The 55,058-nt window shown below is 73.4% G+C and carries 61 protein-coding genes, 1 tRNA gene and 2 pseudogenes (2 of these 64 only partly in view); 36 read left to right on the top strand and 28 right to left on the bottom strand.

The annotated features are described in order from the left end of the window. The 3 genes and pseudogenes from typA to QJR14_06245 all read left to right on the top strand — a co-directional run. Positions 1-883: the 3' end of a translational GTPase TypA gene (gene typA, locus QJR14_06255; GenBank protein ID MDI3317201.1), read on the top strand. Its footprint begins 1,040 nt before the window's first position; only the last 883 of its 1,923 coding nucleotides appear in the window; its start codon lies off the left edge, out of view; the stop codon is at positions 881-883. Between the two features lie 71 nt (positions 884-954). After that, positions 955-1,149 (top strand): annotated as a pseudogene (locus QJR14_06250) (helix-turn-helix domain-containing protein). 237 nt (positions 1,150-1,386) lie between these two features. Next, the gene (locus QJR14_06245; GenBank protein MDI3317200.1) at positions 1,387-1,731 is read left to right on the top strand and encodes a hypothetical protein; all 345 of its coding nucleotides are present in this window, start codon (positions 1,387-1,389) and stop codon (positions 1,729-1,731) included. A gap of 70 nt (positions 1,732-1,801) precedes the next feature. Here the strand turns inward: QJR14_06245 and QJR14_06240 are convergent, their stop codons facing one another. After that, positions 1,802-2,752 (bottom strand): aldo/keto reductase family protein, encoded by a 951-nt coding sequence (locus QJR14_06240; GenBank protein MDI3317199.1) that lies wholly within the window; start codon positions 2,750-2,752, stop codon positions 1,802-1,804. A gap of 137 nt (positions 2,753-2,889) precedes the next feature. On the opposite strand from QJR14_06240, the gene QJR14_06235 reads away from it, so the two are divergent. The 9 genes from QJR14_06235 to QJR14_06195 all read left to right on the top strand — a co-directional run bounded on the left by QJR14_06235 (position 2,890) and on the right by QJR14_06195 (position 10,142). Further along, positions 2,890-4,143: a HesA/MoeB/ThiF family protein gene (locus tag QJR14_06235; protein MDI3317198.1), complete on the top strand. Its 1,254-nt coding sequence runs from the start codon at positions 2,890-2,892 to the stop codon at positions 4,141-4,143. Then, positions 4,140-5,360, top strand: a complete 1,221-nt coding sequence (locus QJR14_06230) for a DNA polymerase IV (protein MDI3317197.1) — start codon at positions 4,140-4,142, stop codon at positions 5,358-5,360. Before QJR14_06235 ends, QJR14_06230 begins: the two co-directional genes overlap by 4 nt. Before the next feature lie 3 nt (positions 5,361-5,363). Next, the gene (locus tag QJR14_06225; protein ID MDI3317196.1) at positions 5,364-6,080 is read left to right on the top strand and encodes a metal-dependent hydrolase; all 717 of its coding nucleotides are present in this window, start codon (positions 5,364-5,366) and stop codon (positions 6,078-6,080) included. Positions 6,081-6,207: 127 nt separating this feature from the next. Continuing rightward, complete coding sequence (locus QJR14_06220; GenBank protein MDI3317195.1) at positions 6,208-6,447, top strand: acyl carrier protein; 240 nt, start codon at positions 6,208-6,210, stop codon at positions 6,445-6,447. 150 nt (positions 6,448-6,597) lie between these two features. Beyond that, entirely contained in the window at positions 6,598-7,548 is a 951-nt protein-coding gene (locus QJR14_06215; protein ID MDI3317194.1) for a peptidyl-prolyl cis-trans isomerase, read from the top strand. Between the two features lie 90 nt (positions 7,549-7,638). Continuing rightward, positions 7,639-7,733, top strand: a tRNA-Sec gene (locus tag QJR14_06210). A 128-nt stretch (positions 7,734-7,861) separates the two neighbouring features. Further along, entirely contained in the window at positions 7,862-8,185 is a 324-nt protein-coding gene (locus tag QJR14_06205) for a small, acid-soluble spore protein, alpha/beta type (GenBank protein ID MDI3317193.1), read from the top strand. After that, complete coding sequence (locus QJR14_06200) at positions 8,163-9,632, top strand: hypothetical protein (GenBank protein ID MDI3317192.1); 1,470 nt, start codon at positions 8,163-8,165, stop codon at positions 9,630-9,632. Before QJR14_06205 ends, QJR14_06200 begins: the two co-directional genes overlap by 23 nt. Positions 9,633-9,635: 3 nt before the next feature. Continuing rightward, positions 9,636-10,142: an NUDIX hydrolase gene (locus tag QJR14_06195; GenBank protein ID MDI3317191.1), complete on the top strand. Its 507-nt coding sequence runs from the start codon at positions 9,636-9,638 to the stop codon at positions 10,140-10,142. A 67-nt stretch (positions 10,143-10,209) separates the two neighbouring features. Here the strand turns inward: QJR14_06195 and QJR14_06190 are convergent, their stop codons facing one another. After that, entirely contained in the window at positions 10,210-10,839 is a 630-nt protein-coding gene (locus QJR14_06190) for a Fe-Mn family superoxide dismutase (GenBank protein MDI3317190.1), read from the bottom strand. A gap of 239 nt (positions 10,840-11,078) precedes the next feature. Between QJR14_06190 and QJR14_06185 the strand changes: the two genes are divergently transcribed. After that, a complete protein-coding gene (locus tag QJR14_06185) occupies positions 11,079-12,029 on the top strand; it encodes an ornithine cyclodeaminase family protein (GenBank protein MDI3317189.1) in 951 nt (316 codons plus the stop codon). Between the two features lie 42 nt (positions 12,030-12,071). Here the strand turns inward: QJR14_06185 and QJR14_06180 are convergent, their stop codons facing one another. From QJR14_06180 to QJR14_06155, 6 genes are all read right to left on the bottom strand, one after another. Further along, positions 12,072-12,668 (bottom strand): DUF3501 family protein, encoded by a 597-nt coding sequence (locus tag QJR14_06180; protein MDI3317188.1) that lies wholly within the window; start codon positions 12,666-12,668, stop codon positions 12,072-12,074. 23 nt (positions 12,669-12,691) lie between these two features. Beyond that, positions 12,692-14,032, bottom strand: a complete 1,341-nt coding sequence (locus QJR14_06175; protein MDI3317187.1) for an anaerobic glycerol-3-phosphate dehydrogenase subunit C — start codon at positions 14,030-14,032, stop codon at positions 12,692-12,694. A gap of 70 nt (positions 14,033-14,102) precedes the next feature. Further along, entirely contained in the window at positions 14,103-14,525 is a 423-nt protein-coding gene (locus QJR14_06170; protein MDI3317186.1) for a rubrerythrin family protein, read from the bottom strand. 58 nt (positions 14,526-14,583) lie between these two features. Continuing rightward, positions 14,584-15,045 carry a transcriptional repressor gene (locus QJR14_06165; protein MDI3317185.1) on the bottom strand — a complete coding sequence of 154 codons (462 nt, stop codon included), beginning with the start codon at positions 15,043-15,045 and terminating at the stop codon, positions 14,584-14,586. An 83-nt stretch (positions 15,046-15,128) separates the two neighbouring features. Continuing rightward, a complete protein-coding gene (locus tag QJR14_06160; GenBank protein MDI3317184.1) occupies positions 15,129-15,563 on the bottom strand; it encodes a MaoC/PaaZ C-terminal domain-containing protein in 435 nt (144 codons plus the stop codon). Further along, on the bottom strand, positions 15,560-15,997 hold the full coding sequence (locus QJR14_06155) for a MaoC family dehydratase N-terminal domain-containing protein (GenBank protein ID MDI3317183.1): 438 nt from the start codon (positions 15,995-15,997) through the stop codon (positions 15,560-15,562). Before QJR14_06155 ends, QJR14_06160 begins: the two co-directional genes overlap by 4 nt. A 130-nt stretch (positions 15,998-16,127) precedes the next feature. On the opposite strand from QJR14_06155, the gene folE reads away from it, so the two are divergent. Both folE and QJR14_06145 read left to right on the top strand, forming a co-directional pair. Continuing rightward, the gene (folE, locus tag QJR14_06150) at positions 16,128-16,703 is read left to right on the top strand and encodes a GTP cyclohydrolase I FolE (protein MDI3317182.1); all 576 of its coding nucleotides are present in this window, start codon (positions 16,128-16,130) and stop codon (positions 16,701-16,703) included. Between the two features lie 16 nt (positions 16,704-16,719). Continuing rightward, positions 16,720-17,001 carry a hypothetical protein gene (locus QJR14_06145; GenBank protein ID MDI3317181.1) on the top strand — a complete coding sequence of 94 codons (282 nt, stop codon included), beginning with the start codon at positions 16,720-16,722 and terminating at the stop codon, positions 16,999-17,001. Between the two features lie 49 nt (positions 17,002-17,050). Here QJR14_06145 and QJR14_06140 read toward each other — a convergent pair whose 3' ends face one another. Next, entirely contained in the window at positions 17,051-17,836 is a 786-nt protein-coding gene (locus QJR14_06140; GenBank protein MDI3317180.1) for an SDR family oxidoreductase, read from the bottom strand. 200 nt (positions 17,837-18,036) lie between these two features. Between QJR14_06140 and fabL the strand changes: the two genes are divergently transcribed. The 6 genes from fabL (at position 18,037) to QJR14_06110 (ending at position 23,881) form a co-directional block, all read left to right on the top strand. Beyond that, the gene (fabL, locus tag QJR14_06135) at positions 18,037-18,798 is read left to right on the top strand and encodes an enoyl-[acyl-carrier-protein] reductase FabL (protein ID MDI3317179.1); all 762 of its coding nucleotides are present in this window, start codon (positions 18,037-18,039) and stop codon (positions 18,796-18,798) included. A gap of 47 nt (positions 18,799-18,845) precedes the next feature. Next, entirely contained in the window at positions 18,846-19,949 is a 1,104-nt protein-coding gene (locus QJR14_06130) for a Xaa-Pro peptidase family protein (GenBank protein ID MDI3317178.1), read from the top strand. Positions 19,950-20,060: 111 nt separating this feature from the next. Then, the gene (gene sufC / locus QJR14_06125; protein MDI3317177.1) at positions 20,061-20,849 is read left to right on the top strand and encodes a Fe-S cluster assembly ATPase SufC; all 789 of its coding nucleotides are present in this window, start codon (positions 20,061-20,063) and stop codon (positions 20,847-20,849) included. Continuing rightward, positions 20,846-22,183, top strand: a complete 1,338-nt coding sequence (locus QJR14_06120) for a SufD family Fe-S cluster assembly protein (GenBank protein ID MDI3317176.1) — start codon at positions 20,846-20,848, stop codon at positions 22,181-22,183. The genes sufC and QJR14_06120 overlap by 4 nt, the downstream gene beginning before the upstream one ends. Positions 22,184-22,191: 8 nt before the next feature. Continuing rightward, positions 22,192-23,430 carry a cysteine desulfurase gene (locus QJR14_06115; protein ID MDI3317175.1) on the top strand — a complete coding sequence of 413 codons (1,239 nt, stop codon included), beginning with the start codon at positions 22,192-22,194 and terminating at the stop codon, positions 23,428-23,430. Further along, positions 23,414-23,881, top strand: coding sequence for an SUF system NifU family Fe-S cluster assembly protein (locus QJR14_06110; protein MDI3317174.1), 468 nt, complete (start codon positions 23,414-23,416; stop codon positions 23,879-23,881). Before QJR14_06115 ends, QJR14_06110 begins: the two co-directional genes overlap by 17 nt. 30 nt (positions 23,882-23,911) lie before the next feature. On the opposite strand, the gene QJR14_06105 is transcribed toward QJR14_06110, so the two are convergent. Together QJR14_06105 and QJR14_06100 are read right to left on the bottom strand one after the other, a co-directional pair. Further along, a complete protein-coding gene (locus tag QJR14_06105; protein ID MDI3317173.1) occupies positions 23,912-25,153 on the bottom strand; it encodes an AI-2E family transporter in 1,242 nt (413 codons plus the stop codon). Positions 25,154-25,165: 12 nt separating this feature from the next. Continuing rightward, entirely contained in the window at positions 25,166-26,356 is a 1,191-nt protein-coding gene (locus tag QJR14_06100) for a glycosyltransferase (protein MDI3317172.1), read from the bottom strand. A gap of 79 nt (positions 26,357-26,435) precedes the next feature. Here QJR14_06100 and QJR14_06095 point away from each other — a divergent pair, with 79 nt between their 5' ends. From QJR14_06095 to QJR14_06065, 7 genes are all read left to right on the top strand, one after another. Next, entirely contained in the window at positions 26,436-26,753 is a 318-nt protein-coding gene (locus QJR14_06095) for a hypothetical protein (GenBank protein ID MDI3317171.1), read from the top strand. After that, the gene (locus QJR14_06090; GenBank protein ID MDI3317170.1) at positions 26,753-27,931 is read left to right on the top strand and encodes a Xaa-Pro peptidase family protein; all 1,179 of its coding nucleotides are present in this window, start codon (positions 26,753-26,755) and stop codon (positions 27,929-27,931) included. Before QJR14_06095 ends, QJR14_06090 begins: the two co-directional genes overlap by 1 nt. 53 nt (positions 27,932-27,984) lie before the next feature. Continuing rightward, positions 27,985-28,263: a hypothetical protein gene (locus tag QJR14_06085; protein MDI3317169.1), complete on the top strand. Its 279-nt coding sequence runs from the start codon at positions 27,985-27,987 to the stop codon at positions 28,261-28,263. Positions 28,264-28,336: 73 nt separating this feature from the next. Beyond that, positions 28,337-28,660, top strand: coding sequence for a thioredoxin (gene trxA, locus QJR14_06080; GenBank protein MDI3317168.1), 324 nt, complete (start codon positions 28,337-28,339; stop codon positions 28,658-28,660). Positions 28,661-28,867: 207 nt separating this feature from the next. Next, positions 28,868-29,023, top strand: a complete 156-nt coding sequence (locus QJR14_06075) for a hypothetical protein (GenBank protein MDI3317167.1) — start codon at positions 28,868-28,870, stop codon at positions 29,021-29,023. A gap of 108 nt (positions 29,024-29,131) precedes the next feature. Further along, positions 29,132-29,833, top strand: a complete 702-nt coding sequence (locus QJR14_06070) for a response regulator transcription factor (GenBank protein ID MDI3317166.1) — start codon at positions 29,132-29,134, stop codon at positions 29,831-29,833. Between the two features lie 6 nt (positions 29,834-29,839). Beyond that, positions 29,840-31,309 (top strand): HAMP domain-containing sensor histidine kinase, encoded by a 1,470-nt coding sequence (locus QJR14_06065; GenBank protein ID MDI3317165.1) that lies wholly within the window; start codon positions 29,840-29,842, stop codon positions 31,307-31,309. Here QJR14_06065 and nth read toward each other — a convergent pair. The 5 genes from nth to QJR14_06040 form a co-directional block, all read right to left on the bottom strand. Further along, entirely contained in the window at positions 31,213-31,947 is a 735-nt protein-coding gene (gene nth, locus QJR14_06060; GenBank protein ID MDI3317164.1) for an endonuclease III, read from the bottom strand. The two genes, QJR14_06065 and nth, sit on opposite strands and share 97 nt — an antisense overlap. A 59-nt stretch (positions 31,948-32,006) precedes the next feature. Continuing rightward, positions 32,007-33,515 carry an FAD-dependent thymidylate synthase gene (locus QJR14_06055; protein MDI3317163.1) on the bottom strand — a complete coding sequence of 503 codons (1,509 nt, stop codon included), beginning with the start codon at positions 33,513-33,515 and terminating at the stop codon, positions 32,007-32,009. Between the two features lie 3 nt (positions 33,516-33,518). Beyond that, the gene (locus tag QJR14_06050) at positions 33,519-34,442 is read right to left on the bottom strand and encodes a cation diffusion facilitator family transporter (GenBank protein MDI3317162.1); all 924 of its coding nucleotides are present in this window, start codon (positions 34,440-34,442) and stop codon (positions 33,519-33,521) included. A 151-nt stretch (positions 34,443-34,593) separates the two neighbouring features. After that, on the bottom strand, positions 34,594-36,018 hold the full coding sequence (gene glnA / locus QJR14_06045; GenBank protein ID MDI3317161.1) for a type I glutamate--ammonia ligase: 1,425 nt from the start codon (positions 36,016-36,018) through the stop codon (positions 34,594-34,596). Positions 36,019-36,376: 358 nt separating this feature from the next. Further along, positions 36,377-36,553, bottom strand: coding sequence for a hypothetical protein (locus QJR14_06040; GenBank protein MDI3317160.1), 177 nt, complete (start codon positions 36,551-36,553; stop codon positions 36,377-36,379). A gap of 156 nt (positions 36,554-36,709) precedes the next feature. Here QJR14_06040 and QJR14_06035 point away from each other — a divergent pair, with 156 nt between their 5' ends. Both QJR14_06035 and pepV read left to right on the top strand, forming a co-directional pair. Further along, the gene (locus QJR14_06035) at positions 36,710-36,838 is read left to right on the top strand and encodes a hypothetical protein (GenBank protein ID MDI3317159.1); all 129 of its coding nucleotides are present in this window, start codon (positions 36,710-36,712) and stop codon (positions 36,836-36,838) included. Between the two features lie 36 nt (positions 36,839-36,874). Continuing rightward, on the top strand, positions 36,875-38,275 hold the full coding sequence (gene pepV, locus QJR14_06030; GenBank protein MDI3317158.1) for a dipeptidase PepV: 1,401 nt from the start codon (positions 36,875-36,877) through the stop codon (positions 38,273-38,275). Positions 38,276-38,362: 87 nt separating this feature from the next. Here pepV and QJR14_06025 read toward each other — a convergent pair whose 3' ends face one another. From QJR14_06025 to QJR14_06015, 3 genes and pseudogenes are all read right to left on the bottom strand, one after another. Next, positions 38,363-38,629 (bottom strand): metal-sensitive transcriptional regulator, encoded by a 267-nt coding sequence (locus QJR14_06025; protein ID MDI3317157.1) that lies wholly within the window; start codon positions 38,627-38,629, stop codon positions 38,363-38,365. Between the two features lie 129 nt (positions 38,630-38,758). Then, a pseudogene (locus QJR14_06020) lies at positions 38,759-38,953 on the bottom strand (thioredoxin family protein). Positions 38,954-38,968: 15 nt separating this feature from the next. Beyond that, positions 38,969-39,418, bottom strand: a complete 450-nt coding sequence (locus QJR14_06015; GenBank protein ID MDI3317156.1) for a hypothetical protein — start codon at positions 39,416-39,418, stop codon at positions 38,969-38,971. A 259-nt stretch (positions 39,419-39,677) separates the two neighbouring features. Here QJR14_06015 and QJR14_06010 point away from each other — a divergent pair, with 259 nt between their 5' ends. Both QJR14_06010 and QJR14_06005 read left to right on the top strand, forming a co-directional pair. Further along, entirely contained in the window at positions 39,678-40,178 is a 501-nt protein-coding gene (locus tag QJR14_06010) for a hypothetical protein (protein ID MDI3317155.1), read from the top strand. A 3-nt stretch (positions 40,179-40,181) separates the two neighbouring features. Then, entirely contained in the window at positions 40,182-41,759 is a 1,578-nt protein-coding gene (locus tag QJR14_06005) for an SWIM zinc finger domain-containing protein (protein MDI3317154.1), read from the top strand. Here QJR14_06005 and QJR14_06000 read toward each other — a convergent pair. From QJR14_06000 to QJR14_05990, 3 genes are read right to left on the bottom strand one after another with little or no spacing between them, the layout of a single operon-like run. Beyond that, positions 41,685-42,356, bottom strand: a complete 672-nt coding sequence (locus tag QJR14_06000) for a class I SAM-dependent methyltransferase (protein MDI3317153.1) — start codon at positions 42,354-42,356, stop codon at positions 41,685-41,687. The genes QJR14_06005 and QJR14_06000 overlap by 75 nt on opposite strands. Then, on the bottom strand, positions 42,353-42,913 hold the full coding sequence (mobB, locus tag QJR14_05995; GenBank protein MDI3317152.1) for a molybdopterin-guanine dinucleotide biosynthesis protein B: 561 nt from the start codon (positions 42,911-42,913) through the stop codon (positions 42,353-42,355). Before mobB ends, QJR14_06000 begins: the two co-directional genes overlap by 4 nt. Positions 42,914-42,917: 4 nt before the next feature. Continuing rightward, entirely contained in the window at positions 42,918-44,237 is a 1,320-nt protein-coding gene (locus QJR14_05990; GenBank protein ID MDI3317151.1) for a molybdopterin molybdotransferase MoeA, read from the bottom strand. 67 nt (positions 44,238-44,304) lie between these two features. Here QJR14_05990 and QJR14_05985 point away from each other — a divergent pair, with 67 nt between their 5' ends. Continuing rightward, positions 44,305-45,165, top strand: a complete 861-nt coding sequence (locus QJR14_05985; protein ID MDI3317150.1) for a YihY/virulence factor BrkB family protein — start codon at positions 44,305-44,307, stop codon at positions 45,163-45,165. 19 nt (positions 45,166-45,184) lie between these two features. On the opposite strand, the gene QJR14_05980 is transcribed toward QJR14_05985, so the two are convergent. Continuing rightward, a complete protein-coding gene (locus QJR14_05980; GenBank protein MDI3317149.1) occupies positions 45,185-46,801 on the bottom strand; it encodes a long-chain-fatty-acid--CoA ligase in 1,617 nt (538 codons plus the stop codon). 196 nt (positions 46,802-46,997) lie between these two features. On the opposite strand from QJR14_05980, the gene QJR14_05975 reads away from it, so the two are divergent. The 3 genes from QJR14_05975 (at position 46,998) to QJR14_05965 (ending at position 50,190) form a co-directional block, all read left to right on the top strand. Further along, positions 46,998-47,900 (top strand): trypsin-like peptidase domain-containing protein, encoded by a 903-nt coding sequence (locus tag QJR14_05975; GenBank protein ID MDI3317148.1) that lies wholly within the window; start codon positions 46,998-47,000, stop codon positions 47,898-47,900. Between the two features lie 86 nt (positions 47,901-47,986). Next, a complete protein-coding gene (locus QJR14_05970) occupies positions 47,987-49,153 on the top strand; it encodes a PLP-dependent aminotransferase family protein (GenBank protein MDI3317147.1) in 1,167 nt (388 codons plus the stop codon). Between the two features lie 47 nt (positions 49,154-49,200). Then, positions 49,201-50,190: a D-2-hydroxyacid dehydrogenase gene (locus tag QJR14_05965; GenBank protein MDI3317146.1), complete on the top strand. Its 990-nt coding sequence runs from the start codon at positions 49,201-49,203 to the stop codon at positions 50,188-50,190. Here QJR14_05965 and purD read toward each other — a convergent pair. The 5 genes in view from purD to purF are tightly spaced (at most 28 nt apart) and all read right to left on the bottom strand, a layout consistent with a single transcriptional unit that may run on beyond the window. Beyond that, positions 50,184-51,641 (bottom strand): phosphoribosylamine--glycine ligase, encoded by a 1,458-nt coding sequence (gene purD / locus QJR14_05960; GenBank protein ID MDI3317145.1) that lies wholly within the window; start codon positions 51,639-51,641, stop codon positions 50,184-50,186. The genes QJR14_05965 and purD overlap by 7 nt on opposite strands. 28 nt (positions 51,642-51,669) lie before the next feature. After that, a complete protein-coding gene (purH, locus tag QJR14_05955) occupies positions 51,670-53,217 on the bottom strand; it encodes a bifunctional phosphoribosylaminoimidazolecarboxamide formyltransferase/IMP cyclohydrolase (GenBank protein ID MDI3317144.1) in 1,548 nt (515 codons plus the stop codon). A gap of 19 nt (positions 53,218-53,236) precedes the next feature. Next, positions 53,237-53,911, bottom strand: coding sequence for a phosphoribosylglycinamide formyltransferase (purN, locus tag QJR14_05950; protein MDI3317143.1), 675 nt, complete (start codon positions 53,909-53,911; stop codon positions 53,237-53,239). Beyond that, on the bottom strand, positions 53,908-54,957 hold the full coding sequence (gene purM / locus QJR14_05945; GenBank protein MDI3317142.1) for a phosphoribosylformylglycinamidine cyclo-ligase: 1,050 nt from the start codon (positions 54,955-54,957) through the stop codon (positions 53,908-53,910). The genes purN and purM overlap by 4 nt, the downstream gene beginning before the upstream one ends. Next, positions 54,954-55,058, bottom strand: the 3' portion of a protein-coding gene (gene purF / locus QJR14_05940) for an amidophosphoribosyltransferase (protein ID MDI3317141.1). The gene runs 1,362 nt beyond the window's last position; only the last 105 of its 1,467 coding nucleotides appear in the window; its start codon lies beyond the right edge, outside the window; it ends in the stop codon at positions 54,954-54,956. Before purF ends, purM begins: the two co-directional genes overlap by 4 nt.

Genomic DNA, 55,058 nt, shown 5'->3' with positions numbered 1-55,058 from the left:
CCGTGAGGGCACCTACCTCACCTCCCGCCACCTGGCGGAGCGCCTGGAACGCGAGCTGGAGCGGGACGCCGGCCTGATGGTGGAGCCGGGCGGACAGCCGGACCGCTGGCGGGTCTCGGGCCGGGGGGAGCTCCACCTCTCCGTGCTGATCGAGACCATGCGCCGGGAGGGATACGAATTCGCCGTCTCGCGCCCCGAGGTGATCTGGCGCGAGCGTGACGGGCGGCGCGAGGAGCCGCTCGAGCTCCTGGTGATGGACCTGCCCGACGACGCGGTCGGCCCCGTGCTGGAGGCGCTCGGTCCCCGCCGGGGCGAGATGCGGGCGATGACCCCGTCGGGACAGGGAAGGAGCCGCCTGGAGTTCCTCGTCCCCTCCCGCGGGCTGCTCGGCTTCGACAGCCAGTTCGCCACGCTCACGCGCGGCTACGGCGTCGCCTCCCACACCTTCTATGGCTACGGAGCCGATCGCGGCTCGATTCCGCTCCGCAGCCGCGGCAGCCTGGTCGCCTGGGAGCAGGGGGTGACCACCGCCTACGCGCTGGCCAACGCCGAGCAGCGGGGGACGCTCTTCGTCGGTCCGGGCGTCGAGGTCTACGAGGGGCAGATCGTGGGCGAGAACGCGCGCGAGGGCGACCTGGACATCAACGTCTGCAAGGAGAAACACCTGACGAACATGCGTTCGTCAACCGCCGACGTCGCCGTCCGCCTGGCGCCGCCGCGCCAGCTGACGCTGGAGGAGGCGCTCGAGTTCATCCGCGAGGACGAGCTGGTGGAGGTGACGCCGCGGGCCATCCGGCTGCGCAAGGCGATCCTCGACCGGGAGGAACGGGCGCGGTTGCGCAGCGGCCATGTGAGCCGGATGGAGGCGGGTCGTCGGCGCTGAGGCGGGCGAGTCCGGCGCCGCCGCTCGGCCCGCCGCCGGGCGGAGAAGGCTATGGCTGCGGCCTGCGAGTCGTGAGGACGCTCCAGGCGTACCGCTTCGCGCTGGATCCTTCTCCTCGCGCGGCCGGGGCGCTGGCGTCGCACGTCGGCGCGCGGCGCTTCGCCTTCAACTGGGGCCTTGCTCGCGTGAAGGAGCGCCTGGATGCCCGCCGCCGGGGCGAGAATGTGGAGGTGCCCCGGACGCTCCCGGCGCTCCGGCGAGAGTGGCCCGGAGACGCGAAACGCCCGCGGACGGGGTGCAAGACCTGCGCCTGCGCAGACGGTCCCGGAGGAAGCGGGAAGCCGGCGGCGCGAGAGCGCGTAAGACCGGCGCCTCCCCCCGGTGATCTCGGCTTGGGCCCGCAGGGGCGACCTGGGCGCCGCGCCCGGACATACCGCCCCGGCCGCCGGGAAAGCTAGCGGCTGCGGACCGCCCGAGGCGGATCCGCAGGAGGTGTCTCTCGCATGGCGGAGGCGAAGGGCGGCCGGAACCTGAGGGACGAGGCGCGCCGGGAGGCGGAGAGGCGCGGGCGCCAAGGCGCGCCGGAGGAGGCGCGCCGGGCGGCGGCTCGGGACGCCTTGAGCGACGCGGACCTGCGCGCCGCGGCCACCAGCGAGCGTGGTGCCGCGGACGAGACGGCGCAGGCCGGGTGGGTCTCGAGCGCGGCCACCGACGCCGCCAGCGACGCGATCCACCCGGGGGCTCCGGGAACCAGCCGGCAGGCCTACCCGCGCTACGGCAACTCGCCCTACGACCGGGCCGGCAAGGCTGGCCAGGCCGCGGCGGAGGCCGACGAGGAGAACACCTAGGCGGCGGACGTCCCCGGGGCGCGCGTGCCCCGGGGCGTGACGCCGCCGGGACGCGCCCGGCCCGCGGGGTTCAGGCCCCGGTGACGACGGCCTGGGCGCGTTCCCACATCTCGTCCGGCAGTCGGAGCCCCGCCGCGGCCACGTTCTCCTCGACGTGTTCCGGCCGGCTGGCGCCGATCAGGGCGGCGCTCACCTCGGGCCGGCGGAGCACCCAGGCCAGCGAGAAGCGGGCCAGGCTGACGCCCGCCTCCGCGGCCAGCTGGCGGAGGCGTTCCGCCCGCTCCAGGGCGGCCGGCTCCAGGTAGCGGGCCATCACGCCCGCGCCCACCCGGGCAGCCCTGCTGCCGGCGGGCGGTTCGGCCCCGGGCCGGTACTTGCCGGTGAGGACCCCCTCGGCCAGCGGCGAATAGGCGACCACCCCGATCCCCTCGCGGGCGCAGAAGGGGAGGATCTCCTGCTCGATCTCGGGCGCCAGGAGGTTGTAGTGCGGCTGGTCGGCGGCCAGGCGCGCCCAGCCGTGGCGCTCCTGGATGGCCAGCGCCTCCGCCATCGCGAGCGCGCTCCACTCGCTGACGCCGGCGTAGAGGACCTTCCCCTGGCGCTGCATGTCCTCCAGCGCCCGGAGCGTCTCCTCCAGCGGCGTCTCCGGATCGAAGCGGTGGCAGTAGAAGAGGTCGACGTAGTCCACGCCCAGGCGGCGCAGGCTTCCTTCCAGCGATTCCATCAGGTGCTTGCGCGAGAGCCCGCGGTCGTTGGGCCCCTCGCCCACCGGCCAGAAGGCCTTGGTGGCCAGGACGTAGGAGGTGCGGGGGAGGTCCCGCAGCGCCTCGCCCAGCACCCGCTCCGCCTCGCCGTGCTGGTAGACGTCGGCGGTGTCGAAGAAGTTGACACCGAGGTCGTAGGCGCGGCGGATGCAGGCGATCGCCTGCTCGCGGCCGACGCTTCCTCCGTAGGTGAGCCAGGAGCCGAGGCCGATCTCGCTGACGCGCAGGCCGGTCCGGCCCAGGTGGCGGTACTCCATCGACGGCATGCCTCCCTGCGGGGCGGGCGTGCCCGGCTCTCCCGGGCGCTCCGCCCCCGGATCTCCCCCGGACCTCCCGGGGCAGGTCTCCAGCGTAGTCGTCGCCCGCCGCGCGTGCAAAGGGCGCCGGGACTAGTATGAAGGCAGGGGAGGGGAGAAGGACGGAGGAGGGGGGCAAGCCGCTGGCGGCGGAGCGGGTCGCCGGCGGATGGCAGCGTTACGGTCGCCAGATGATCTTGTCCGAGGTCGGCGTGGCCGGACAGGAGCGCCTGCGGCAGGCGTCCGTACTGGTGGTGGGGGCGGGCGGGCTGGGTTCGCCGGCCGCCCTCTACCTGGCTGCGGCAGGCGTCGGCCGGATCGGCGTGGTGGACGGCGACCGGGTGGAGCTCTCCAACCTGCACCGGCAGATCCTCCACGCCACGGCGGACCTGGGGCGTCCCAAGGCGGTCTCGGCGCAGGAGCGCCTCCGGGCCCTCAACCCGGAGGTGGAGGTGGAGATCCACCCCGTCCGGCTCACTTCGGCCAACGCCCTGGAGATCCTGGCCGGCTACGACCTGGTTGTCAACGGCTCGGACAACTTCCCCACCCGCTACCTCCTCAGCGACGCCTGCGTCCTGCTGGGCAAACCCTGGGTGGACGCCAGCGTCCTGCGCTGGGAGGGGCAGGTGACGGTCTTCCTGCCCGGCGGAGGCTGCTACCGCTGCCTCTTCCCGTCGCCGCCTCCCCCGGGGAGCGTGCCCAGCTGCGCCCAGGCCGGCGTGATGGGCGCCGTCACCGGCGTCCTCGGCAGCCTGGAGGCGGTGGAGGCGATCAAGCTTCTCCTGGGGGTCGGGCGGCCGCTCAGCTCTCGCCTCCTCCTCTACGACGGCCTCGAGGGCGACTTCCAGGAACTCGCCTGGGCGCGGAACCCGGCCTGCCCCGCCTGCGGAGATCACCCGGAGCTGACCGGACTGATCGACTACGAGGCCTTCTGCGGGCTCGCGCCCGGCCCGGAGGAGGAGGGCGGGGCCCGCGCGCGCGACTCGTACGCCGAGGGCGCCGACGGCGCCAAGGGCGGGGAGGGCGAGGAGGAGGTCCCGTCGCTCGCCCCCGCCGAGGCCTGGCGCCTGCTCCGCCAGGAAGCGGCCCAGCTGGTGGACGTGCGCGAGCCATGGGAGTTCGCGCAGATGCGGATCCCGGGCGCGCGCTCGATCCCGCTGGGAGAGCTTCCTGGGCGGCTGGGGGAGCTGGAGCCGGGGCGGCCTCTTCTCGCCGTCTGCCTGGCCGGGCCGAGGAGCGCCGAGGCGGTCCGCCTCCTGCGCCGCCGCGGCTTCCGCCTCGCCTACAACCTCGAGGGCGGCCTCCTCGCCTGGGAGACGGAGCAGCTGCCGCTGGAGAGCGACGGGCCGTGAGCAGGCGGCAGGGGAGAGCGGTCCTCCACTGCGACGCCGACGCCTTCTTCGCCGCCGTCGAGGTGCTGGATCACCCCGAGCTGGCCGGGAAGCCGGTCATCGTGGGGGGCCTGGGCCCGCGCGGCGTGGTGGCCACCTGCTCCTACGAGGCGCGCCGCTACGGCGTCCACTCGGCCATGCCCATGGCGACGGCGCGGCGGCTCTGCCCGAAGGGGGTCTTCCTGCCGGGCCGGCACGAGCGGTACCGCGAGGTCTCCCGGCGTATGTTCGCCGTCTTCCAGCGCTTCAGCCCGGTGATCGAGCCGCTCAGCGTGGACGAGGCCTTCCTGGAGGTGCCGGCGGGGGAGGCCGAGGCGCTGGCGGTCGAGCTGCGCGCCCAGGTCCGGCGCGAGATCGGGCTTGCGGTCTCGGTGGGCGTGGGGCCGAACAAGCTGGTGGCCAAGATCGCCTCGGACCTGGCCAAGCCCGACGGCTTGCGCGTCGTCCGGCCGGAGGAGGTGCCCGGCTTCCTCGCGCCGCTACCGGTGCGGCGGCTCTGGGGGATCGGCCCGCGCACGGCCGAGAGGCTGGAGCGGGAGGGGATCCGGACCGTCGCCGACCTGCGCGCGCGGACGGAGGGCTGGTTCCGGGCGCGCTTCGGCCGCCGCGGCGAGCAGCTCCGGCGCTTCGCCCTGGGCGAGGACGACCGCCCGGTGGCGCCCGCCGGCGAGGCCAAGTCGATCGGTGAGGAAGAGACCTACCCCCGCGACCTGACCGACCGCGACCAGATCCTCCGCCGCCTGGCGTCCCTCAGCCAGGCGGTGGGCGCACGGCTCCGCGCCCTCCGGGTGGCGGGCCGCACCGTCACCCTCAAGCTGCGCACCGGCGACTACCGGACGCGCACCCGCAGCCGCACGCTCCCGCGGCCGGTCTCCGGCGACGACGAGATCTACCGGCAGGTACTCCCGCTCCTGGAACGGGCCTGGCAGGGCGAGCCGGTCCGCCTCCTGGGCGTCCAGCTCTCCGGACTGGAGGGCGAGGGCGGCCGCGGTGAGCAGCTGAGCCTGCTCCTCACCCCCGGGGCGGGCCGGGCCGGCGAGGCAGGCAGGTCGGAGAGCCTGTGGCGGACGGTGGACGCCCTGCGCGCGCGCTTCGGCCCGCGGGCGCTGGTCTGGGGCGCGGCGGAGGAATCGCGGTCCATCCGTCGTATGAAGCGGCAGCGACGAGAGGAGGGGTGAAGGTTGGCCACGGGTGAGCTGGAGATCACCTGGCTGGGCCACGCGGCGGTGCGGGTCCGGACACCGGGCGGCCGCCAGCTCCTGATCGACCCTTGGCTGGAGGGGAACCCCGCCTGTCCCGAGCCTTTCCGGGGCTGGCGCGAGGCGGATCTGGTGCTGGTCACCCACGGGCACTTCGATCATCTCGGCGATGCGGTGCGGTTGGGCCGCGAGAGCGGCGCGCCGGTGGTGGCGATCCACGAGGTGGCCACCTACCTGGGCGCCCAGGGACTTGCCAACGTGATCGGCATGAACAAGGGCGGCACGGTGGAGGCGGCGGGCCTCCGGGTGACCATGATCCCGGCGGAGCACTCGGGCGGCATCAGCGACGCCGACGGCCGGATCGTGGCCGGCGGCGCTGCGGCGGGCTTCGTCCTCACCCTGGAGGACGGGCGGCGCCTCCTGCACGCCGGCGACACGGCCCTCTTCTCCGACATGCGGCTGATCGGCGAGAGGCTCCGGCCGCAGATCGGCCTCCTGCCCATCGGCGACCTCTACACCATGGGCCCGGAGGAGGCGGCGGTGGCGGCGACCTGGCTGGGCCTCCAGGACGTGATCCCCATCCACTACGGCACCTTCCCGGCGCTGACGGGGACGGCGGAGGCCTTCCTGGAGGCGGCGGGACGGGTGCCTGGCCTGAGGGTCCACGTGCTGCGCCCCGGCGAGACCTACAAGGGTTGAGTTGGGAGGGGACGCCGCGTATTGTCATTACGTCGCGGCGCAGCGCGCGCCCCGCGCCGCGGGGCGCGGCTGCACAAGGCTCGGGAGGAGACGGAGAACCCGACCACCGATCCGAGGAGGGCACGGGATGGATCAGGAGATCTTCGACAAGCTGAAAGAAATCATCGTGGAGAACCTCGGTGTCGACGAGGAGAAGGTGACTCCGGACGCCTCCTTCGTGGAGGACCTGGGCGCCGACTCCCTCGATACCGTCGAATTGATCATGGCCTTCGAGGAAGCGTTCGGACTGGAGATCCCGGACGAGGACGCGGAGAAGATCTCCACCGTCCGTGACGCTGTCGACTACATCAAGGCCCACCAGGAGTAGGGCTGCTGCCCTCTCCGGAGCCGGTCGCCGGCGATCTCGGGCCGCAGGGAGGCAGCGCGGGTTGGGGGCCCCGGTAGGTCACCGGGGCCTTTTCCTGTTAGGCTGGGGGACGTGGACCGGCCGGAGCCGGTGACGTTGGGGGGAGAGCGGTTGCAGGGAGGTCCGGAGAACCCGACGGGGTCGGGAGGGGTCCGCTGGCGTGATCCCTTCCTGTGGAGCACGATGGTTCTCCTGCTGGTGGCGCTGGCGGGTGGCGTGTGGATCGCGCGGCTGCAGGGCGCCCAGGCTCAGCAGGCGGTAGGCAGCGTCGGCGGCAAGCCCATCACCCAGAGCGACCTGCTGCAGGCGCTGGCGGAGCAGCCCGGCGGCAGGCAGCAGCTGGCCGCCGCGGTCGACCAGATCATCTCGGAGCGGCTCGTCGACCAGGAAGCCCAGCGGAAAGGCATCCGGATCACCGACCAGGAGGTGGAGCGGCAGCTGGCGCAGACGCGCCAGCGCTTCGCCAGCGACCAGGCCTACCGGCAGGCGCTGGCCCAGGCCGGCATCACCGAGACGGTCCTGCGCCGGAACATCCGCATCAACCTGGAGCTGGAGAAGCTTCTGGGCGGCGACGTGCGCATCACCGACCAGCAGATGCGCGACTACTTCGCCCAGAACCACGACCAGTTCGACACGCCTGCGCAGGTGAAGGCGCGTCACATCCTGCTGCCCAGCCAGCAGGAGGCGGACCAGGTCCGCCGGCAGCTGGCGGCCGGCGGGGACTGGGGCGCGCTGGCCAAGCGGTACTCGCTGGACGCGGCCACCCGCGACAAGGGCGGGGAGCTGGGCTACGTCAGCCCGGGCACCCTCGATCCGGCGGCGGAGTCGGCCCTCTCCGCGCTCAAGCAGGGCGAGATCTCGCAACCCGTCCAGACGCAGGCCGGCTGGGAGATCCTCCAGGCGGAGGCGATCAAGCCCCCGGTGCCGGCGAAGTATGAGCAGGTGAAGGACCGGATCCACCAGATCCTGCTCGACCAGGCGGTCCAGCAGCGACTGCCCGGCTGGCTGGCGGACCTGAAGCAGAAGGCGAAGGCCACCAACAGCTACTCGGGCGCCTCCTAGCCGGGGCGGCCGGCCCCGGCGGCGCCCACCTGCCCTGGCCTGGGGGAGCCGCGGTTTGACAGCCGGGGGCGCCGATCCTACAGTTCTGGCGGGAGCAGCTGGCGACTGGTGTCGCTCGCGGTCTTCAAAACCGTCGTGGGGCACGGGCTGTCCCGGGTGGGTTCGATTCCCACATGCTCCCGCCATGGGATTTGACGGTTCGGTCAACCGGACCCGGATTGGTCCGCGGAGCGGCATCGGAGTGGGATGCCGCTCCCCGCGTAAGCTCCGCCCCCGAGCCGGAGAGGCTAGGCGGGCGGAGGTGAACGGGCCCGTGGGGGCGAAGCAGGATCAGCGATCCGAGGGCCGGAGGCCGCAGGCCGGAGCGGCGGCGCAGGCGAAGGCCGGTGCCAAGCCGGCGGCCGCGGCCGGCGGGAAGGGCAGGGCCAGGAAGGATCCTTTCGCGGGCGACGGCCCGCTGGCGCGTTTGAAGCTGGAGGTCGCCCGGGAACTGGGCCTGGAAGAGCGGGTCCGCTCCTCCGGCTGGGGTGGCCTGACGGCGGCGGAGACCGGCCGGCTGGGCGGATGGATGACCCGCCGGCTGAAGCGGGCGGAGAGCGGTGGGGAGAGCCGACGTGGAAGCGGGAGTGCTTCGTGAGCAGCTGGAAACCGGCCAGGAGCGTGCGCTGACCGCCTGGCTGGAGGCGGTCCGGATCGACGAGGCGGGAGAGCCGCTCTGGCCGGGCTGGCGCATGCGCAACTCGGCCGTCGGCTTCTACACGGCCGACGGCGAATGCGTCCTGGTCGGCCACCGCAATCCGCCCGCCGGCGCCCATCCGGTCTTCCTGCGCGGGGAGCGGGTGATCGGCCCCGTGGGCTACACGGTGGAGGCGCCGGCGCGGGTGAAGGGCGGCGCCGCCATCCTGCCCTACCGGAACCAGCGGACGGCCTTCCTCCCCGTGGAGTGGAGCGGGGAGGGGAACCAGGATCTGGAGAGCTTCGTCTTCCTCGTGATCCACCAGGCCTTCCATGCCTGGGCGGGGCGGCTGGGCGTCTCGGTCAACCCCGTCCAGCTGGAGGGAAGCGCGGCCTACCCGGTGGACGATGCGGCCAACAACGCCCTGGGCAACCTGGAGGGCCTTCTCCTGGCCGACGCCGTCCAGGGGGTCCAGGGGATGCCCCTGGAGCGCTGGGCCCGGGCCTTCGCCCTGGTCCGGCGCGAGCGCCGCGCCTGGATGGAGGACGAGACCGTCGCCTACGAACAGGCGATGGAGCTGCGCGAGGGGCCGGCCGGCTACGTGGAGTGGAAGGCGATGGAGCGGGTCCGGCAGGGCTACGAGCCCTCGGCCGTCTTCCGCGAGATCACCGGGCAGGCGGGCTACCTGCACGTGGCGGAGCTCCAGCTGAAGCGGCTGGAGGAGATGCGGCGGATCAACTACCTGGGGCGGGGAGCGCTGCGCCGCCGCTTCACCTACAGCGGGCTGGGGATGGCGCTGGTCCTGGAACGGCTGGAACCGGGCTGGCCGGGGCGGATCCTCCCGGGAGGTCCGAGCCTCGACGACCTGCTGGAGGAGCACGTGACCTTCGACGGGGGGGACGGCGACGAGGCGCTCCTCCGCCAGGTGGAGACGCGGTACGACTACGACCACCGCCTCCTGGCCGAGCACGACGCCGCCGACCTGCGCCGCCAGAGGAAGCAGGAGCTGGTCGACCTGGTGCTGCGCGCCCCCGGCACGCTTCTCATCTTCGACGTCTCCCGCCTCCGCCTGCTCTCGGCGACGCCGCCGACCGAGGGCGAGCGGATCCACGAGGGGCTGACGCTCTACACGCGCAGCGCCAGCTTCCGGTTCGACGGGGCGCGGCTGGAGGTGAGCGGGCGACCGCTGGTCCACGATCTCCGCGCCGGGCTGCTCGAGGTCAACGTCAGCGGTCGGGTCCGCCTCTTCGGCGACGAGGAGGAGCTGCCGCCGGGCCGGCCGGCCCTCTTCGAGGAGGGACTCCTCCTGCGCGTGGACGGCCTGGAGGTGGAGGCGGCGCGGGGCACCGTCCAGTCCAGCGGCGAGGCGCTCTACATCCGGCTGCTTCCCCCGCCCGAGGTGGCGTGAGGGGTGCTCTACTGCCCTGCCTGCGGAAGGCGCCTGCGCTGGCGCCTCCGGGCCCCCGACGACCGCCCGCGCCTGCGCTGCGAAGCCTGCGGCTACGTCTTCTACCTGGATCCCAAGGTGAGCGCCTGCGCCATCCCCGTTCGCGACGGGCGGCTCTACCTGCTGCGCCGCGCCATCGACCCGGGCCGCGGGCGATGGGTCTTCCCCGGCGGCTACCTGGAGCGGGGCGAGACGGTGGAGTCGGCCGCCCGCCGCGAGACGGAGGAGGAGGTCGGCCTGCGCGTGGAGCTGGAAGGCCTGGTGGGCGTCTACTCCTACGTGGACTCGGTGGTGGTGACGGTGGTGTACGCCGCCCGCGTCCTGGAGGGGGAGCCCCGGCCGGGCCCGGAGACCTTGGAGATCCGCACCTTCCTGCCCGAGGAGATCCCCTGGTCGGAGCTGGCCTTCGAGAGCACGGGGGAGGCGCTGCGCGACTGGCTCGGCGGCCGGGGGAGGCGGGGCGGTGCCTGAACGCGGGGTGGCGCACCGGCGAGGAGGAAGCCCTCCCGGGGGAGGGCTTCCTCCGCTTCGACGGGGGTCAGCGCCAGTCTTCGCCGCGGCCCTGCCGGTGGGCCATGACGTTCAGCTTCTCGACCCGCCGGTTGACCACGTCCCAGTCGATGTTCCTCATGAAGGCGTTCAGGTAGTCCTTGCGCGCCGTGCCGTAGTCGATGAAGTAGGCGTGCTCGTAGACGTCGAGCACCAGGAGGGGCGAGGCGTCCCAGACCCCCTCGGAGTGGATGTCGGTCAGGTAGTTGTGGAGCTTCCCGTCATCCCAGTCGAAGGCCAGGACGACCCAGCCGCGCGCGGACATGCCCAGCGCCAGGAACTCCTTCTGCCAGTTCTCGAAGGAGCCGAAGTCCTCGTTGATCAGCTGGAGGATGGGACCGCCGGGCTGCCCCGAGCCCTTCTTCAGGTTCCCGAAGTAGCCCTCGTGAAGACGGGCGCCGTTGGTGGCGAAGACCTCTTCCTTCTTCAGCTCCCGGACGAGGCTGTACGTGGCGTTGGCCTCGTCCAGGTTGACGCTTTTCATCTTCTCCTCGATCTCGTTGGTCTTGTTGACGTAGCCCTTGTAGAGGACGTCGAAGTGCTGGTCGATCTGCTTCTGGGAAAGCCCCTCGAGCTCCTGGGGCTTCAGGTTCTCCTTGAACTTGCGCGGCATCTTCATCCCTCCTGTGAGATGGGTGAGACGGATGACGACTCCTCCAGCCTTCCCTGCCTAAGGTTCTTACAGGGAAAAGCGCCGTTGACCGGGAACCATTATGGTCCTTGCTCCCAGGCGCTTGCAAACCGCCGGCGCTCCGCCCGCGCCCCCGCTGCGCAACCCATGCCGGATCGACGGAATCCTTGTCGTGGCAGGAAGCGTCCGGCGAAGGGCCAACTTCGCTCTGCGAGGAGGCGGTGCTCGTGGCCATCTACCTGACCGAGCGCGACGTGACCGAGATCCTCACCATGGAAGACGCCCTCCAGGCGGTGGAGGAAGCCTTCCGCGCCAAGGCGGAGGGCAGCGCCGACTGCCGCAACCGGGAGCGGCTGCGCGGCGAGGGGACGGTGCTCAGTGTCATGCCCGCCTCCCTCCCCGCCAGCGGCGTCATGGGCCTCAAGGCCTATGCCGGCGGCGCCGGCGGCACCCAGTTTGTGATCGTCCTCTTCGATGCCCGCACGGCCGAGCTGCTCGCCCTGATCGAGGCAGACCGGCTCGGGCAGATGCGGACCGGTGCCGCCTCCGGTCTGGCCACCCGCCTGATGGCGCGCCCCGAGGCCGACCAGCTGGCCGTCCTGGGAGCCGGCTGGCAGGCCCGCTCCCAGATCGAGGCGATCCTGGCGGTGCGGCCCATCCACATGGTCCGCATCTACTCGCCCAGCGGCGACCGCCGCGAGCGCCTGGCCGCCGAGGTGCGCGAGCGCTACGGCGTCGAGGCGGCGGCCGAAGAGAACGCCGAGGCGGCCGTGCGCGGCGCCGACGTGGTGGTCACGGTCACCACCGCCGCCGACCCGGTCCTCCTGGGCCGCTGGCTGAAGCCCGGCGCCCACGTCAACGCGGTCGGCTCCAACCGCAGGGAGCACGCCGAGGTGGACGCGGAGGCGCTGGAGCGCGCCGCGGTGGTGGCGGTGGACGACCGCGCCCAGGCGCGCCTCGAGGCCGGCGACTTCCACCGGGCCTTCGGCGAGGAGGGCGAGGGCTGGTCGCGCGTAGTGGAACTGGGGGAGATCCTGAGCGGCCGCCTTCCCGGCCGGCCCTCTCCCGACGCCATCACCCTCTTCGAGTCGCTGGGCCTGGGGGTGGAGGACGTGGCCACCGCCGCTCGCGTCTACCGGAAGGCGATGGCCCTGGGTGCGGGTCGCCGCCTCGACTGATCTCCTCACCGGCCTGCCCCCTCCGGCGCCCTGCCCGCCCGGCTACGACTGGCGCAGGTCCTCGGCCAGCGAATCCCAGGTCTCGCCGCCGATCACTGCCTGCTCCCTGTACTGGGGATGGACGCTCTCGACCACGACCCGCCCCTTCCCCTCCAGGAAGCTCCGCCTTCCCTGCTCGCCCAGGTGGAACCGGAGGTAGTGGACGCTCGCCGTGGTCTCCTCGCCACGCCGTTCCTTGCTGCGGTGCTCGTCCGGCTCGGCCTGGATCCGCTGGCCGTCGGGGAGCACCATGAAGATCGACTCCTCGATGCCTGCGAAGCGGTGAAGCTCCTGCCGGATCAGCGACTGGTCCGGGATCTCGATGAAGAGCGTGGCACTCAGCTCATCCTTCCCCGGGACCAGCTGGTTGTAGGTGTCGATCTCCTCCTGGATCTTGGCCGGCTCGCGCATGTGCTCGGCCCGCATCATCTCCTGCACCTGATAGGCCACCGTCTCGCGGTTCTCGAACCCCAGCGAGAGGCGGTCGCCCAGGCTGACGCGCCGGCGGTTGCGGAGCGCGATCGCCTGCCTCCGCCGCTCGTCCCGCACCTTCAGGTACTCGTCGAGAGGCTGGATGTCGTTCATGGTAAGCGGTTGCAACGCGTGATCGCCTCCTTCCTGAGTCAGTCTTTCCCCGGCGAGGAGGCTTCCGGCGCCAGGCCGTAGGCGCGCGCCAGGAGCCGGACCGGATGCTGCACCGGGCGGCGGGTTCCCTCCTCCACGCGCAGCGCGGCCAGCGGGCAGTCGCCGGCCACCACCGCCTCCGGCTCCTCCTCCACCCGGCGGAAGAGCGGCCTCGCCACCTGCAGGGAGAGCGCGTGGTTCTGCGCCTTCAACCCCCAGGTGCCGTCGACGCCGGAGCAGCGCTCCACCGTCGTCACCTCCGCGCCCATCAGGCGGAGGAGGTCTCGCGACTTGGCGCCGATGTTCTGCACCTTCAGGTGGCAGGGGAGGTGGTAGACCACCCGCGCCGGGACGTCCTGGAAGTCCGTCGAGAGCTTCCCCTGACGATGGAGTTCGATCAGGTACTCGCCCAGGTCGCGGGTCGCCTCCGCCACCCTGCGGGCGGCGGGGTCGCCGTCGAGGAGCCAGGGGTACTCCACCTTCAGCGTGTAGCTGCAGGTGGGTCCCGGGCTGACCACCGTGTAGCCCGCCCGCACCCAGGCGTCGAGCTGGGTGACGTTGTACTCGGCGTTCCGCCGGGCGCTCTCCACGTCGCCCCCGTCCAGGAAGGGCATGCCGCAGCATCGCTGGTGCGGGAGCCCCACCTCCACCCCGTTGTGCTCCAGGACCTGCACGGCGGCGACACCCGTCTCGGGCTCGTTGTACTCCACCGTGCAGGTGGTGAAGAGGACGACGCGGCCGTTGGAGCCGGGTTCGGCCAGCGGGCGGCTCCCGCCCCGTTCGGGCGGGTCGCCCGGCCGGTGCTCCTCCCACCAGCGATGGAAGGGGCGGGCGGCGTAACGGGGCAGGCGCGCCTGGCGCGCCACGCCTACCTGCCGCTCCATCAACCCCCTGGCCAGGGGACTCCGGTTGAGGGCGTTGACCACGGGGGCCAGCCGCGTGCCGAGCCGGCCCAGGCGGTCGGTCTCCCCGAGGAAGCGGTCCTGCGGCTTCACCCCTTGCTCCCGCGCCCGCACCGCCCGCGCCCGGAGGACGAGTCGCGGCACGTCGATGGCATACCGGTGCGGGGGCGTGTAGGGGCACTTGGGGTAGCAGAGGTGGCACTCGTAGCAGAGGTCGACGAACGCGTCGTAATCGACCTGGTCGAGGGCCTGCAGGTCGCCGTCGCCCTTCTCGTCGATGCGCTGGAGCAGGGTGGTGAAGGAGGGGCACAGGTTGTAGCAGAGGCGGCAGCCGTTGCAGATGTCGAAGACGCGCTCCATCTCCGCGCGGACCGCGGCAGCGCTCCAGAACCCTTCCTCGCCGGGCGTCGGCGAGCGGACCGCCGTCTCCTCCCCCACGAAGCTCCCCCCTCGCGAACGAACCCGGCGGGGACGGGCCAGCACCTCTCCCCGCCCCGCCGGGCCGGGCTCACTGCTTGAGCGCCTCGAGGCCCTTCTGGAAGCGGCCGGCGTGGGACTTCTCCGCCCGGGCCAGCGTCTCGAACCAGTCGGCGATCTCGTCGAAGCCCTCCTCACGGGCGGTGCGGGCGAAGCCCGGGTACATCTCGGTGTACTCGTAGGTCTCGCCCTCGATGGCCGAGTGGAGGTTCTCCTCGGTGGTGCCGACCTTGACGCCGGTCACCGGGTCGCCCACTTCCTTGAGAAAGTCGAAATGGCCGAAGGCATGGCCCGTCTCGCCCTCGGCCACGTCGCGGAAGAGGCCGGCCACGTCGGGATGACCCTCGATGTCGGCCTGGCGCGCGAAGTACAGGTAGCGCCGGTTGGCCTGCGACTCGCCGGCAAAGCCGGCCTTCAGATTCTCCAGCGTCTTGCTCCCCTCGAGCTTGGGCATGGACACGGGCACCTCCTCATGGAAGTCCTGACCTGACTGGACTGGCTCCATACCGCCTTCAACCGGCGGCTCCCGCCGCCCGCCGGGCGCAATCGGCGCAGAGGCCGCGCAGGACCAGTTCCACCGCCTCCAGGCGAAAGCCCGCCGGCAGCGCCAGCGCCTCCTCGGCCTCCGCTCCGCCCCGGTAGGGCCAGGCCCGGGTGCCGACGCGGACGTCGTCGATCCGGCCGCAGCGGCGACAGACGGCATGGGCGTGGGGGGCGGTGTTCAGGTCGTAGTGCACTCGCCCGTCGTGGACGTCCACCGCGGCCAGCAGGTTGAGGCCCACCAGTTCCGAGAGGATCTTGTAGACCGTCGCCTCGGAGACCATGGGCTGGCGGCGGCGGACCCGCTCGGCCACCTGCTGCGCGGCCGGGTGGGCGTTCTGCAGCTCTTCCAGAGCCTCCACCACCGCCTGCCGCTGGGGGGTCATCCGCTTGCCCGACTCGCGGAGGGTCGCCGCGACCGTCGTCGACCACATGCCTTCCACCACCCGGCACCCACTGCCAACCGATAGCCGCTATCGGTTAGCAATCACTTTCTAATACAAACCCGTCATGAATGTCAAGGCGTGGTGGTGCTGGCCGTCCCCGGTTCCCATTCCAGGACGGCGCGGCCTCGGGTCGCGCGACTGCCGTCACCGGGATCGATCCAGACCTCCAGCTCCGCCCGGCCTCCCTCGCGGCGGAGGAGGCGGGCGCGGGCCGTCAGCGGCTCGCCGGGGCGGATCATGCGGGCGAAGCGGACCTCGAAGGAGCGGACCCAGCCCCCGGCCCCCGCCCAGCGGCCCAGCGCGGCGCCCAGGATCCCCATGCCCAGCATGCCGTGGATGATGACGCCCTCCAGGCCGAAAGCGCGGGCGACCCGGTCGTCGAGATGGATCGGGTTCCGGTCGCCCGAGGCCTCCGCGTAGGCGGCCAGCTGCTCCCGGCTCACCGGGCCGTAGAACATCGGCGGCAACTCGTCGCCGGGCCGAAGCCCCGACCAGTCGACGCTCATCCCCCCACCCCCTCGCGCACCACCAGGGTGGTCCGGGCGGCGAAGACCTCCCGCCCCTCCGCGTCCACTCCCAGCATCTCCAGGTCGAGAAGCGTCAGCGAGCCCTGCGAACCCTTCCTCCGCCGCACGTCGGCCACGCGGCTGCGCACTTCCAGCTCCTCGCCGGGGCGGAGGGGACGGGCGTACCGGAACGCCTGCTCCCCGTGGAGGACGCGGCGCAGGTCCAGCTGCAGCCCCGGTATGCCGCTCTCCCAGATGCCGAAGCGGATGGGGAAGGTGGGCGGAACCCAGCCGGGATCGTCCGCGCGCGGGTCGCCCAGCGCCCGGGCGAAGCGGCGGACGGCCTCCGGCTCGACGCGGACGGGTCGCGGCGGCGATGCGCGGCCCACCAGGGACGGTTCCAGTCCCTCCGCAGCCTGCTCATCCTGCTGCAAGAGCGAGAACACCTCCGGGCAAAGGATACCAGTCGCCCCCCGAACCGGCCCGGCCGGCGCCGAGGCCGGCTTGTATCGCACCGACCACCCTCTACACTGAGAGGAGCCGTGCCAAGGAGGCGGTCGAACGATGGAGGTGGACCGGACGAGGATCGCGCACGCGGTGCGCGAGATCCTCCTGGCCATCGGCGAGGAGCCCGACCGCGAGGGGCTGCGGGAGACGCCCCGGCGCGTCGCCGATGCCTACGCCGAGCTCTTCAGCGACGTGGGCGCCGACCCCGCCGAGCAGATGACCAGCTTCTTCCACGTGGAGCGCGACGATCTGGTGATCGTCCGCGACATCCCGTTCTATTCCATGTGCGAGCACCACCTGCTTCCCTTCCGGGGGCGGGCGCACGTGGCGTACATCCCTTCCGGCGGGTTGATCACCGGCATCTCCAAGCTGGCCCGGGTGGTGGAGTCGGCCGCCCGCCGGCCCCAGCTGCAGGAGAGGCTGACCGCCCAGGTGGCGGAGGCGATCGAGGGGAAGCTCCGGCCCAAGGGCGTGCTCGTGGTGGTGGAGGCGGAACACCTCTGCATGACCATGCGCGGGATCCGAAAACCGGGGTCGGTCACCGTCACCTCCGCCGTCCGCGGCGTCTTCGCGGAGCAGGAAGCGACCCGGAACGAGGCGCTCCGCCTGCTCCGCGCCGACAGCTGGAGCTGAGCCGGGGGGATCGCGGGTGGGCGGGAAGCCGACGCTGGACGAGCTCTACACGGAGCTGGCGATGGAGGAGCCGCTCGACCTGGAGGAGTTCCTCCGCCGGGTGGTGGCGGGCACCTGGGGCGAGTACGGCGCGGAGGAGATCGGCGCCTTCCTGGACGAGGTGGAGGCCAGGACCGTGGGCAACATCCGCCTCAAGGCGGAGGAAGGCGGCGACTGGGCCAGCCGCGCGGACGAGGCGGAGGAAGCGGCCCTGGAGAGGCTGCGGACGCTGCGGGAGCGGTACGCCCCCGGCACCTGAGCCGGCCGGGCGCAGGACCGGGCGCCGGCCGTGGCTGGCCGGCGCCTCTTCACGGCTCGGGCCGCCACCCTCCGGTCACCTCGATCACGTTGCCGGTGAGGAAGTCGGACGCCTCCTCGCAGAGGAAGAGGACCACCCGCGCCAGGTCCTCCCCCGTCCCGGGGCGGCCCAGCGGGACCGCCGGGTCGCGCGCCGCGCGCGCCTCGGCGATGCGCCGCTCCTTCCAGGCCGGCCGGATCAGGCCCGGGGAGACCATGTTGACGGTGATGCCGTAGGGCGCCTCGCTCAGCGCCAGGGAACGGGTGAGCGAGGCGAGCCCGCTCTTGGCCGCGGCGTAGGCGGTCGCGCGCACGTAGGAGCCGGCCACCGCCGAACCGGTCATGCCGAAGTTGATCACCCGCCCCCAGCGCCGCTGGCGCATGCCCGGCAGCACCCGGCGCACCGCCCAGTAGACGCTGGAGAGGTTCCCGTCCAGCAGCTCCCGCCACTCGTCCGGCGAGGTCTCCAGCAGCGGCCGATCCTCGAAGATGAAGGGACCGGCGGCGTTGACCAGCACGTCCACCCGGCCGAAGAAGTCGAGGAAGCGGTCGAAGGCGGCGTCCACCTCTTCCCGCCGGGACATGTCGGCCTGGACGGCCAGGGCACGCCGCCCCAGCGCCTCGACGGAGCGGACCAGCTCCTCGGCGCGCTCCCGGCTGTGGAACCAGTTGACGCCGACCTCGTAGCCCGCCTCGGCCAGCACCCGCACCACCGCGGCGCCGATACCGGTCGCGCTCCCGGTCACCACCGCCACCCGCCCGGGCGGGGTCTCCGGGCCTCCCTCCCGCCGCCCCATCCAGCTGCACCCCCGGAGGCAAGATACCGGTCGCGGCCCGGGGCGCGCAACGCGGGGAGGGGTTGGGACGGGCTATACTTCCTCCGCTGCCGTTCCGCCCCAGGAAGTCGGCGGCCGCGCGCGGAATCGGAACCGGTGCGGAACCGGAACGGACGGCGAAGCCGGGCGCGCTGGAGCGGCCCGGAAGCGGGGGGATCCGGATGGGTGAAGGCCGTTTCGCAGGCAAGGTGGCGCTGGTGACCGGCGGCTCGCGCGGGATCGGCCGGGCGATCACGCTCCGGCTGGCCGCCGAGGGCGCCGACGTGGCGATCAACTTCTTCCGCAACCGGAAGCCGGCCGAGGAGACGGCGGGAGAGGTCGAGGCGATGGGCCGGCGCGCTCACCTGGTCAGGGCGCACGTGGGCGAGCCGGAACGGGTACAGGCCATGTTCGACGAGGTGGAGGCGACCTTCGGCCGCCTGGACATCCTGGTCAACAACGCCGCCTCGGGCTCGCTCCACCCGGTGATGGAGCTGGACGCCAAGGGCTGGGACTGGACCATGAACATCAACGCGCGCGGCGCCTTCCTCTGCTCGCAGGCGGCGGTGCCGCTGATGCAGAAGGCGGGCGGCGGGCGGATCGTCAACATCACCAGCCTCGGCTCGCACCGGGTGATCCCGTACTACGTGGCCGTGGGCGTCTCCAAGGCGGCGCTGGAGGCGCTCACCCGCTACCTGGCGGTCGACCTGGCCCGCTACGGGATCGCCGTCAACGCGGTCTCGGGCAGCGTGGTCGACACCGACGCCATCCGCCACTTCCCCAACCGGGAGGAGCTCCTGGCCTCCGCGCAGCGGGAGACGCCGGCGGGCCGGATCCTGCGGCCGGAGGACATCGCGGCCGCGGTCGCCTGGCTCTGCTCGGACGAGGCCGAGATGGTCCGCGGCCAGGTGCTGGTGGTGGACGGCGGGTACTCGCTCCGGTGAGGAGCGGGGAGGCTCCCGGCGGCAGGAACTTCGGAGGAGGGAGGAGCGTGATCCGACTGGAAGCGGGCCGTCAGGCGCTGCGCAGGCTGGGGGCGGACGCGGTGCTGGTGGCGCCCGGCGACACCATGCGCTATCTCCTCGGCTTCACGCCCGTGGCGGACGAGCGGCCCTGCCTGCTGGCCATCACCCACGCGGAGACGGGACTCTTCGTCCCGCAGCTGAACGAGGAGCAGTTCCGCCGCGCGCTGGGGCCCGAGGGCGCGGGCGGCCTCGTCTGGGTGGTCTGGAGCGACGATCAGGACCCGGGTGTGCGGATCGGCGAGTTCCTCCACCGGCTGGGCGTCCACAAGACCAAACGGGTGGCCGTGGACGGCAGGATGCCCGCCGCCACCCTGCTCCCCGTCCTGCGGCGGGTGGGGGGCGAGTTCGTCGACCTGGGACCGGCGCTGGAGCCCTTCCGCGCGGTGAAGGATCGCCAGGAGGCCGAGCGGCTCCAGCGTTCCGCCGCCCTGGCCGACCGGGCCATGGAGGCAGGTTGGGCAGCGCTCCGCCCCGGCGCCACCGAGAGGCAGGTGGCGGCCGCCATCCAGCGCGCCTTCCAGGAAGGGGGCGCCGAACGCGTCGACTTCGCGCTGGTGGCGGCCGGCGCCCACGGCGCCCTGCCCCACCATCACACCTCCGGCGAGCCCGTCGTCCCCGGGCAGCCGGTGGTGATGGACATCGGCGCCACCCTGGACGGCTACTGCTCCGACCTGACCAGGGTGGCCGTGCTGGGCGAGCCGGAGGAAGAGGTCCGCCGCGTCCACGCGGTGGTGGAGCGGGCGGTGGAGGCGGCGCTGGCGGTCATCCGCCCGGGCGTCGTCGCCGCCGAGGTCGACGCGGCCGCACGCCGGGTGATCGAAGAGGCCGGCTACGGTCCCACCTTCACCCACCGGCTGGGGCACGGCATCGGCCTCGCCACCCACGAGCCGCCCTGGATCCACCGGCAGAGCCGGACGCGGCTGGAGCCGGGCATGTTCTTCTCGGTGGAGCCGGGCGTCTACCTCCCCGGCCGCTGGGGGATCCGCCTGGAAGAGATCGTCGAGGTGACCGGGGAGGGGGCGCGAGTGCTCAGCCGGCTGCCGCGCGACCTGCACGTGATCCCGGTTTGACCTTGCTCGAACCGTGCAGGCGGGATTTGCCGGCGCCGGCGAGTGTGGTATCCTACCGGATGAAATCCTACTTGGGAAGTCGGATTTACTTCGGTTCGAGGGGTTGGAGCCATGCCGAAGCTCGAGATCCGGGACCTGCACGTCCGCACGGAGGAGAGGGAGATCCTGAAAGGCATCACGCTGACCGTGCAGGGCGGCGAGGTCCATGCCCTGATGGGGCCCAACGGAGCCGGCAAGAGCACGCTGGCCGAGGCGCTGGCGGGACATCCGGCCTACCGCGTGACGCACGGGCAGGTGCTCCTGGACGGCGAGGACCTCCTGGCCATGCGGCCGGACCAGCGCTCCCGGGCCGGCCTCTTCCTGGCCTTTCAATATCCCACCGAGGTGCCGGGCGTGACCAACGTCAACTTCCTCCGCACCGCGGTCAACGCCCGGCGCGAGAAGCCCTACACGGTGATGGAGTTCTACCGCCTTCTGCAGGAGAAGATGAGGCAGCTCCAGATCGACCCCAGCTTCGCCAACCGCTACCTCAACGAGGGCTTCTCCGGCGGCGAGAAGAAGCGCAACGAGATCCTCCAGATGGCGCTTCTGGAGCCCAAGATCGCCATTCTGGACGAGACCGACTCGGGCCTGGACATCGACGCGCTGCGGGTCGTCTCCGAGGGTGTCAACGCCCTGCGCGGGCCGGATCTGGGCATCGTCCTGATCACCCACTACCAGCGGATCCTGCGCTACATCGAGCCGGACGTGGTCCACGTCCTGGTGGACGGTCGCATCGTCCTCTCGGGCGGCCGGGAGCTGGTCGACCAGCTGGAGGAGCGGGGCTACGGCTGGATCGAGGAACAGTACGCGACGCCGGCCGCCGGTGGTGCCGCGGGCGGCGAGGGGGCCCCGTCATGAGCCTGAGCACCGAGGCCGGGCGTCCGCTGGACGCCGAGCTCTTCGCCCGCAGGGTGGCCGCCCTGGGGGAGCCGGAATGGGTGGCGGAGAGTCGCCGGGAGGCCTGGCGGAGGTACGAGGCGACCGACCTGCCCGCAGCCAACGTGGAGGCCTGGAGGAAGACGAATCTGGCCTCGCTCGGCTTCTCCCTCGACCGGGTGGAGCCGCTTCGCCCGGAGGGCCCCCGGCCTTCCGACCTGCCGGCGACGCGGATGCCCGCCGAGCTGGAGCCGCTCCTCTCGGCGTCGAGGGAGGCCGCCGTCCTTCAGGAGTGGGACGGGGAGCCGGTCGTCCTGCCGGGGGAGGGGTCGCTCCCCGAGGGCGTCCGCTTCCTGGCGCTGGCGCAGGCGGTGCGGGAGGAGCCGGAGCTGGTGCGTTCCCATCTCTTCGGGCCCGCCTGGGCGGAGGAGACCAAGCTCGACCTGCTGGAGCGGGCGGCCTGGCGCGGCGGCTTCTTCCTCCACGTCGGTCGCGGGGTGCGCGTGGAGGCGCCGCTCTTTCTGCTGGACTGGCTCGACCGGCCGGAGGAAGGAGCCGTCGGCCACAGCCTGGTCGTCCTGGAGCCCGAGGCGGAGGCGACCGTGGTGGTCGCCGTGGCCGGGAGGCCCGCGACCGGGGCGCCAGGGCTCTACCTCCACGGGGTCGAGGTCTACGCCGGCGAGGAGGCCCGGCTTCGCTACATCGGCCTCCAGCTCCTGGGGGACGGGACCTTCGCCTTCGCCCGCCGGAGCGCCCGGCAGGCGGCGGGCAGCTCGGTGGAATGGGTGCTGGGCGAGTTCGGCGCCCGGGTGAGCCGCTCGGGCTTCCGCTCCGAGCTCCTGGGCGACGGCTCCGGCTCCCGGGCGGCGCTGGCCTTCCTGGGCACCGGAGGGCAGCACCTGGACTTCCCGGGCGAGATGATCCACCAGGGTCGCAAGACGACCAGCGAGATGACCGCCCGGGGCGCCCTCTTCGACGAGGCGCGCTCGATCTTCCGCGGCCGGACGCATATCCTGCGCGGGGCCAAGGCGTCGAACGCCTACCAGCGGGAGGGCACGCTGCTGATGGACCGGGCGGCGCGGGGAGAGGCGATCCCCAGCCTGGTCATCGACGAGAACGAGGTCCAGGCGGGTCACGCGGCCACCGCGGGGAAGGTGGACGACGAGCAGCTCTTCTACCTGGAGAGCCGCGGCATTCCCCCGCAGGAGGCGCGCCGCCTGGTGGTGGCGGGCTACTTTCAGCCGCTCCTGGAACGCGTGCCGGAGGGAGCCCTCCGCGAGACCTTCGCACGATCCATCGACAGGAAGCTGGGATGACCATGGCGCTGGACGCCCGCCGAATCCGGCAGGACTTCCCCATCCTCCGTCGCCGGGTGCACGACCGCCCCCTGGTCTACCTGGACTCCGCCGCCACCTCGCAGAAGCCGGAGGCGGTGCTGGCGGCGGTCGACCGGTACTACCGGGAGATGAACGCCAACGTCCACCGGGCCATCCACACGCTGGGCGAAGAGGCGACGGAGGCGTACGAGCGGGCGAGGGCGCGGGTGGCTCGCTTCATCGGCGCGGGCGATCCGCGCGGTCTGATCTTCGTCCGCAACACCACCGAGGCGATCAACCTGGTCGCCCAGGGCTGGGCGCGGCAGAACCTGAAGCCGGGCGACGAGATCCTGCTCACCGAGATGGAGCACCACTCCAACCTGGTCCCCTGGCAGCTGGTCGCGCGCGAGACGGGCGCCTCCCTGGTCTACGCGCGGCTGACGCCGGACGGCGAGCTGGACTGGGCCGATTTCAAGGCGAAGCTGGGCCGGAGGACCCGGCTGGTGACCGTCACCCACGTCTCCAATGTGCTCGGCACGGTCAACCCGGTGGAGGCCATCTGCCGGGAAGCCCACCGGGTGGGCGCGCGGGCGCTGGTGGACGGGGCGCAGAGCGTGCCGCACATGCCGGTGGACGTGGGCGCGATCGACTGTGACTTCCTGGCCTTCTCGGGCCATAAGATGCTGGGCCCCATGGGCATCGGGGCGCTCTGGGCCCGCCCCGAGATCCTGGAGGAGACGGAGCCGCTCTTCGGCGGCGGCGAGATGATCGCGGAGGTCTTCCCCGACCACTCCACCTGGAACGAGCTGCCGTGGAAGTTCGAGGCGGGCACGCCGGACGTGGCCGGGGCCATCGGCCTGGAGGCGGCGGTGGAGTACCTGGAGGGGCTGGGCATGGAGAACGTGGCGGCCCACGAGCGGGAGCTGACCCGCTACGCCTACGAGCGGCTGGAGCGGATCGAGGGGCTCCGCATCTACGGGCCCCGCCCGCCGGAGAAGGAGCACGCGGGCGTCGTCACCTTCAACCTCCTCTCGGTCCACCCCCACGACCTCTCCATGGTCCTGGACCGGCGAGGGGTGGCGGTCCGGGCGGGGCACCACTGCGCCCAGCCCTTGATGCGCTGGCTGGACGTCCCCTCCACCGCCCGGGCGAGCTTCTACATCTACACGCTGCCGGAGGAGATCGACGTCCTGGCCGAGGCGCTGGAGGAGGCGAGAGAGTACTTCAGCCATGTCCTCCTTGGATGAGCTGTACAAGGCGGTCCTGCTGGACCATTACACCCACCCCCGCAACCGCGGCACGGTGGAGGGGGGCGGCTCGCCGGTCGACCTGCGCAACCCCAGCTGCGGCGACACCATCCGCCTGACGCTCCGCCTGGACCCGGAGGGGAGGATCGCCGACATCCGCTTCCTGGGGCAGGGCTGTTCGATCAGCCAGGCCTCCGCCTCCATCATGACCGAGGCGGTGAAGGGGAAACCGGGGGAGGAAGCGCTCCGGCTGGCCGAGCGTTTCAAGGCCATGCTGCGCGGGGAGGCGGAGCTGACGCCGGAGGACGGCGACCTCCTCGCCCTGGAGGGTGTCCGCCAGTTCCCGGTGCGGGTCAAGTGCGCCACGCTGGCCTGGAACGCGCTGGAGAAGGGACTGGCCGAGGCGAAGAGGGCGGAAGCGGGCGAGAAGGAGACGAAGGCGGGCGAATAGTCCGGGCCGGCGGAGCCGGCCTGGACCCTCCTAGCCCCGGGGGGGCCGGCGGCGGAGCGGCAGCCGGCGGGGGGGCGGCTCGTGGGCGTCCGGGGCGGGGTGCCGGGGCTGGCCGGCGGTACCGTCCCCGGGAGCTCCGGGTCCGGCGTCCCCCTCGTCGCGACCGCCGGAGCCGGTGCCGCTGCCGCCGTCGGGCGGCAGGTCGGGAGGCGGCTGGCTCCCGCGGCGGAGCGCCTCCACGGCGGGACCGAGGTTGCGGAGGATGGACGTGAACATGCCCACCAGCGGCACCGCCACCAGGCCGCCCAGGAGGCCGGCGATCTCGAAGCCGGCGGTCAGGGCGATCAGCGCGGTGAGCGGGTGGATGCCCACGGCATGGCCGGTGATACGCGGCGCCAGCACGTTCCCCTCCAGCTGCTGCACCAGCACGAAGTAGAGGACCACCCAGAGGGTCAGGGGGAAGGGGTGCGGCTGGAGGAGCGCGATCAGCACGCCGGGGATGGCGCCCAGCACCGCACCGAACATGGGGACCAGCTCGAAGAGGCCGCCCAGCACGCCGATGATGGCGGAGTAGGGGAGCCCCAGCGCCCATGAGCCGACGCCGTGGAGAACGCCGATGATCAGCGCCAGCGTCACCTGACCGCGGAAGTAGCCACCCAGTGCCCGGCTGGCGGCGGCGGCGACCAGCCGTGCCAGCGGCTGGACGTGATGCGGCAGGCGGAGCAGGAAGCTCTGCCAGATCCGCTCGCCGTAGATCAGCCAGTAGACCATCAGGACCAGCGCCAGGACGACGTTGGCGACGGTGGAGCTGACGGTGCTGGCGACGGCGCCGGTGGCCGACAGGATGGTCGAGAGGCTGCTCTGCAGGCGGTTGATCAGCTCGCCCTGAAGCGAGCGCAGGTCGAGGACGATCCCCTGCTGGGCCAGGAAGTCGAGCCAGTGCGGGAACTCCGCCTGGGCCCGGGTGATCCAGTGCGGCAACGTCTCGACCAGCTGGGTCAGCTGGCGGACCACCGGCCCGGCGAGGAGGAAGATGCCGCCGCCCAGGGTGCCCGCCCCCACCACGACCACCACGGCGATGGCCACGCCGCGGACGCGGACCAGCCGCTCCACGGCGTCCACGGCGGGGCTGACCACGAAGGCGAGCAGGGCGGAGAAGGCGATCACCAGGAGCGTCGTCAGGAAGTGGCTGAGCAGCCAGACGACGATACCCGCCAGGACGATGCTCAGGAGGATCGTGCCCAGTACGGCGGGGTAGCGCTCCCAGTCCAATCCGGACTCACCTCATCGCGTCTCGTGACGTGCGGGGTCGTGGCCGGCCGGAACGGCGAGTCGCCCCGCGCCGTCGGCCCGGTACTCCAGGCCGCCCCAGCGGAGCCTGCCCCGGCGCAGCGTCCGCGCCTCGGCCAGCCAGGAAGCGGCGTCCAGCAGCGGCACCGCCAGGGCCGCCGGCAGCGGCGGCTCGCCGATCCGGCGCGCCACCCAGGCGGAGAGGCCCATCTTGGCCAGGAGGTAGAGACCCGCCGCCTGGAGCCAACGACGATCCCCCAGCCCCAGCGCCGCCATGGGGAGGTAGGCGTAGTGTACCAGGTGGTGGACCGCTTGCAGATGCGCCGGCAGCATCCGCCGGAAGATGAGCGCACCCCGCGCCAGAAGGCTTTCCAGCTGCGCCCGGCTCTTCCTGCCCACCGGCGAGAGCAGCAGCGGGCCGAGCACGATGCGACCGCCGGCGCGGCGGACCAGCTGCCCCAGCCGGACGTCGTCGTTGATGTGGCGGCCGAAGGCGGGCACGCCGCCGATGCCCTCCAGCAGCGACCGGCGGAGGGCGACCGCCGCCCCCGGCGCGCCCACGTCCAGGCGACCCGCCCAGGGAAGCCACTCGGCCAGCACGGTGGCGTTCATGTGCGTCTGGTAGAGGAGGCCCCAGAGGCCCCGCGCCCCGCGGTGGACGGGTACGGCGCTGACGGCGGTCCGTTCCCCACCCGGCCGGCGGAGCGGCTCCACCAGCGCGAGCAGGGCGCCCGGCGCCGCCACCATGTCGGCGTCGGCCAGCACCAGGAAGCGGCCCCGGGCGGCGGCCACCCCGTGCAGGAGGTTGGCGCCTTTCCCGGTGTACCCCGGTTCCACCGGCGCCACCACCGCGCGGATCCTGCGGCGGGGGTGACGCCGGCGGAGCGCCGGCAGAGCACGGAGCACAGGATCGTCGGGTTCCTGGAAGGCGAAGACGAATTCGACGTCCCGCGCCTCCTCCAGGCGGAGCCAGGACTCCAGCCCGTCCAGGGCGGCCCGGCCGCCGCCGTGGACCGGCCGCACCACGCTCACCTCGGGTGGCAGGGCCGCCTGCGCCTCTCCCGTGGGCCGGGAGGGCGTGAGCGCCCCCAGGCGCCGGAGGCGCGCCGCCGCCGCCAGCCCGTGGCCGGCGAAGAGCGCGGCCCCGGCCGCTGTGAAGAGCCAAGGAAGGGGAAGCCTGGGCACCGCTCCCACCCCGGGTCCCGGAAGCCTTCTCCGGCGAGATACAATGGCCGATGCTAGACTACCTGACGCTCCGGGGGAGGTGGAATCCCTGGATCTGCCCCAGCGGGCGGTGGCGGAGCTGAGCGAGCTGCTGCGCTGGAACTCGGGGGAGCATCCGCCCGCGCCGCCGCTCGGCCAGGCGGAGGCCGAGCAGATGGCGCGGGAGGTGCTGGGGAGCCTCCTCAGCCTTCCCGACGACGTCTATCCCAAGCAGCTCCGGCGCCGCGGGCTCCAGTTCATCCTGCACGAGGAACCCGGGCTGCCGGGCCGGAAGATCTACTGCTCCATCTGGGACGGAGAACGCTGGCGCGAGCTGGGAGACGTGGAGGTGCCGGCGCCGGGAGGGGTGGAAAGCTGATGCTGGGGATCGGCAGGAAGACGCTCGAGGAGCGGCGTCGGCGGGTGCGCGCCGAGCTGGACCAGCGAGGGCTGAAGGCGCTGGTCGCCTTCAGCCCGAGCCATGTCCGCTACCTCTCCAACTTCGCCTTCATCGCCACCGAGCGGCCGATGGCGCTGGTCTTGACCGCCGGGAAGACCTGGCTCTTCGTGCCCCGCCTGGAGGTGGAGCATGCCGAGCTGACGGCCTGGGTGGACGAGGTGCTCGCCTACCCGGAGTACCCGGACGAGGAGCACCCGATGCTTCACCTGGCGCGGTTCCTGCGCGACCGCGGGCTGGCGGGAGCCCGGCTGGGGGTGGACTCGGACGGGTATGCGGGCGGCTACGGCTACGCGGGGCCGCGGCTGAGCGAGGTGCTCTCCGAGGCGACGGTGGAGCGGGCCGGCGACATCGTCACGCGCATGAGCCAGGTCAAGTCGCCGGAAGAGGTGGAGCTGATCCGCGAGAGCGTCCGCTGGGGCCATCTGGCCCATCGCTACCTGCAGGAGGCGATCCGGCCCGGGCGGACCGAGACCGAGATCAGCCTGCAGGCGACCGGGCAGGCGACGCTGGCCATGATCCGGACGGTGGGGGAGCTGCTGCCGCCCAACTCGGGACCGGCCTTCGCCGGCTTCCGCGGGCAGGTGGGGAAGGGCTCGGCGCTCCCCCACGCCGTCACCACCCACGCGCGCATCCGGGCGGGTGACGTCCTGGTCACCGGCGCCTCGGCCAACGTCGGCGGCTACGGGAGCGAGCTGGAGCGGACGCTGGTGGTGGGGGCGCCGACGCCGGAGCAGGAGCGCCTCTTCCAGCTCATGGTGCGGGCGCAGCAGGTCGCCTTCGACCAGATCCGGCCCGGCGTCACCTGCGCGCAGGTGGACGCCGCCGTCCGCGCCTTCTTCCGTGACGAGGGGTTGGAGGCCTACTGGCGCCACCACACCGGGCACGGGCTGGGCATGGGGATGCACGAGGCGCCCTTCCTCGACGTGGGCGATCCCACCCCGCTCGAGCCGGGCATGGTCTTCAGCCTCGAGCCGGGGATCTACGTGCCCGGCTTTGCGGGTTTTCGACACTCGGATACGATCTTGGTCACGGACAGCGGGGCCGAGTGGCTCACCTACTATCCCAGGGACTTGGCCTCGCTGACCGTCGAGGCCTGATCCCGCCCGGGGCGGGAGCGACGGCGGGCAGGGCCGGGGGGAGGCTCGAGAGCATGGAGCCAGGCGAACGGCCGGTGCCGGGCACGGCGGCCGAGCCGGGGACCGAGGAGGTCGTCCGGATGAAGGGATCACGCCTGCGGGTCGAGTTCGTGGCGGGTCGCGGCCAGGCGCTGGCCGAGGCGCTCAACGCGTGGTTGGCGCAGCACCCGGAGGAGCAGGTGGTGCAGATGCGCTGGGCGCTGGAGGCCGAGGAGGGCGCAGGCGTCTACATCGTCTACGAGCAGGAGCGGCCCTCGCGGAGCGTCGGCTTCGCCCGGGAGGTCGAGTCCTGAAGGCGGCGAGCCTTCCTTCTCGCGACAGTGGCAGGGGGCGGAGCCCGGCAAGCGTGCAAAGGAGGGGACAGGTGTGGCCGAGATCGAGGTGGACAGCGCCAGCTTCCAGTCCGAGGTGGCGGGGTCGGAGCTGCCGGTTCTGGTCGACTTCTGGGCCGACTGGTGCGCCCCGTGCCGGATGCTGGCGCCCATCGTCGAGGAGCTGGCCGAGGAGTACGAGGGGCGGCTCAAGGTGGCGCGGCTGGACGTGGACGCCAACCCCGACCTGGCCTCCCGGTTCGGGGTCATGAGCATCCCGACGCTCCTGATCTTCAAGGAAGGAGCGCCGGTGGAGCGGCTGGTGGGCTACCGTCCCAAGGAGCAGCTGAAGCGCGCCATCGACAAGGTGCTCGGCTGAGGGAAGCCGCGGGCAGGATCCGGCAGGAGAGGGGCAAGGAGACCCGAGGCGGCGCCGCTCGGCGCCGCCTCGGGTCTCAGCAACTTCACAGGTTGGCTTCAGACCCGTCTCAGCCTGGATGGCTACAGTAGGCGTGCAGTGGATACTCCACGGAGGCGATGGAGGATGGTCACCTGCCCTCGCTGCGGAAGCCGCGAAGTGGGCAAGGTGGGTCCGCGGCACTACTACTGCTGGGATTGCTGCGCCGAGTTCAACTGGCGGGGAGGCAAGCTCGACGTCTTTCTCCTTGACGCCGAGGGGGAGCGGCGTCCGCTCAAGCTCTCCGCGCTGCGCATACGGCCGCGTCCGCAGCCCGCGCTCTGAGCCCGCAGCGGTGGCTCGAACGGCCGGCCGGCAGGCCATCCGTGACCCGGCGATGCTACCATGACCGAAGAGACGGGAGTGGCGGCATCGGCCGGAGGAGGCACGGGGGTGAAGGAGCGGATCCTCGTCGTCGACGACGATCCCAAGATCACTTCCATGTTGAGGCGGAACCTGACGCTGGAGGGCTACGAGGTTTCGAGCGCTTCCAACGGCGAGGAGGCCTTGCGCCAGATCCGGGACTCGGTCCCCGACCTCGTGGTGCTCGATGTGATGATGCCTGGTGTGGACGGGATCGAGGTCTGCCGGCGCCTCCGCTCCGCCGGCGAGTCGGTGCCGATCCTGATGCTGACCGCCCGGGACGAGGTCTCCGACCGCGTGCTCGGCCTGGACGCAGGCGCGGACGACTACCTGGTCAAGCCCTTCGCCTTCGACGAGCTGAGCGCCCGCATCCGGGCGCTGCTGCGGCGCCGCCAGGGTGGGAGCGAGAGGGTCCTGCGCTTCGCCGACCTGACCGTGGACCTGGCCGCCCGCGAGGTGGTGCGCGGCGGGCGCGAGATCCAGCTGACGGCGACGGAGTTCGAGCTGCTCGTCTACTTCCTGCGGCATCCGCGCCAGGTGCTGAGCCGCGAGAGCATCCTGGAGAACGTCTGGGGGTACGACTTTGGCGGCTCCTCCAACGTGCTGGAGGTGTACGTCGGCTACCTGAGGCAGAAGCTGGAGCAGGAGGGCGAGCCGCGCCTGATCCACACCGTCCGGGGCGCGGGTTATGTCCTGCGCGACGGGGCCGCGCCCGGACGGGAGAGCGGGTGAGGGTCGATGTCGGTCCGGCTGCGGCTTACGCTCTGGTATAGCGGTGTGCTGGCCGTCACCCTGCTTCTCCTGGGCCTCCTGCTCTACGCCATCATGTCCAACCTGCTCCTGCGGGACGTGGACCGGAACCTGGCCACGCAGGCGGGCAACATCCTCCGCTCCACGCAGATCCGGATGGTGGAGCCGTTCCAGATGGTCGTCCAGATCCCGCCGCTCAACACCTACGCCACGGCGGGGCTGATGGTCCAGGTCTACGACCTGAGCGGGCGGGTCCGCGCCCGGTCGGCCAACCTGGGAGAGGGGACACTCCCCTTCGAGCCCGTGGACCGTCGCAGCACCGTCCCGGAGCACCCGGTCTTCGTCACCTACGGGGAAGGGCGGCAGGCGCTGCGCACCTACCAGGTGCCGATCGCGCTGAGCGACGGGAAGGTGGTGGGCGCGCTGGAGGTGGCGCAGCCGCTCCTGGGGCTGTCGGAGACGCTGGCGCGGCTCCGCTTCCTCTTGATCACGGGGTCGGCGCTGACCGTGCTGGCCGCGGCGGTGGTGGGCTGGTTCCTCGCCAGCGTGGCGCTGGCGCCCATCGGGCGGATCACCAGCGCCGCCCGCGCCATCGGCCTCTCGCGCGACTTCTCGCGGCGCGTCGCCTACGAGGGGCCCCAGGACGAGATCGGTACGCTGGCGGCCACCTTCAACCAGATGCTGAGCGGCCTGCAGGCGGCCCACAGCGCGCTCCAGCAGAGCTTCGACGCGCAGCGGCGCTTCCTGGCCGACGTCTCCCACGAGCTCCGGACGCCGCTGACCGTGGTGCGGGGGAACGTGGAGTACCTCCGCCGTGCGGGAGGCCTGACAGGCGACGAGGAGGCGGCGCTCCGGGACATCGGCGACGAGTCGGAGCGGATGTCCCGGCTGGTCTCGGACCTGCTCCTCCTGGCGCGGGCGGACGCGGGCCAGCACCTCCGCCTCGAGCCGGCAGAACCGCTCGCCATCCTGCGCTCGGCGCTCCGGCAGGCGCGCGTCTTCCGCCGCGACGTCCAGATCGTCGGGGTCGACCTGGAGCCCCTGGAGGGTGTCACCATCCGCTGCCAGCCCGACTACTTCAAGGAGCTCTTCATGATCCTCCTGGACAACGCGGTCCGGCACAGCCCGGCGGGCGGGACCGTCTCTCTGGCGGCCCGGCGGGTCGACCCGTGGCTCGAGCTGGCCGTCCAGGACCAGGGCCCCGGCATCCCGCCGGAGGAGCAGGAGAAGATTTTCGAGCGCTTCTACCGCGGGCGCGCCGAGCATGGCCGGGCCCGCGACGGCACGGGCCTCGGCCTCTCCATCGCGCGCTGGATCGCCCAGGAGCACGGCGGCAGCATCCACGTCGAGAGCAGCCCCGGTCAGGGAGCGCGCTTCGTGGTCCGCGTGCCGCTCGCCTCCGGCTCCGGAGAGGTCGCCAGGAAGCCGGCTGCCTCCCCGGCCGTCCCCACCGCCTGAGGCCGCCGGCCCCCCGTCCCATCCCCGCCGGCCTGGCCTGCCAGACCAGACGGACACCAGGGCAGGAGCGGGCACTCGCCGCAGCGGGGCCGGCGCGCCGTGCAGACCCTGCGGCCGTGCAGGATCAGCCAGTGATGCGCCTTCGACCAGAGCCGGCGCGGGACGCGCGCCTGCAGCTGGCGTTCCGTCGCCTCGGGCGTCCGGCCGTCGGCCAGGTGGAGGCGGTGGGAGACGCGGAAGACGTGGGTGTCCACCGCGATGGCCGGCAGGCCGAAGGCGTTGGCCAGCACCACGTTGGCCGTCTTCCTCCCGACCCCGGGCAGCCGGGTCAGCTCCTCCAGCGTCCGCGGCACCCGACCGCCGTACTCCCGGGCGAGGATGCAGGCGGTCTCCACGATGTGCCGCGCCTTGGAGCGGAAGAGGCCGAGCGCCCGGATCTCCTCGGCCAGCCTCTCCGCCCCCATCCTGCAGAGGTCCTCGGGCTCGTGGGGGCCCGCGAAGAGCCGTTCCGTCACGCGGTTGACGCCCGCGTCGGTGGACTGGGCCGAGAGCATGGTCGCCACCAGCAGCTCGAAGGGTGTCGTCCAGCGCAGGGCGGTCCGCGGCTCGGGGTAGAGCCGCGAGAGGGTCCTCAGGATGGAGCGGACCCGCTCTTTCTCCGCCCTTCCACCCGCGGCCGCCCCGGCCCGGCGACCGCTCAAAGCGCCAGCGCCCCCAGCGCCGGCACCCCGGCCAGGAAGGGATGGGCGCGCACCGCCTCCCGCACCATGGCGCGGACGAGGCCGCGGATCTCCCATTGCGCCTCGGGCTTCCCCCGCAGCTCCGCCAGGTGGATCAGCTCCGCCAGGTCCATCTCCGCCCGGACCCTGCGCCGCTGGGCGTTGAGCACCAGGTAGTGGGCCGCCGTGGGCGAGAGGGCGGCGAGCCGGCGGGCGGTGGACTCCGCCTTCTCCAGAGCCACCTCCAGCCGCCCGCCCAGGCCCGCCTGTTCCACCGCCGGGGGGATCGTCCACCCCCCGGCCGCGCCCGGCGGACCGGGGTAGAACTGGCAGCGGCGGTTGTGACGGAGGAGCTGGTGCCAGGCCGCCTCCGAGAGTTCCACCTCGAACCGGTAGTGAAGCGCGTGGAAGGGGGGCGGAGCCTCCCTGTGCTCGCCCAGCGCCGCCGCTGCGTGGGCGAAGAGCTCCGCCGGCGCCGCCTCCTCCCCGGGGAGCATGGCGGTCCAGGCCCGGGCGAATCGCTCCAGCGCCACCTGGGGCGGCTCGGGCTCCAGCAGGCGGGCCGCGCCGCCCGTGGCGACCGGAGAGGTCGCCCCCGCCGCCTCGCCGGCGCCGCGGGCGCCCGTCGCCCGGACGCTCCCCGGCGTCGCCGCGGCCGCCTCTCGCCAGGCCTCCCAAGCCGGGTCGGGCTCGGCGTGGCGGAGGAGGGTGGGCACGTCGTGCTCCGCCGCCTGGCGCAGCGCCGTCGCCAGGGCGACCACCTCGGGGTAGGGCGAGGCCAGGAGCCGGCGGATGGCGTCGCGAAGCGCCCGGGCGTTGGCCGTCAGGCCCAGCTGGGTGGCGGTGGCCAGGGGGAGGGTGAAGCGGGCGTCCTCGAAGGCCTGCCGCCGGCGGCGGCGGGCGTACGCCTCATCGCTCTCGTCGGGCCGCCGGGGGACCTCCCGCCGGAGCGCCTCGCTCAGCTCCTCCAGGAGCCGGCGATAGAGCCCGTACAGCTCGGCGCAGGTCTCCTCGGCCAGCTGCCGCCCTTCCGCAGGCAGGTCCGGCGGCAGCACCCAGTCGCCCGGGCGAGGCTGCTGGTAGCGCTGGCTGTACTCCGTGAACGAAAGGAAGGGATTGGAGAGCTCCAGCTCGGCGGAGGCCAGGCGCGAGATCCGCTCCACCCCCAGGTGGACGACGGCGTGCTCGGCGACCGAGGAGTGGCCGTAGCCGACCACCCACTTGTCGTGAAAGGCGGAGGCCTCCGCCGAGGCGCGCGCCGGCAGGAGCGGGCTCGCGCCGGCGTAGGCCTGGAGGTCCTCCCGCAGCAGCTTGAGCAGGTTCTCCCGGAAGGAGCGCGGGCTCCGGCTGACGTAGGCGAAGACCACCGCGATCACTTCCTCGGGGAGGCCGTGGATGGCGTAGACCGGCGCGTCCAGATCCGAGAGGAAGGGTTCCAGCAGGCGCCGGTCTTCCTGGGAGAAGGGCGGGATGGGCTGGCGCTCCATCGCTCACCTCCGCTGCGTCTGGCCCACGGCCGGGCCGGGCTCGCGGGCGGCGGGCTCCACGTGCAAGAGCACCTCGGTCACTCCGGGGAAGCGGTCCCGGACCGCCCTCTCCACGCGGTCGGCCAGCTCGTGGGCCGCCTCCAGCGGCAGGGCGGGCTCCAGGTAGATGACCGCGTCCACCTTGATGTCGTCGGCCCGGCCGCGGCTCCGCACGTCGCGGCAGCCGCGCACCCCCGGGACCGAGAGCATGGTCCGCTCCAGCTCCTCGCGGTGGAGGACGGCCGCGTCGCCGAGCACCTGGAGCACGTGGGCGAGGATCTCCCACGCGGCCTTGCCGATGAAGCCGGCGATGACCAGCGAACCCACCGCGTCCACCCAGAGAAGGCCGAGGCGGCTGGCCGCCAGGGTGATCAGCACCGAGGTGGAGACGAAGAGGTCGCTGAGCGTATGGGCGCTGTCGGAGACGAGCACGTCCGAGGAGAGCCGCCGGCCCGCGGAGCGCTCGTAGCGCGAGACGCCGTAGTTGATCGCCATGGTGACCAGCATCACCGCGAAGCTGGCCGGCGTCACCTCGGGCGGGGCGGGGTGCAGGAGGCGGCCGACCGCCTTGCTGACGATCTCGGCCAGCACCAGCAGGAGAAGGATGGCGATGCCCAGCGCGGCCAGCGTCTCGAACTTCTTGTGACCGTACGGGTGCTCCCGGTCGCTGGGCCGCGCCGCCAGGGTGACGCCGACGAGGCCGATGATGTTGGAGGCGCCGTCGGCGAAGGAATGGTACCCGTCGGCGACCATGCTGGCGCTGCCGATCGCGCTGCCGACCAGCAGTTTGGCCCCGGCCACCGCCCAGTTGAGGCCGAGGACGATCCATAGGATCCGCTGGACGCTCTGCAGGCGGAGAGACTCTTTCTCGGAGAGCTGGAAGGTCATTCCGGGCGCCTCCATCGACCGCCGCGGGAACTCGACGTGCACCTCACGACTATACCATACGACGGCCGGCCGCCCCCTGGCCGCCGGGCGCCGGAAGGAAGCGCCCCCCGGCGCATCGCCGGGAGGCGCGACGAAGGGGCGTGCCGGGGTGTCAGACGTCCCAGTACAGGTAGAACTCGTACGGGTGGGGCCGCTGGCGGACCGGTTCCACGTCCTGCTTCCTGTGGCTCTCGATCCAGTCCGCGATCAGCTGTTCGTCGAAGACGCCGCCGCGCAGGAGGAAGTCGTGGTCCCGCTCCAGCGCGTCCAGCGCTTCCTCCAGCGAGCCCGGGACGCTCCGGATCCGGGCGCGCTCCTCCGGCGAGAGCGTATAGACGTTCCGCTCCAGCGGGCCGAAGCCGAGCTCCGAGGGCTCGATACGGTTGAGGATGCCGTCCAGGCCGGCCATCAGCATGGCCGCGAAGCTCAGGTAGGGATTGCCCGTGGCGTCAGGCGGGCGGAACTCGATGCGCACCGACTCGGGCTTGCTCGACCCCACGGGAACGCGGACGGCGGCGCTCCGGTTGGCCTTGCCGAAGACCAGGTTGACCGGCGCCTCGAAGCCCGGGATCAGCCGCCGGTAGGAGTTGGTGGTCGGGTTGCTGAGGGCCAGGATCGAGGGCGCGTGGACGAGGAGGCCGCCCACGTAGTAGCGGCCGATGGCGCTCAGACGGGCGTAGCCCTGCTGGTCGTAGAAGAGCGGCCGCTCCTCGTCGAAGAGGCTCTGGTGCGTGTGCATCCCCGAGCCGTTGTCGCCGTAGAGAGGCTTGGGCATGAAGGTGACCGTCTTCCCGTAGCGGCGGGCGGTGTTCCGGATGATGTACTTGTACAGCTGGACGTTGTCGGCGGTCCGGGTCAGGGTGTCGCGGCGGAAGTTGATCTCCGCCTGGCCCGCCGTCGCCACCTCGTGGTGGTGGCGCTCCACCGGCAGGCCGGCCGCCTGGAGGTTCCGCACCATGGCCGTGCGCACGTCCTGCAGCTGGTCCAGCGGCGCGACCGGGAAGTAGCCCGTCTTCGGGCGGATGCGCGAACCCGAGTCGAGCAGCTCCCGGTTCCACTCGGCCTCCACCGAGTCGATGGAGTACCCGGCGGAGCCTTGGTCGGCGTGGAAAGTGACCTTGTCGAAGATGAAGAACTCCAGTTCGGGCCCCCAGTAACTCTTGGTGGCGATCCCTGTGCTCTTCAGGTACGCCTCCGCGCGCTTCGCCACGGAGCGGGGATCCCTGCTGTAGGAAGCACCGTCCGGCTCGACCACGTCACAGGTCATCACCAGGGTGGGCGCCTCCGTGAAGGGATCCAGAAAGGCGGTGGTGGGGTCGGGGACCATCACCATGTCGCTCTCCTCGATCGACCTGAAGCCGGGGATGCTGGAGCCGTCGAAGGGGACGCCCGAGACGAAGAGCTCCCGATCCAACATCTCGACCGGCATGGTGATGTGGTGCCACCGCCCCGGAACGTCGGTGAGCCGCAGGTCGATCATCACCACCCCGCTCCGCCGGGCCAGCTCCAGGACCTCGTCGGCGTCCGACGGGCGCAGGAAGATGTTGGATCCGACGGCCTCCGCGCTCACTCCCTGGGAGTGTTCCGCGAGGACCCCCGCGGCTCGTTTCGCTTCGGCCGTTTCCAAGAGGCCCACCTCCTCAGCATGGATACCTCAGTATAAGAGGGCCGCAGAGGCACGTGCAAGTCAGCTTGTAAGGAAAACCTGACACTCTGACAAGCAGCTCGCGGAGGCCTCCCGGACGGGAGCGGGGGCCGGGCCGTGCCCCGGGACGGGCGAGGGAGCCGGGAGATGCAAGAGGAGCTGCCCGCCTTCCTCCGCGGGCAGCTCCCATCCGTCTCCACCGGGCTGTGCGGTCCCGCCCCTCCACCGGGGCGGCTTGGTCCCGTGCCGGTCAGCGGGGCTTGGGGGTGCTCCACTCCGTCCGCACCCGCTCCTCGTACAGACTCTTCGGATCACGGTAGAGCAGGCGGTCGAACGGGATGACGATACGGCCCCATCCCGCCACGAACAGGAAGAGGAAAAGCAGGGGAAGGAGAACGTTCGAAAGGATCCAACCTACGCTGGACAACCCCGATCCCTCCCGCTGGCCCGCAGTGCAGCGGCGTCCGTTCCTGCGGGCGGCCGCCTTTACGCTAGCAGAGGGGCGGGGGACGTTCAAGGCGAAGGCTGGGGGTGCGACGGGCCAGGGTTGGCCCCGCAGGCCCGGCGGCTGGGAGGGTGGAAGATGCCGGCGCTCGAGTGGCTCTTCTGGTTTCTGGTTCCGGTGATCCCCATGGCGCTGCTCGTCAACGGCCTCGTCCTCTTGGCGGGGCGGTTCCTGCCCCGCCTGCTGGGAGCGGCGCCGAGGAGGTAGCCGACGAGGCAGCGGACGAAGGAGGGAGTTCGCGCATTGGCTTTGGAGATGGAGGCCATCGATCGTTGGCTCGGGGCGCACGATGCGGAGATGGTCCGCTTCGCGCAGGAGCTGCTCCGCATCCCCAGCGTCAAGGAAGGAGCTCAGCCCGGTGCGCCCTTCGGCCCCGGGCCCGCGCGGGCGCTGGAGCGGGCGCTGGCCGAGGGGGAGCGGCTCGGCTTCCGGAGCCGGAACGTGGACGGGTACGCCGGCCACCTGGAGGTGGGGGAGGGAGCGGAGCTGGTGGGCGTCCTCTGCCACCTGGACGTGGTCCCGGCCGGCAGCGGCTGGAGCCACCCGCCCTTCGGCGGCGAGGTCGTGGACGGCCAGCTGGTCGGTCGCGGCGCCGTGGACGACAAGGGCCCCTCGGCGGCCGCCCTCTATGCGCTGGCCGCGCTGGCGGCCGCCCGGCCTCACTGGAAGCGGCGCCTCCGCCTCATCTACGGCACCGACGAGGAGAGCGGATGGGCCGACATGGAGTACTACATGGCGCGGGAGGAGCGGCCGCAGCTCGGCTTCTCGCCGGACGCCGGTTTCCCCATCATCAATGCCGAGAAGGGCATCCTCGACTTCGACGCGGTGACCGCGCGCACGCTGGACGGGGAGCGCGAGGGCGCGGTCCTGGAGATTCGGGGCGGCAGTCGCCCCAACGTGGTCCCCGACGAGGCGACCGCCCTGGTCGACGCCCGCTGGCGGCCCGGACCGGCGGCCGGCGCGCGGCCGGACGGCGGCCGCGTCGAGGTGGAGGCCCACCCCCGCGGTTGGAGCCTGCACGCCAGCGGCCGCGCGGCCCACGGCAGCACGCCCGAGCAGGGGGTGAACGCCGTCGGGCTTCTGCTGGAGGCCCTCCTCGCGGGGGAGGGACTGGCCGAAGGCTGGCGGAAGGCGCTGGAATCGCTCCGCGCGCTGCTGCCCACCGACGGTTCCGGCCTGGACGCCGCCCTGAGCGACGAGGTCTCCGGACCGCTCACCGCCAACCTCGGCGTCCTCCGCTACGAGGAAGGGCGCCTCCGTGGCACCTTCAACCTCCGTTACCCGGTCACCCTGAGCCGGGAGCTGCTGCTCGACCGGATCGAGCGCCGCCTGGCCGCGCTTGGCTACGGGGTCGAGCGGGTGCACGACCAGCCGCCGCATCATGTGCCGGCGGAGAGCCCGGAGATCCGCCTCCTCTCCCGCGCCTACGAGGAGGTGACGGGCCGGCCGGCCACCCTCATCGCCATCGGCGGCGGCACCTACGCCCGCCTCATCCCCCGTGGGGTCGCCTTCGGCCCGGTCATGCCGGGCCAGCCGGAGCTGGCCCACAACGCCGACGAGCGTATCGCCCTGGACGACCTGCGGCGGGCGGCGCGGATCTGGGCGAGGGCCATGGCCTACCTGGCCTGCGAGACCACGGGCTGAGCCGAGACCGCGGGGCTGGCGCGGACGAAACGACGAAGCGGCCGCAGCATCTGCGGCCGCTTCGCCCCTCCTCCTCGTCGCCCCCGTTCAGGAGAAGCGGAGGAAGATGTCGCGGGCGTGCTCCAGCGCCTCCCGCTGCGAGCTGCCCACGGGAGCCTGCAGGCACTCTTCCAGGTTGGCGGTCATCACCTCGACCGCCACCTTGTTGACCGCCGAGCGGAGGGCGCTCAGTTGCGTGACGATCTCCTCGCAGCTCCGCCCTTCCTGGAGCATCCGCTGGATGCCCCGGGCCTGCCCCTCGATGCGGCGCATCCGGGCCATGAGCTCCTTGAGCAGCTCTTCGTCGATGGTCATCCGCTCAGCACCTCCGCCCGCGGGGACCCTCCACCCGGCGTTCAGGCAGCCAGCACCTGCCCGATGTACATCGGCTCGGGCAGCGCCCCGTACCTGCGATCGCAGCGAGGGATCGTGGAGACCAGGTGCTCAGCCGCCCAGAACCTGGCTGATGTACATCGGCTCGGGCAGCGCCCCGTCGAAGTCGACGCCCTTGTCGGTGACGGTCTTGGGTACGCCGAAGACGTTGTAGAGGTTGGCCAGCGAGGGGAACTCCGACGCCTCGATGGCCTCGGCGCGGATCTTCGGGTTCTCCAGCGCCATCTGGTGAGCCAGGCGTACCGCCCGGGGGCAGTACGGTCAGGTGGGTGTGACGAAGACCCGGATCACCAGCTCCTCGTCGTGCGCCCTCACCTTCTCCAGGCTGGCGGCGCTCAGCTGCGAGCGGCCGTTGGCCACGTCGACCAGGTCCTCGATCAGGGCGCCGAACTCGTAGCCGGAGGGGATGCCGAAGTAGCGCATGCCGGTGTCGTTGCCGTCGGCGTCCAGGTAGATGATGGCCGGCGTCTTCCCCTCCACGCCGTACTGCTCGGCCAGCGAGGCGCCCTCGGGATCCTCGTCGACGTCGACGACGCGGAGCGCGATGTGCTCGGGGCTGATCTCGTGCAGCTCCTCCATCAGCTGCCGCGTCTCCTTGCAGAAGCGGCAGTTCTTGCCGACCAGCAGCAGGACCTGGGCGGTACCGCTCGTCTCGCCCATCATCGAGGCGATGGTGGCCGCGTCCTCCTGCGAGATGAATCGCTCGCTCATGGCTCCTCCTTCTGTAAGGTCTGTACGGGCGTCGCCCGCCGAACCACCGCAAGCAGCCCCCCGCCACCGAAGCTTACCCGATCCGCGTGGGGAAGCCGGAGGGACCGGTTGCCACAGGGACAACCCCAAGCACAGATACCCCATCGGGTATACCGCACGTACGGTGAGCATATGCCGGGGTGCGGACCCTGTCAACCCTGGCCGCCTGCCGCGCTGGGGGCCGGGTCGCCGGGTTATGCTCTCGTCGGGAGGTGAGGCCGTGTTCCCCTGGAGGCGCCCGCAAGGTCCGGATCGGGGGCGGCCTTCCGGGCGCCGTGACGCGGCCCTCCGGGCGGCTGCCCGCCGGCGCGACCTGGCCGGCGCGCAGCGGGTGCTGGAGTCGTCCGAGCTGCCCGTGCTGGGCGACGTGGAGCCCGCCTACCGGCTGGGTCTGGCCGCGGACGAGGAGCCCTTCGTCCGCCTGCCGGCCAACCTGTTGCGCGCCGTGGAGGAGGGCGAGCAGCTCGCTTACGAGGTGCGCGAGAGCGGGCAGCTGGTGGTGACCAACCGCCGTCTCTTCTTCGAGGGCGGGGAGAGCACGCTGGAGCTGGGCCTGGACCGGGTGGAGCGGGCCGAGGTCCCCTTCCTGGACGTGGTGGAGGTGGCGCTCTTCCGCGGCGAGATGCGGGACGTGCTGGCGCTCCCCTTCCAGGTGGAGCTGCCGGTGACGGTGGCCGCCTTCCTGGCGCGGCTGGCGGGCTTTCGCCTGGAGCTGGGCTGAGCCGTGCATCCGGAGGCGCTGGACGAGGCTCGCCTGCTGGCCCTCGCCGACGTGCGCAGGCTGGAGGCGGCTCAGGACTACTGGATGCTGGGCCGGGTGGGGGCTCGTCTCCGCTGGCGGGACCGGATCGCCGGCCGGGTGGACGGGGCACACGACCGCTACCGGGTGGAGGCGCGCCTGGCCGCCGGGTCCGCGGAGACCCGTTGCAGCTGCGGCAGGCGGCAGCCCTGCCGGCACGCGCTGGCGCTCCTCTGGGCGTGGAGCAGGGAGCCGGAGAGTTTCGCCGACCTGGAGGCGCTGGCCGCCCCCTGGCAGGGGGCGCCGCCCGGGGAGCTGGGCGAGTTGCTCTGGCGCCTGCTGCAGGCGCCGGAGGATCCGCTGGCCGTCCTCCTGGAGGCGGGGGAGGGACGGGGCTGGGAGGCGCAGCCGCCGGCGGGACGGCTGCGCCATCTGGAGAGCTTTCTGGCGGAGAAGCCCGGCGAGGCCGGGGCCCGGTTCGAGGAGCTGTCCGACAGCCTGGCGCCGCGCCCGGGCGAGGGAGAGGAAGGGCGTCGCCAGCGCGTCCGCCGGGAGGGGGAGCTGGCCGGTCGCTTCCTGGAGCTGCCGGAGGAGATCCGGTCCCGGCTGGACCCGGCGGCCTGGGGGAGGCTGGTCGCCCGCTGGCTGGACGAGCTGGAGGCCGGAGCAGCGCCGGTGGACGGCCCGGAGCTCCGGCTTCTGGCCCGTCTCCTGGCGGCGCCGCAGCTGCCCGAGGGGCTCTACGCCCGCCTCCTCCGGGCGGTGGCCCGCCTGGACGGGCGCGGGGTGGTCGACCGTCTGCTGCGCGCGGCCTCGGAGGAGGCGGAGGCGGAGCGGCGGCTGGGCCTGGAGGAGGCGAGGGAGCGGCGCGAGCGGGCGGTGTTGGCGCTGGCCGACCTCCTGGCGCTGAGGGGGCGGGGCGAGGAGGCGGAGCGCGTGATGGAAGAGGCGGCCGGGCTGCCCGCGGTGGGCGAGCGGTGGGTGGAGGCGCGCCTGGAGCGGGGCGACCTGGAGGGCGCCGTCGCCGCGGCCCGCCGGGCGCTGGCCGGCGCCACCGGTGCGGCGGTGAGGGCCTGGCGGAGCCGCCTGGCGGAGCTGCTGGAGGCGGCGGGCCGCTCCGGCGAGGCCTTCGCCCTGCGGGTGGCCAACTACGCGGAGAAGGCCGACAGCGGCGGATACCGGTGCCTGCGGCGGGCGGCGCGGCAGCGGGGCGCCTGGGCGGAGATGGCGGGGGCGGCCCGTGCGGCCCTGCGGCAGCAGGAGGGGCGGGCGTCGGTGCTGGAGGCGCTCCTGGAGGAGGACGACCCGGCGGCGCTGGCGGAGGAGCTGGGCTCCGCCCTGGAGGACCCGGACACGCCGGTGGAGCTGATCCTGCGGGCCATCGTCCGGCTGGGGCGCGAGCGGCCCGGCGAAGCGCAGGGACTGGGCCGGCGGCTGCTCCGGTCGGGACGCGCCAGCGTCCAGCAGCGCGCGCGGCTGGCCCGCTTCCTAGCCCGGCTCCGCGTCGACGCCGTCGAGGAGCGAGGAGGGCGGGCGGGCGGCCGTCCGTCCGGGGAGCGGTGACGGTCGGCCGGCGGTGGCGCCGGTGCCGGCGGGACGCTGGCCCAGGTAGGCCGCCTCGCCCAGCGCCGTCGACTCCGCGTGGCGGAGGGTGCGCCAGCCCCGGTAGGCCTCGAGGAGCTCGCCCGGCTCCAGCACCCACGCCGGCGGCAGCGGCCGCCGCGTACCGCGCAGGAAGGTCCGGACCAGCACGAACCCGCCGGGCCGGACCGCCTTCCGCATCTCCGGCAGGAGCCGGCGCTCCAGGTACCAGGTGAGGACCACCAGGTCGTACGCCGCCTCCCCGCAGGAAGGCAGCCGCCAGCGCTCCAGGTCGGCCCGCCGGGCGCGGATACGGCCGGAGAGCCCCCGGCGGCGCGCCTCCCCGGTCAACCGTTCCAGCGCCACGTCCGAGATGTCCAGCGCCTCCACGGACCAGCCCCGCTCCGCGAGCCAGAGCGCATTCCCCCCGGGTCCCGAGGCGAGGTCGAGCGCCCGGGCGGGCGTACGCACCGGGTGGAGCCAGGGAAGGGAGGCGACCAGGAAGGGGTCGGGCTCCTGGCGCGGCCCCCTTCCTTCGGCGTAGCGGCGGTTCCAGCGCTCCCGGTCGGACTCGCTCAAGGCCGTTCGGAGGAGCGGGGCCGCGGGCCGTGACGGCGCAGCTGCGGCAGGCGGGCGAGGACCAGATCGGCCAGGCCCTCCAGGTCGTTCCAGTCGAAGCAGGGGATGCCCGGCGGGGCGCCCTCCAGGGGCAGCCGGTCGGAGGCCAGGGCGAGCAGCTCCGGATCGCCGGCGTTGAGGGGACCGCCCCGCGCGGTCTGGACCACCTCGATCTTGGGGAGGGGGCCGGTCCGGTAGCCCTCGGTCACGATCAGGTCAAGCCAGGGGGCGCGGTCGGCGGCAAGTTGAAGGATGGCGGGGAGCGGGGCTTCCTCGCGGAGCTCCTGCACCATCGCCAGCCGCGCCGGCGAGGCGATCAGCACCAGCTCCGCCCCGGCCTGGCGGTGGCGCCAGGAGTCCTTGCCGGGCACGTCGATGTCGAAGCCGTGGGCGTCGTGCTTGAGGGTGGCGACGTGGAGACCGCGGCGCCGGAGCTGGCGGATCAGTCCCTCCACGAGGGTGGTCTTCCCCGCCTTGTGACGGCCGACGACGGAGAGCACGGCGATGGCGCCGGCCATGGCCTCACCCCTCCTTCCTGTCGAGACCGGGAGGCGTGCCCTCCGGGGCGCTCGCGAGGCGCCACGGGTGAAGCGGCAGCACCTCCACCGCGCTCCCCGCCGGAGGAAGCGGACCGGCCGGGATCCGCGCCAGCGCGTCCGCCCCCAGCCAGGCCAGGAGCGAGTTGGCGTGGCCGCGCCGCAGCGGGCGGGCGTAGAGGCGCCCTTGCTGCCGGCGGAGGGAGGCGGCCAGATACTGCTCCAGCCGGGGGGAAGCGCTCGGGGGCGGGCTCTCGAGAACGGCGGTCCAGCCGTCGCCGGGCGTGGCCGCGCTCGCCGCGTCCTCCCCCTCCCCCGGACGGGGGCCGCCCCCGGCCACGCCCAGCCAGTGCTGGAGGAGCGGCACCGCCAGCACCCGGAAGACGGTGTAGGCGGCGCCGGGTGTCCCCGGCAGGCCGAGCACGAGCGCGTCGCCCAGGCGCGCGGCCAGCGCCGGCGTGCCCGGCTTGAGGGCGACGCCGTGGAAGAGGATCTCCGCACCCAGCCGATCCAGGGCCGCGGCCACGCAGTCGTAGTCGCCCACCGAGGCGCCGCCGCTGGTGACCAGGAGGTGGAAGCGCCCGGCCTGGGCCCGGACCGCTTCGGCGATGGCGCCGGCGTCGTCGTCCACGCTCCCCGTCCAGGCCACCTGCGCCCCCCACTCGGCGGCGATGGCCGCCAGGGCGAACCGGTTCGAGCTGTAGATCATGCCCGGCGCCAGGGGCTGGCCGGGCTCCACCAGCTCCGCCCCGGTGGAGAGGACGGCCAGCCTCGGCCGTTCCCGGACGGGGAGCCGGGTCAGCCCCAGGCTGGCGGCCAGCGCCACCTCCGGCGCACCGAGAAGGCTGCCGGCGGGAAGGAGGAGCTGGCCTGCCGCCGCCTCGCAGCCCGCCGGGTCGACGTTTCTCCCCACCTCCACCGGTTCCTCGACAAGCAGGAAGCCTTCCGGGTCCCGCGCGACCTCCTCCTGGCGGATCACCGCGTCGGCGCCCGGAGGGAGTGCCGCGCCCGTGAAGATGCGGGCGGCCTCGCCGGGGGCGAGCCCGCGCGGGGCCGGCTCCCCGGCGCGGGAGGTGACGGCGACGCGGAGACGGACCGCTCGGCCCGGCCCGGCTCCCGCCGTCTCCGCGGAGCGGAGGGCATAGCCGTCCATGGCCGCCCGGTCGAAGTGCGGGAGCGGTCGCGGTGCGTGGAGCGGCTCGGCCAGGATCCGGCCTGCCGCCTTCTCCAGGGGCGCCGTCTCCACGCCCAGCCGGCACGGGACGGCCAAGAGGCGCGCCAGCGCCTCGGGAACGCTGAGCAACAACCGGTTCTCTCTCCCTTCCCGGGAAGGGTCGCCTGGGGCAGTCTAACACCGGTGGGGGGTGGGGCGGGTGGCTCTGCTGCGCATCCTCATCCGGGCCGGCTTCCGCTTCAGCCGTCACCGCGGGGGCACCATGGCCGCGGCGCTCTCCTACTATGGCCTCTTCTCCCTCTTCCCCCTCCTCCTGCTTCTGGCGCTCCTGGCCGCGGCGGTGGAGCCGGGCGAGGGCTTCCGCCGCGCCCTGGCGGACCTGGTCCGCCTCTACGTTCCCACCAGCGAGGCAGTGGTCGCCACCGGCCTCGAGAGGCTCCGCGACCTGCGCGGCCAGCTGGGAGCGGTGGGCGGCCTCGGGCTGCTCTGGGCGGGATCGGGCGTCTTCACCGTGCTGGCCGGCGCCCTGGACCAGGTCTGGGAGCGGAACGAGCACCTCCCCCTGCTGCGCCGCCGCGCCCTGGGACTGGTCACCCTGCTGGCGACGGTGGCCGCGCTCTTCCTGGCGGCCCTCCTGAGCCTCGGGGTGGGCGCGCTCCTGCGCGAGGCTCTCTCCCGCGCCGGGTTGGGCGGCCTGGGCGGGCGGACGGCGGGGCTGCTGCTGACGGTGCTGCCGCCGCTCCTGGTCTGGGGGGCCCTGGCCGCGCTCTACCACTTCCTGCCCGGCGGCGAGCCGCCCTTCGGCGACGTCTGGCCGGGGGCGCTGGTGGCGGCGCTGGGCGTGGAGGCGCTCCGCTACGGATTCGCCCTCTACGCGGCCCGCCTGGCCCACTTCCACGCCGTCTACGGAAGCCTCGCCGCCGGCGTCCTCCTCCTCTTCTGGATCTACCTGCTCTCGGTGGTGGTCCTCTTCGGCGCCGAGGTGGCGGCGGCGTACGGCCGCTGGCGGCGGGGCGAGACGGAAGAGGCGGAGGGGCCCCGCTGGCTCCTCCGCCTCTGAAGGAAGGGTCGCGCCGGCCTCAGCCCTCGCCGGCGGCGTTCACCGCCTCGCTCCGGCCGAAGTAGGTCTTGCGCAGTTCGGCCTTGACGATCTTGCCGGTCCCTGTCTTGGGCAGCTCGGAGGCGAAGATGACCCGCCGCGGCGCCTTGAAGTGGGCCAGGCGGTCGCGGGCATAGCCGATCAGCTCCTGCTCGCTGGCCTGGGTCCCGGGGCGCAGGACCACGACGGCCACCGGCACCTCGCCCCACTGGGGGTCGGGCGCGCCGAGCACCGCCGCCTCCAGCACCGCGGGGTGGGTGTAGAGCACGTCCTCCACCTCGATGGAGGAGATGTTCTCGCCGCCGGAGATGATGATGTCCTTCTTCCTGTCGACGATGTTGAGATAGCCCTCGGGGTCGACCACGGCCAGGTCGCCGGTGCGGAACCAGCCCTCGGCGAAGGCGGCGGCGGTCTCCTCCGGCCGCTTCCAGTAGCCGGCCATGACGTTGTCGCCGCGGACCTGGATCTCGCCCACGTCCTGGCCGTCCCAGGCCACCTCGCTGCCGTCCTCGTGGACGACCCGCACCTCGTTGCCCAGCAGCGGCAGTCCGGTCATGGCGAGGCGGCGGTCCAGCTCTTCCTGGGGGCGGTCGGCCAGGGTCGACTTGATCACCGAGACGGAGACGATGGGGCAGGTCTCGGTCAGGCCGTAGCCCACCCGCACCAGGCAGCCCAGCTCCTGGCGCGCGCGGCGGACCAGCTCGTAGGCGACGGGTGCGCCGCCCAGGACGATCTGGCGGAGGCTGGAGAGATCGTAGCGGGAACGGTCGGGGTAGTTGAGAAGCGCGTTGAGCATGGTGGAGACCATCAGCGCGGTCCTGGCCTTCTCCCGTTCCACGGCCCGGGCGAACAGCTCGGGGTCGAAGCGGGGGACGACGATCTGCGTTCCGCCCGCGGCGACCATGAACTGCGGCGTCCCCCAGGCGTTGACGTGGAAGAGCGGTACGGTGCCCACGATCATCCGCTCGCTGTCGTCCAGCTGGAGCGCCAGCACGGCGCTGAGCGCATGCAGGTAGAGGTTCCGGTGCGTGAGCATGACGCCCTTGGGCCGGCCGGTGGTGCCGCTGGTGTAGAAGACCTCCACGACCTCACGCTCGTCCGGCGGCAGCCCGAGCGGCCGCTCCTCCGCCTCCTCCAGGAGGGGGTCGAACTCCAGCCAGCCTCCCGGCAGCTGGCCGTCGGCGCCGCGGTAGACCAGCACGTGGTGGCGCACCGACGGGGGTTCGTCCAGCGAGCCGACGAGCGGGAGGAGTTCGGGCGAGGCGAAGAGCGCCACCGGTTCGGCGTCGTGGAGGATGAAGGAGACCTCCGCCGGGCTGAGGCGGATGTTGACCGGCACCAGGATGGCCCCCAGGGGCAGGACGGCGTAGTAGAGCTCCAGCAGCCGATGGCAGTTCATGCCCAGGTAGAGGATGCGATCGCCCCGCCGGACGCCCAGCCGGTCGGAGAGGACGGCGGTCAGGCGGCGGACGCGCCCGGCGTACTGGGCGTAGGTCAGCCGCGTCTCGCCGCAGACGATCGCCTCCTTGCCCCCGTAGAGCCGCTCGCTGCGCTCGAGGAAGCGGAGGGGGGTGAGGGGCACCTCCACAGGCGACACCTCCTGTCGGAAACCTTCCTCAACGGTTGGGATCATTCTACCCGTTTGCCGATGAATGAAATAGGCGTCTGGAGCGCGAAAGGGGCGGGGAGGGGCAGGGGGCCCCGCGGGGCGGCCGGCCTTGCCGGCTCGGCTATACTTTGGGGCGGCGGGAGGCGAGAAGATGGACGCACTCTCCGAAGCGATCCGAAAGGCGATGGAGGCCGTTGCGCCCCGCCTGGCCCACGTCACCTCGGTGGACGAGGCGGGGGAGCGCGTCGCCTTCGGGACGGGTTTCGCCTTCGACGAGCGCCACCTGGTCTGCAACTCCCAGGTCCTGCAGCAGGAGCGGGTCCTGGTGCAGATGCCCGACGGCAGAGAGCGGCACGCCCGCCGGATCGCGGCGGACCCGCTCTATTTCCTGGGCTTCCTGGAGATGGAGGACGGAGAGCCGGCCTGGCAGGAGGCACCGCCGGTCCAGTTCGTGCCGGAGGAGGAGCTCCGCCCCGGCTTGGCGGTGGTCGCCCTGGGCTATCCCATGGGCGACCAGATCGAGGTCACCTCCGGCGTGATCAGCGGCGTCGACCGGACCGTCTACCGGCCGGAGCGGATCCCCGTGGACGGCCTGGTGGTGACCGACGCCCCCATCCACCCCGGCAACACCGGCGGCCCGCTGCTCCTCCTGGACGGCCGCGTGGCCGGGATCAACGGCATCCCCTGGATGCACGGTCTGAGCCTGGCGGTGGGAGCGCCCGCCTTCACCCGGGTGATCGGCCAGATCCTGGAGCACGGGGAGGCCACCCATCCCTGGCTGGGCTTCTCGGGCCAGCGCGAGGTGATCGAGCCGGAGATGGTCAGCCTCCTGGGACTTCCGGTCGACCGCGGCATCGCCGTCCGCATGGTGACCGAGAACGGGCCCGGGGCCAGAGCCGGCGTCCAGCCGCTGGACCTGGTGGTGCGCGTCGACGACGTCCCCGCCGACTCGCTGGGCACCATCCGCCAGCGGCTCAGCCTCTACCGGCCGGGGCAGAGCGCCAAGCTGACGGTTTTGCGCGGCGGCGCCCTTCTGGAACTCGACTTTCCCGTGGAGCAGGTACCTCAACTCCGCGCGTTGCAATAACCCTGAAGGCGGCCGCCGACCGGCGCCGCCCGAGTCGGTGCGCGCGGAGGCGCCTCCTCCGCGGCGCGCGGAGGCGATGAAGAGGCATGGAGAGAGCAGCGGCCGGGCGAGGGGCGACCGCCCCCGCCACGGGCTGGGCGCTGGACGGGGGCCTGCCGGAGGAGGCCACCTTTCCCCGGGAGGAGCTGGCGCGGGCGGCGGCGCGGGTGCTGGAGGGCGACCCGCGTGCGCTGCAATACGGGGGCGGGGACGGGCCGCGCCGGCTGCGGCAGCAGGTGGCGCTCCACCTGGCCCGGCGCGGCCTTTGCGTCGAGCCGGAGCGGATCCTGGTGACGGCCGGCGCGGCCGAGGCGCTGGACCTGGCGGCCCGCGCGCTCCTCGCGCCGGATCGTCCGGTCTGGCTCCAGGAGCTGACCTGGTTCGGCGCCCTGCGCATCTTCGGCCGGAATGCCGGCGGCCGTCTCGAGGCCCTGCCCATGGACGGGGAAGGGCTCGACCTGGATGCGCTGGAGCGCGCGCTCCGGGAGGTGGAGTCCGGGCTCCGGCAGCGGCCGGCCTTCCTCTATCTGACCACGACCTTCCAGAATCCGACGGGCCGCACCCTGGGCGAGCCGGCGCGGCGGCGGCTGGCGGATCTGGCCCGCCGCCACGACCTCCTGATGCTGGAGGACGACCCGTACGGAGACCTGGCCTTCGACGGCGAGCCGCCGCTGCCCCTGGCGGCGCTGGCGCCGGAGCGGACGATCCTGGTGGGGACGGTCTCCAAGATCGTGGCGCCGGGCCTGCGCATCGGCTGGGCGGTGGCCGAGCCCCAGCTCCTCGGGCGGCTGGCCGCCCTCCGGCCGGGCGGCGAGACGCAACCCTTCGTCCAGGAGCTGCTCGCCGCCTGGTGGGAGGAAGCCGACCTCCCCGGGCGCGTCGCCGCGCTCCGGCGGACCTACCGGGCGCGACGGGACGCGCTCCTGGCGGGGCTGGAGCGGTGGCTCGCCCCGCGCGGCGCCAGCTGGGAGGTGCCGGCCGGCGGCTTCTTCGTCTGGCTCCGGCTGCCGGTGGGGGTGGACGCGGTCCGCCTCCAGGCCCTGGCCGAGGCGAGGGGCCTCCGCTACGCCGCCGGGCGCGCCTTCACCGTCGACGGGCACGAGCCCGGGGCGATCCGGCTCTGCTTCACCCACGAGAGGGAGGAGCGGCTGGAAGAGGCGGCGGGCGTCCTGGGCGAGGTGCTGGACCGGGCGCGGGAGGCGGCGGCCGTTTGAGCGCCGGCGCCGGGCGTCCGCGGCCCCACTCCCGGTCGGGAGCACCCGTGCCCGTGCTGGTCCTGGCCCCCTTCTTCCGCCGCCAGGCGGAGCTCTGGCAGCCCGGATGGCCGCCGGTCCGCTGGCTCCTGCCGCCCTCGGAGAGGCCGCCGGAAGGGTGGTGGAGAGCGCTGGGCGCCGAGCTGGCCGCGGTCGAGGTGGTGGTGGCCGGCGGCCACATCCGGCTGGAGCCGCTCCTCCCGCTGCTGCCGCGGCTCGCCTGGGTCCATGCCGCCTCGGCAGGCGTCGACCGCCTGGTCGAGCCGCTCCGCGAGGCCGCGCGGGCCGGGCGCCGGATCCTCCTGACCAACGCCAGCGGAACCAACGCCGTCCCCATCGCCGAACACGTGATCCTGGCCGTGCTCGCCCTGGCGCGAGGACTGCCGGAGTACGTCCGCCAGCAGGAGGCGCGGCTCTGGCGCCCGCACGAGGCGCGGGAGGTGCAGGGGGCGACGCTGGTCATCGCCGGCTACGGCTCCATCGGTCGCGAGGTGGCGCGCCGGGCGCGCGGACTGGGGATGCGGGTGCTGGGGCTTCGCCGCCGGCCGGGTCCGGTGGAGACCGGGGACGGCTGGGCGGACGAGGTCGGCGGTCCCGAGTCGGCCCGCGCCTTCTTCGCCCAGGCCGACTACCTCCTCCTGTCGCTGCCGCGGACGCCGGAGACGGAGCACTATCTGGACGCCGAGAAGATCGGATGGCTGCCGCAGCGGGCGGTGGTGATCAACGTCGGCCGGGGGGCGCTGGTGGACGAGGCCGCGCTGGTCGAGGCGCTCCGCTCGGGGAGGATCGCCGGGGCGGCGCTGGACGTCTTCGAGCGGGAGCCGCTTCCTCCCGAGAGCCCGCTCTGGGGCGATCCGCGCGTCCTGGTCACGCCCCACGTGGCCTGGAGTTCGCCGGAGACGCCGCGCCGGGGCGCCGAGCTCTTCGCGGCCAACCTGCGCCGCTACCTGGCCGGTCAGCCGCTCTGCAACCTTGTGGAACTGGAGGCGGGTTACTGAGACCGGGTGCCGGGCTCCGGTCCCGGCGCGGCCCGACCGATGTCGCGGCGCCAGAGGCCCCCGTCGAGCCGGAGCGAGGCGACTAGCGCCTGGGAGCGGTCCCGGGCCGCCGCCAGCGTGGGCCCTATGCCGACCGCGGTCAGGAGCCGCCCGCCTGCCGTCCGCCAGGTGCCGTCGCCCGCCTGGCGCGTTGCGGCGTGGAAGAGGAGCTGCTCGGGGAGACCGGTGCCGAGCGTCTCCGGCGTTCCCGCCGGCTGCCAGCGCTCGAGCCCGCGGATGGGCAGGTCGCGCCCGGGGGACTCGGGGTAGCCCGGGGCGGCGAGGACGGTGCCGAGCGCCCAGCGACGGGGCGCATCGCCGGGCGGGCCGGCGGGGGGAAGGCCCTCCGGCAGCTCCCCGCGGGCGGCGGCGAGGAGGAGCTCCGACCAGCCGCGGAAGCCGCCCGGGAGGCCGCCGGAGAGGGCGCCGCCGGGCGCGCCGCAACCCGCCAGCAGGGGGAGGAGGACCTGCGCCTCGGGGTCGCCCAGGCGCGCGTTGAACTCGAGCACCCGCGGACCCTCCCGGGTCAGCATCAACCCCGCGTAGAGGAAGCCGTGAAAGGGGGCGCCCTCCTCGGCCAGGCCGGCCAGGGCGGGCGCCAGGATGCGCCGGTCGACGGCCTCCAGCAGCTCCGGCCCCGCGTCGGCCACCGGCGCATAGGCGCCCATCCCGCCCGTGTTGGGTCCGCGGTCACCCTCCAGGAGCCGCTTGTGATCACGGGCCACGCCCAGGCGGAGCCAGCCGCGGCCCCCGGCCAGGGCGAAGACGGAGAGTTCCCTCCCCTCCAGGTGCTCCTCCAGCACCAGCCGCCGGCCCGCCTCGCCCAGGGCACCGGCGAGGAGGCGGCGGGCGACCTCCAGCGCCTCGCTGGCGTCGCGCGCGACGAAGACGCCCTTGCCGGCGGCCAGGCCGTCCGCCTTGAGCACGTAGGGCGGGCGGCGGGAGGCGGTCCAGCGGGCCACCTCCTCCGGCGAGGAGGCCAGGCCGAAGGCGGGACCGGGGATCCCGTGACGGGCCATGAAGAGGCGGGCCCAGGCCTTGCTGCTCTCGATACGGGCGGCGGCCCGGACCGGGCCGAGGCAGGGGATGCCGGCGACCGCCAGCGCGTCGGCCACACCGGCGGCCAGGGGCGCCTCGGGGCCGACCACCACCAGCTCCGCCCGCCAGTCGCGCGCGACGGCCACCACCTGCTCCGGCTCCTCGGCCGGGCCGGGCAGGGTGGCCACGCCTGCCGCGCGCAGGCCGTCGTTCCCCGGCAGGACCGCCACGGCCGGTCCGCCCGGGTCGCGAAGGAGCCACCAGGCGAGCGCGTGCTCGCGGGCGCCGGAACCCAGGATCAGGATCCGCGCCGGGCGCCGCCGCCCCGAACCCGTTCCTCTCGCCGCCCCCGCAGGGGGCGGGGTCGCTTCCAAGGGCGCTTCCTCCTCGCCGCCGGTCCGTTCAGTGACGGAAGTGGCGGACGCCGGTGAAATAGAGGGCGATGCCCGCCTCCCGGCAGGTGCGGATCGTCTCCTCGTCGCGGATCGAGCCGCCGGGCTCGACGATGGCGGCGATTCCCGCCTCGGCCGCCGCCTCGGCCACGTCCCCGAAGGGGAAGAAGCCGTCGGAGGCGAGGACGGCGCCGCGGGCGGCCTCACCCGCCCGCTCCAGCGCCTGGCGGGCGGCGTCGATGCGGTTGACCTGGCCGGCACCGATGCCCAGCGTGCGTCCGTCCCGGGCCACGACGATGGCGTTGGAGCGGGCGTGGCGGACCACGCGCCAGGCGAACTCCAGGTCGGCGAGGAGCGGGGAGCCGGGAGGAAGCGGGTCCCCGGCCACCGGGCGCCAGGTGGTGGGATCCACAGGCTGGAGGTCGGCCTCCTGGAGGAGGGCGCCGCCTGCGATGGGGCGCAGCTCCAGGGGGGCGGCGACGGGCGCCTCCGGGTCGAGGGCGAGCAGGCGCAGGTTCCGCCTCCGCTTCAACCGCTCCAGAGCCTCCGGCTCGAAGCCGGGCGCCGCCACCACCTCCAGGAAGAGGTCGCCCAGATCGGCGGCCGTGGCCGCGTCCACCGGCCGGTTGAGGGCCACGACGCCGCCGAAGATGGAGACCGGATCGGCGTCGCGGGCACGGGCGAAGGCCTGCGCCAGCGTCTCCCCCAGGGCGACGCCGCAGGGGGTGGCGTGTTTGACGGCCGCCGCCGCCGGCCGCCCGCTGGCGTCGAACTCGCGCACCAGCCGCCAGGCGGCCTGCGCGTCCTGCAGGTTGTTGTAGGAGAGGGGCTTCCCCTGCAGGGGCACCGCCTCCGCCAGCGCGGTGGGACGCGCCGGGCCCCGGGGCCGCGCCTCGGCATAGACGGCCGCCCGCTGGTGCGGATTCTCGCCGTAGCGGAGATCGGCCAGCTTCCGGAGGCCGAAGGGGAGCTCCGCGGGCAGCTCGCCCTCGCCGGCCGGCCCCGGCGGCTCCAGCCAGCCCGCCACCGCGGCGTCGTAGACGGCCACGTGGCGGAAGGCGGCGGCCGCCAGGCGGCGCCGCTCCCCGGGCCCGAGGTCGCCCGCCTCGCGCAGCGCCTCCAGCACCGGCCCGTACTGGGCGGGGTCGGAGAGGACGACCACCGAGGGCCAGTTCTTGGCGGCGGCCCGGAGCAGCGTGGGGCCGCCGATGTCGATCTGCTCCAGCGACGGCTGCTCCAGGAAGGGGTAGAGGTTGACCGCCACCAGGTCGATGGGCTCGATCCCCGCGCGGCGGATCTCCTCCAGGTCGCCCGCCTCCTCCCGCCGCGCCAGGATGGCGGCGTGGATGGCGGGGTGGAGCGTCTTGACGCGGCCGGCGAGCATCTCCCCCCAGCCGGTCACCTCCTCCACCGGCGTCACCGGCACGCCCGCCGCCTCCAGGGCACGGGCCGTCCCGCCCGTGGAGAGGAGCCGGACGCCCAGCTCGACCAGGCCCCGTCCCAGCTCGACGATGCCGATCTTCTCGCTGACGCTCAGAAGTGCCCGACGGATCCGCATGAAGCTTCTCACCTCGCCGTCACGTTTCGGGGAGCTGCAGGACGCGCCGGCCGCGGATGCGCAGCCGGTCGAGCGCGTAGAGCCGGATCGCCTCCGGGTAGATCCGGTGTTCCTCGCGCAGGATCCGGTCGGCCAGGCTCTCGGGGGTGTCCTCGTCCAGCACCGGCACCGCGGCCTGGAGGATGATGGGCCCGTGGTCCATCTCCTCGTCCACGAAGTGGACGGTGCAGCCCGCCACCCGCACCCCGTACTCCAGCGCCTGGCGCTGCGCCTCCAGGCCGGGAAAGGCCGGGAGCAGGGAGGGGTGGACGTTCGTCACCCGCCCGCCCAGCGCCTCGAGAAAGGCGGTTCCGACCAGCCGCAGGAAGCCGGCCATGGCGCAGAGCTCCACCCCCCGCTCGAGGAAGCGTCCGGCCAGCGCCCGCTCGTACGCCTCCCGGTCCGGGAACTCCCTCCGCTCCAGCACCTGCGCCGGAACCCCGTGCGCCCGCGCCACCTCCAGCGCCCGGACGCCCGCCCTGTCGGAGAGGACGAGCCGTGGTTCGGCCGGCAACTCGCCCCGCTCCACCGCCGCCAGGATCGCCTCCAGGTTGGAGCCCCGGCCCGAGACCAGGAAGCCCAGCGGCACCGGGCTGCCCGGAGAGCGCCCGGCGGGGCGGGAGCCGTCGAAGAGGAGCCCGCCCCGGCTGCTCATGCCCGGACCACCCGCCCGGCCGGCCAGACTTCCTGCCCCGCGGCCCGCAGGCGGCGGGCCGCCTCCTCCTCGGCGCCGGCGGCCACCACCAGGACGAAGCCGACGCCCAGGTTGAAGACGCGCTCCATCTCCGCCTGCGCCACCTCGCCCGCCTCGCGGATGGCGCGGAAGAGGGGCGGCTCGGGCCAGCTGCGCTCGATCTCGGGGCGGAGGCCGGCGGGCAGGACGCGCCGGAGGTTGGCCTCCAGCCCCCCGCCGGTCACGTGGGCGGCCGCGTGGACCGCCTCGCCCGCAGCCCGGAGGAGATCGAGGACCGGTCGCACGTAGATGCGGGTGGGCTCCAGCAGCAGGTCGCCCAGGGCGGGGGCGGTCGGCCCCGTTCCCGGGAGCGGCCGGTCGAGGCGCAGGCCGCCCCGTTCCAGCAGCGCCTTCCTGGCGAGGGCGTAGCCGTTGGCGTGGAGGCCGGAGCTGGCCAGCCCCAGCAGCCGGTCGCCCGGCCGGACGCGCTCCGGCCCGAGCCGGCGTTCCTCCTCCACCACCCCCACGGCGAAGCCGGCCAGGTCGTAGCGGCCGGGCGGGTAGAGGTCGGGCATCTCGGCCGACTCGCCGCCCAGGAGCGCGCACCCCGCCTGCCGGCAACCCTCGGCCACGCCCGCCACCACGCGGGCCACGAAGGCGGGCTCCAGGCGGTGCGCCGCCAGGTAGTCGAGGAAGAAGAGCGGCTCGGCACCCACCGTCAGGATGTCGTTGACGTTCATGGCCACGCAGTCGACGCCCGCGCCCTCGTGCCGGTCCAGGGCGGCGGCCAGGAGGAGTTTGGAGCCGACCCCGTCGGCGCCTGCCACCAGGAGCGGCCTGCGGTACCCACCGGGCAGGCGGGAGAGGCCGGCGAAGCCGCCCACCCCCGCCACCACCTCGGGCCGCTGCGTCGCCCGCGCCAGCGGCGCGATGCGCCGGACCAGCTCTTCGGCGTCCTCCAGGTGGACCCCCGCCGCCGCGTAGGTGAGGGGGACCGGGCGCGGGGGGCGCTGCGTCGCGTCGCTCATCCGATCGCTTCCTCCAGGGGGGAGGGGGGGAGGGGCAGCGCCGGGGGCCGCTCCTCTCCGTCGTCCGGCAGCGGCACCGGGTAGTCGCCCCGGAAGCAGGC

It is taken from the genome of Bacillota bacterium, from assembly GCA_029961055.1.
Classification (GTDB): domain Bacteria; phylum Bacillota; class Sulfobacillia; order JAIMAT01; family JAIMAT01; genus JAIMAT01.
This window is presented reverse-complemented; position numbering and strand designations above follow the sequence as displayed.

Excerpts from the sequence above, each read along its gene's own strand:
- QJR14_06245 (MDI3317200.1), top strand. The coding sequence starts at position 1,387 with ATGGCGGAGGCGAAGGGCGGCCGGAACCTGAGGGACGAGGCGCGCCGG.
- QJR14_06240 (MDI3317199.1), bottom strand. The coding sequence starts at position 2,752 with ATGGAGTACCGCCACCTGGGCCGGACCGGCCTGCGCGTCAGCGAGATC.
- QJR14_06235 (MDI3317198.1), top strand. The coding sequence starts at position 2,890 with ATGAAGGCAGGGGAGGGGAGAAGGACGGAGGAGGGGGGCAAGCCGCTG.
- QJR14_06220 (MDI3317195.1), top strand. The coding sequence starts at position 6,208 with ATGGATCAGGAGATCTTCGACAAGCTGAAAGAAATCATCGTGGAGAAC.
- QJR14_06190 (MDI3317190.1), bottom strand. The coding sequence starts at position 10,839 with ATGAAGATGCCGCGCAAGTTCAAGGAGAACCTGAAGCCCCAGGAGCTC.
- QJR14_06170 (MDI3317186.1), bottom strand. The coding sequence starts at position 14,525 with ATGCCCAAGCTCGAGGGGAGCAAGACGCTGGAGAATCTGAAGGCCGGC.
- QJR14_06165 (MDI3317185.1), bottom strand. The coding sequence starts at position 15,045 with ATGTGGTCGACGACGGTCGCGGCGACCCTCCGCGAGTCGGGCAAGCGG.
- QJR14_06160 (MDI3317184.1), bottom strand. The coding sequence starts at position 15,563 with ATGAGCGTCGACTGGTCGGGGCTTCGGCCCGGCGACGAGTTGCCGCCG.
- folE (MDI3317182.1), top strand. The coding sequence starts at position 16,128 with ATGGAGGTGGACCGGACGAGGATCGCGCACGCGGTGCGCGAGATCCTC.
- QJR14_06140 (MDI3317180.1), bottom strand. The coding sequence starts at position 17,836 with ATGGGGCGGCGGGAGGGAGGCCCGGAGACCCCGCCCGGGCGGGTGGCG.
- fabL (MDI3317179.1), top strand. The coding sequence starts at position 18,037 with ATGGGTGAAGGCCGTTTCGCAGGCAAGGTGGCGCTGGTGACCGGCGGC.
- sufC (MDI3317177.1), top strand. The coding sequence starts at position 20,061 with ATGCCGAAGCTCGAGATCCGGGACCTGCACGTCCGCACGGAGGAGAGG.
- QJR14_06120 (MDI3317176.1), top strand. The coding sequence starts at position 20,846 with ATGAGCCTGAGCACCGAGGCCGGGCGTCCGCTGGACGCCGAGCTCTTC.
- QJR14_06110 (MDI3317174.1), top strand. The coding sequence starts at position 23,414 with ATGTCCTCCTTGGATGAGCTGTACAAGGCGGTCCTGCTGGACCATTAC.
- QJR14_06090 (MDI3317170.1), top strand. The coding sequence starts at position 26,753 with ATGCTGGGGATCGGCAGGAAGACGCTCGAGGAGCGGCGTCGGCGGGTG.
- QJR14_06085 (MDI3317169.1), top strand. The coding sequence starts at position 27,985 with ATGGAGCCAGGCGAACGGCCGGTGCCGGGCACGGCGGCCGAGCCGGGG.
- QJR14_06065 (MDI3317165.1), top strand. The coding sequence starts at position 29,840 with ATGTCGGTCCGGCTGCGGCTTACGCTCTGGTATAGCGGTGTGCTGGCC.
- QJR14_06055 (MDI3317163.1), bottom strand. The coding sequence starts at position 33,515 with ATGGAGCGCCAGCCCATCCCGCCCTTCTCCCAGGAAGACCGGCGCCTG.
- QJR14_06050 (MDI3317162.1), bottom strand. The coding sequence starts at position 34,442 with ATGACCTTCCAGCTCTCCGAGAAAGAGTCTCTCCGCCTGCAGAGCGTC.
- QJR14_06035 (MDI3317159.1), top strand. The coding sequence starts at position 36,710 with ATGCCGGCGCTCGAGTGGCTCTTCTGGTTTCTGGTTCCGGTGATCCCC.
- QJR14_06025 (MDI3317157.1), bottom strand. The coding sequence starts at position 38,629 with ATGACCATCGACGAAGAGCTGCTCAAGGAGCTCATGGCCCGGATGCGC.
- QJR14_06015 (MDI3317156.1), bottom strand. The coding sequence starts at position 39,418 with ATGAGCGAGCGATTCATCTCGCAGGAGGACGCGGCCACCATCGCCTCG.
- mobB (MDI3317152.1), bottom strand. The coding sequence starts at position 42,913 with ATGGCCGGCGCCATCGCCGTGCTCTCCGTCGTCGGCCGTCACAAGGCG.
- QJR14_05975 (MDI3317148.1), top strand. The coding sequence starts at position 46,998 with ATGGAGGCCGTTGCGCCCCGCCTGGCCCACGTCACCTCGGTGGACGAG.
- QJR14_05970 (MDI3317147.1), top strand. The coding sequence starts at position 47,987 with ATGGAGAGAGCAGCGGCCGGGCGAGGGGCGACCGCCCCCGCCACGGGC.
- purH (MDI3317144.1), bottom strand. The coding sequence starts at position 53,217 with ATGCGGATCCGTCGGGCACTTCTGAGCGTCAGCGAGAAGATCGGCATC.
- purN (MDI3317143.1), bottom strand. The coding sequence starts at position 53,911 with ATGAGCAGCCGGGGCGGGCTCCTCTTCGACGGCTCCCGCCCCGCCGGG.
- purM (MDI3317142.1), bottom strand. The coding sequence starts at position 54,957 with ATGAGCGACGCGACGCAGCGCCCCCCGCGCCCGGTCCCCCTCACCTAC.